Here is a 57,063-nt window from a genome sequence, read left to right as displayed (position 1 = left end):
ACGGTGGTCATGCCCGGGCCGGTGTACACGGCAGGCTCGATGGAACCCGGCAGGGCGTCAATCTCCTCGGCGGAAAGCTCGACGACGGCCATGGCACCCTGCTGGTCCTCCGGCAGCGAAGCCTCGCCCTCGCCCATGAGGCGCGCGCGGTGGCAGGCGATGAGCATGGCGTCGGCCGCCGTGATTCCGCCCGCAGCGTAGGCCGCGCCGATTTCACCCATGGACATGCCGATAACGCCGGCCGGGCGCACGCCGAAGGTGGCGAGCAGGTCCGTCAGCGCGATCTGGATGGCGGTGATGGCTACCTGCGCGGTTTCGGTGTTGTAGGTCTGGGCGTCGTCGTGCACCAGCTCCAGGATGGACCAGCCGGATTCGCGCTGGACGATGGCGTCAAGCTCCTCCAAGCGCTCCTTGAACAGCGGCGAGATCTCGATCATGTCCTTGGCCATCTTGCGGTGCTGGGAGCCGAAACCGGAGTACATGAAGACTGGTCCGTGCACCGTCGGGGAATCCGCCGCGGCGATCCCGACGGAGACGGTCCCCTCGGAGACCTGACGCAGGCGCTTGACAGCTTCCTCGCTTGACGACGCCGTTACTACCGCACGCGAACGCCCATGGTTGCGGCGCGCGAGGGTGCGGGCCAGGGAGAGCAGGTTCGGGTTCTCCGCTTCGATGTAGTCCGCCAGGTGAGCCGCTGCCGCGGCGCGGCGGGATGGCAGCAAACCGGAGACCGGCAGGGCTACTGGCTGGCCCTCGCCGATGGCGACCTGCGGGGCATCCTGGTGGGTCAGCCCGCGGTAATCCGTAAGAACGACGTGTGCATTGGTGCCGCCGAAACCAAAGCCGGAAACACCGGCGATTTTCTGGCCGGAGTATTCAGGCCACTCGCGTGGATCCTCGACCACTTCGAGGTGCTCTGCGTCAAAGTCGATATAGCGGTTGGGGCCCACGTAGTTGATGTTTGGTGGGATGACGCCGTGGCGCATGCCTTCGATGACCTTGATGAGGCCCACGACGCCAGCGGCGGACTCGGAGTGGCCGATGTTGGTCTTGGCGGAGCCCAGCAGGGTCGGGTTGGCGGCCTGGCGGCCCGGGCCCAACACGCGGCCGAGCGCGGTGGCTTCAATGGGGTCACCGAGAATGGTGCCGGTGCCGTGGGCCTCGACGTAGTCCACGTCCTGCGGGCGGATGCCGGCGTCGGCGTAGGCGCGCTCGAGGACGTCGACCTGCGCGTCTGGGTTGGGGGCGGTCAGGCCGTTGGAGTGGCCGTCAGAGTTGACCGCGGAGCCCTTGATGACGGCGTGGATGGTGTCGCCGTCGCGCTCGGCGTCCTCCAAGCGCTTGAGCACGAGCACGCCCGCCGCATCCGCGCGGACGATGCCATCGGCATCATCGGAAAAGGCGTGGATGGCGCTGGTGGGCGAGGTGACACCCAGCTCACTAAAGCCGATGGAGGCGTGCGGCGAGGCCAGGATGTTCACGCCGCCGGCGAGGGCCGTATCGGCCGCACCCACGCGCAGATCCTTCACCGCCTGGTTGACCGCGACGAGGGAAGCCGAGCACGCGGTATCCACGTTGAGGGAAGGGCCGCGCAGGTCGAAGGCGTAGGAAAGGCGGTTAGCCACGATCGCTGAGGACGTACCCGTCATGGCATAAGGGTGCATCTCCGCCGGGTCGGCGGTAATCAGCATGCCGTAGTCATTGTTGGTGGAGCCCATGTAGACACCGGTGGCGGTGCCGCGCAGCTGGTTGGCGGGCACCCCGGCATCCTCGAGAGCTTCCCACGCCACCTCTAGGAGAATGCGCTGCTGCGGGTCCATGTTGGCTGCCTCCAGCGGGGAGAGGCCAAAGAACTCGGCGTCGAAGGAGGCGATGTCCTCGATGTAGCCGCCGTCGGTGTTTTGCTGCTCCATCTTCTCGCTGGTAATTGGGTCGGAGGAGTACTCCGACCAGCGCCCGACGGGCAACGGGCCGGTGCCCGCGCGGCCCTCGACGAGCATGGTCCAGAACTCGTCGACGTTCTTGGCTCCCGGGAAACGGCCGGCATAGCCGATGACGGCGATATCCCCGCCCGCGAGGGAAGCAGAACGCGGCGAAGCCTCACGCGGCGCGCTTTCTGCCAAGGTGCCGGCCGCGCCGTTGACAAGGCGCTCGGCCAGCTGCGCAATGGTGGGGTACTCGTAGGCCACGGTGGGCTCGAGCTTAATCCCGAGGAGGTTTTCTAACTCGCCGGAGAGGACGACTGCGTCACGCGAGGACAGCCCGAAATTCTCCAACGGTTTGGTGTCCGTGATTTCCTCAGCTGATAGGCCGGTGGTCTGCGCAACCCAGGTGCGCAGCCAGCCACGAAGCTCTTCAACGGTCATAAATCTCTAGCTTTCTTACGCGGACTAAAACTAACTAAATGTGCGGTCGATTTTGCGCAGCACAAAAGCGCGCACATCGATGCGTATATAGGGGCTATCGGACGATTATCCCACTTTGTTAACTTGGGTTTCATAACCGACATACCCACAGGCAGCGGCAACCCCCGCCCCGCAGTAGCGCGGGAACGGGGGTTGAACGGCGTGGGTTTTAGGAAGCGAGGTAGCTCTTCTTCGCCACGCGGCGGGCAATCTTGCCCGAGGAGGTGCGCTTGATCTCATTAGCGTTGAACCACTGGATGACGGCCGGCGTCACGCCGTGGTGCGCGGAGACTGCGGAGCGGATGGCTTCGGACGCGGCGGCGTCATCGGCTGGGTTGGCGCCGTCGGCGCGCTCAATGAGCAGCACGAGTTCCTCGGTGCTACCACCCTCCACGGAGAAGGCCGCGATGGAATCCGCACGTACGTGGCCCGAGGCCTCCTGCACGGTGCCTTCGATGTCCTGCGGGTAGTGGTTGCGGCCAGCCACCACGATGAGGTCCTTGAGGCGGCCAGTGATGTAGAGCTGGTTATCCACGATTGCCGCCAGGTCACCGGTGGCCAACCAGTTGTTGTCCTCCGGGGCATTCGGCACGCGGGAGCCCTCGGCCAGGCGCTCCCCCAGCGTGTTATGGAAGGTCGAGGTGGTTTCCTCCGTACGGTCCAGGTAGCCAGCCGCGCGGTTATCACCGTGGAGCCAGATTTCGCCCACGCGGCCATTCGGCAGCTCGGCCTTGGTCTCCGGGTCCACAATGGTCAGGTGCTGGGCCACGACGCTCTGGCCACAGGAGGCATAGGCCACGGAGTCCGCGGACTTCTCCACGATGACCGCCTCGCCCTCGGCCAAGCGCTCGCGGTCGAAGTGGGAAATAATCGGGCGCTCGGGTGTCTGCGGGGTGGTGACGATCAGGGAGGCCTCTGCCATGCCGTAGGAGGGGCGGAGGGTATCGCGACGCAGGTTGTACTCTTCCTTACCGAAGGTCTCCCAGAAGGAATTCACCGCGGACTCCGTGACCGGCTCCGAGCCGATCACGATGCCATCAACGTTGCTGAAGTCCAGCGTCTCACCTTCCGCCGGGGCGCCGTAGCGCGCGGCGAGCTCGAGGGCGAAGTTGGGAACCACGGCATAGGTTCCCTGCAGCTGCTCATCGATGGGCTGGCGCTTGAGCTGGTCAATCCAGCGCTTGGGCTGCTGCACGAAGTCACGCGGCGTCATGATTTCCAGGTTGAGGCCCAAGATAGTCACGAAGGTTGCCAGGATGATGCCCATATCGTGGTGCATCGGTAGCCAGGACACCACGCGCGCCGGCATCTTGATCTGCACCGCGGTGAAGATCTGCAACACATTGGTCATGATGTTGCGATTGGTCAGCAGCACACCCGCTGGGGTGCGGGTGGAGCCGGAGGTGTACTGCAGGAAGGCCGGGTGGTCCACCGGCGCGGTCTGCAGCGCAGCAAGCGCGGCCTTCCCCTCCTCTGTCTCCAGCGGGTTCACCCAGCTCTGCGCCAAGGAATCCGGCAGAGAGTCGATGGAGATGATGCGCGGGCGCTCAGCCGCCGGGCGGTCCGCGAAATAAGCTCGGTTAGCCGCAGCTGAAATGTTGTTGGTCAGCACGATCGACGGGTTGGCATCGCCGAAGACTGCCCGCAGGTGATCGGTGTGGCCGGGCTCGTTCGGATCGTAGAGCGGAAGCGGCGTCATGCCCGCGTACATCGCGCCCAAGAAACCAAAGATGTACTCGGGAGAGTTGCCCGCCAGGATGGCCACGCGGTCCCCCATCTTGCCCACCTGCTGCAGGCGTGCTGCTACCGCCTTGATGCGGGTATTGACCTGGGAGCGGGTGATATCGCGCGGGGTGCCCTCCGGGTTATCGGTATAGACCCACTGGCGCATGACCGGGCGATCCGGGATTCCCGCCTGCTGCTCCGCGGCATAGACGTGTTCAGCGAGCCCCGCCAATGTGAGGTGAGGCGGTAGGGCAATGTTGCCCTTCTCGTCGAAGAACTGGCCGATCAAGGCTTTCAGGTCCATGTGGGAAAGCTCCTTCGTAGGGTTGAGAGGGGCACGCACCCCTACTTCACGTACTTTTGACATTGAAAATATCAGAAGAGATGTGCCGAGCGTTACATGGCACGCGGTGGAGGTGGGGTGCGGGGGCGTCGCCAAGCACTACTGCGCGTCGATGGTGTCCTTCGCCCACTGCGTGACCCACTGATTGGCCGTGGTGCCTTCGATGACGTCCGGATTGTAGGCATACAGTGCATGAACACCGTTGGCGTCGATGAGATCACGCGCGCGTTCGAGCCCGTTGCTGACATCCAGCGGGGCATCACAAATCGAGTCATTCGGCGCACAGATTTGGAAGGTGCGGTCCGCCAGCGCCCCGAAGCCATTGGCGCGCTCACCGCGCATCGTGGCACCCGGGACGATACCCTGAATCAACGTCGAGACCGGCTGCAGGGCAATCTCCGCGCCCACACCGCCGACGTGCGCGCCCGGGTTAATGCCCACGCCATCCTGGCGCCGCCCATCCGCAATGAGAGCTACGCCCGCCACGCTTTCTGCGGGCACGGGACCGTTACCGCCGCCAATCCGGTCCGCCACATCACCCGCGATGACCGCTCCCTGCGAAAACCCGCTCAGGATGAATTTCGTGTTCGGGCAGGTCTCGTGCATGTAGGTCAACTCGCCCTCTAGGCGCGAGGTGCCCTCATTGCGGGAATCGTCGTAGCTCATCTCGTGCTGCGCGTTGATGTTCTTAAACTGCGCGGTGTACGGCAGCGTCCACACCTTGACGTCCTCGGGGACGTAGGCCTCCTTCAGAGGATTCGTAATCGACAGCATGAAGGAGTTCGGGTTCGCGCCTGGGTTAATGGGATCATCGTCCGCAGCGGATTCCCACGTTCCCGGAGCGGAGATAAACTCCACGCGCGGGCACCAGTCCGGTTGCTCGGGGCTCGCGTCCCCCTCCTCCTGGGAGGGGGCGGGCTCCGCCAGGTTCCCTTGCTCTCCTTCCTCATTGGTATTGAGAAAGTGGACCGCTCCCCCGCCAATCACGGCTAGGAGAACAACGACGGCAAGGACGGTGAGTGTTTTACGCATGAAGAAATTTCTACCTTGACAAGGCGCGGGATTGGCTGGAAAATCCCTGCCACATTACTGAGCGCAGAGCTTGTTGCCCTGCTCGGTGATGAGCTGGACGACGTCCTCGTGGCTGAGTTCCGTGCGACCCTGCTCGATGAGCTGCCCGGCCACAGCCGGCACGGTGACGGCATCGCCCTGGCAGGAAGCTTGCGCAGCCCCCACCAGTTGGTCTTCTACGCCGTCGATGTTCACACCTTTCTCAGCCACTGCAGCCAGGAAGTCCTGGTCCGGGCCTTGCGCGGGCGCGGGCGTTGGGATTTCGGAGATCTCGCGCGCACCACGGTCTTCCGGCTCCTCGCCTGGCGTTCGCTCGGCCGAGGCGGATGCAGAGCTTTCGGATGCCTTGCTTGCCGACGATTCACCACTCGCCACCGAGGAGCGCTCCAGCGGAGCCACGGAGGTTTCGGTGGCATCACCCTCGTCGACGGTGGCGGAACCGCAAGCGCTCAGCAAGGTGCCGGCCGCAAGCAGCACCGCCGCACCAGCTGCTGCGGTGGGTCGGGCAGAGAAAAGACGCATGACAGTCCCTACTTCTTATCCGCCTGGACCTGGCCCATGACCTCACGAATGACGCCGTGCTGGAAGGACTGAGTCAGTCCGCCTGCCGGAATGGAGGCGTAGTCCTTGGTGGGCCAGCCAAACTCACCCTGCTCCCAGCCGTGCTTGCCCCACTCATCAAAAATCTTGCCCTTGAGGATGTAGTGCGCGCCGGAATCCATGGACCAGTAGATGTTGCCGTGTTCGAATTCCTGGAAGAAGCCGCCGTTGACGGCCGTCTCCTCGCCCACCGGGTAGCCCAGCTCGGACTCGGCAGCCTTCAGTTCCTTGTATTTCGCGCCGATAGCACCGTGCACGATGTGGGTGGAGCCATCCGGGTTGCGGGTTAGCACGCCGTTCTCGAAGTCCTGGACCTCGCCCTCGCCAACCTTGCGCGGCTCGGACACCGGGTACTTGAGGTCGCCGCCCTCGAAGCCGTTCTTGCCCCAGGCATCGAAGAGGTCCTTCGAGATGGGCCAAGCGCCGGTCTCCGGGGTCCAGTAGATGGAACCGTGCTCGAAGTGGACGTAGCGGCCGCGGCCGTCCGGGGTCTTTTCCTCGCCGGTCTTCGGGAAGCCCAGCCAAGAGGTCGGGCCACCGAGCTCGGAGTAGCGCGCACCAATGCGGCCAATGACGGCGTGGGCACCGGTCTCCGGGGACCAGTAAGCGGTACCGGCCTGGAAGTCCTGGGCCTTGCCGCGATCGGCAACGTCATACTCGTTGTTCACGCAGTCACCGATAATGCCGGACTTGGTAGCCTCTGCAATAGCGCCGATCGGGGTGCAGTCAGCGCCGCGGTCACTCTTGTCCAGGCCGAGGGAATCAGCGATGTAAGGCCAGGCCTCGGTCATCTCGAACTGCCAGTACTCCCAGCTGTGAACGCCGGTCGGGCGGAACTTCACGACCGGCTCGACACCGGCGCGCTTGGCGTAGTCAACGAAGGTCTGGGTAGACATGCGCGAGATTGCCTCTAGACCCACGCCGGCCATGTTGGCCTTGCCCTTGGCCACCGAACCGAGCTGGCCGTAGTCATCCTTGCCGTTGCCAGCGGAGACATAGACCTTCATGTCCTTGAGGTTCTCGATGCCCAGCTTCGGATCGTGGTCAATCCAATCCTGGGAGTAGAGGTCACCCCACATGTTGGTGGAGGTGAATCCGCCAGCATCAGCCTGGGCAGCGGTAATAGCCTCCGGCATACCCGTGGTGGTGGTATCGAGGTAGCCCGAGAAGGAGCCAACGTACTTGAAGGCCCACGGGTTCCGCTCAGCTAGGTTCATGGCGGCGGTACCACCCATGGAGATACCGGTAACGGCGCGCTTGCCGTTGGAACGGTAGCCCTTCTCCAGAATCGGGATAAGCTCCCGCATCAGGAAGGTCTCCCACATGTAGTGCGTGCCGTTGTCCTCCTTCTGCCAGTCAGAGTAGAAGGAGGACTCACCGCCCACCGGCATGATGAGGTTGACGTTGCGGTCGGCGTACTGGGAGAGGATGTTGGTCTCGATAGTCCAGCCGGACTCGTCATCGCGGGCACGCAGGCCGTCCAGCGCCCAGACCTCCGGGAAGGTCTTATCCGGGCTGGAGTACCAGTCACGCGCGAGCTGGATCTGTACGACCTGCTCCTTGTCCGGCATGGCGGCGGACTTGATGTAGACCATGAGGTGGCGGTTGGTCAGGTACTCAACGCGGGAAACAGATACGCCCTCCGGCAGGCCCTCAATCTCCGGGTATTCGGTATCTACCGGGGTACGCTGCGGCGGATTAGAGGGAGCGAAGGAATCGGAAAGGTTGGAGCTGCCTAGGAGATCAGTAATGCCCTCGGTGGAGGAGCTGGACGACTGCGCGTTGGCGATTGGCAGCAGCGCAAAGCCCACTGCCACGGCGGTGGGCAGTGCGGCGATGGTCAGGCCCTTGCGGGCTGCGGACGGGGAACGCAGGCCGGACGCCTTGGCGGACCGGCGGGGCTGAGTTGACGCAGTGTTCGGCATTGAAGAGTCCTTGTAGGGGTAAATCGAGATGAGGGCACGCGGTGCCGCGAGCGGGCTCCGCAGGTTCCCCTCCTGCGGAACTCGCCGCCGCACGCGTGGTGAGCGGTCTAATGTGTTCTCAAGTTTAAGTTTAACTTGAGACTTTCGGTAGGGGGACACGCCCAGCAAACCAATGAAAAAGCCGCCGTGCTCTTAAGCACGGCGGCGAGACAGTAAGTACTTACCAGGCGTTCATAACGTTAAGCACCTGCGGCTTGGAGCGCTCGAGTTGGTAGCCGAACTGCTCCCAGTTGTGCAGGCCCTGGGCCGGGTAATTCGTCTGCAAGCGAACACCCATGGCGCGAGCCTTCAACTCCCACAGGCGGGTGGTGCCGTTGGCAAAGCCCTCCAGCGCCACGCCGGCCGCGATGTGTTCCGGACGGTAGCGCTGCTGATCCAGCGGCCCCGGGATGCCGGAGGCGGCGGAGACGTAGACATCCGTTCCGTTCGCAGCCAGATCCGGGATCAGGTTGAAGGGGTCATTGCTGAAACGCTTCGGGTTGATGATGGACCCGTACATGGCGTTGATGTTGAAACCGCCGGCGTCGAGAAGCGCCAGGCGCATGAAGGTCTGGGCACCCGGCAAGGTCGTGGTGAGGTAGCCGGAGTAGGACAGCGCCTGACGGAACTGCTCTGGGTGCTTGCCCGCGAGGGTAATCGCAGCAGTAGCACCCATGGACAGGCCAGCGATGGAGTTATTGTTGCGGGCCACGCCGAAGTTGCCCTCAAGGTAGGCCGGAAGCTCCTGCGTCAGGAAGGTCTCCCACTGGTAGTTGACCGGCTTGACCAGATCGTAGGTAGCCGGACCGTTCCAGTCCGCGTAGAAGGAGCCCGCGCCGCCCACCGGCATCACCAGGGTGATGTTGTGGTCTACATAACTGCGCGCAGCGTTGACGTCATTGACCCATGCGTTGGTGAAATCGGTAGCGCGCAGGCCATCGAGCAGGTAAAGACCCGCATTGCCGCCGTTCTTAGCGGGCTGGATCTGCACTGGGATGTTGCGGCCCATGGCCTGGGACCACACGTCGCAGCGCTGTACCCAGTAACCGACGCGATCCCATTCGCAGGCGCCGGTGGCGTCGCCACGCAGCCAGTCACGGTGAGCGGCGGATGCTTCTTGCGTACCCGCGGTCACGACCAGGCCCAGAGCCACAGCGATGGCTGCCACCACTGAGAGGACCCGAGTCCGCAGGCCGGAGCTTAGTGAACTCATGTTTCTCCTTAACGTTTTTACTGCCACTAGTACATCGCCAACACGCCAGCGATAGTTACAGATCAATAACAGGAATCTTTCGTAGCGTAACGCACCCTGACAATTTTCGCCTACCCATGGGGGTGCTCCCCAGCTCACACCAAGCTAATGGACAGGATAATCGCTGGGATCATCGGAGAGCATGAGGGTGCGGCCCGAGGTCAGTGAGAAGGTCAGGTTTTTGAGGAAGCGCTCCCGCGTTAGGGGCTCGCTGTAGGAAGCGATGAGCTCCTGCACCTCTGGCGTCGCCAGCGCCGCTCGCGCCTGGCGGGTCTTGTCCTTGTCATACCACGGCGGGAGGTACTCGATGTCCGCGCCCGTCTGCGCAGCCTGCCACTCCACGTCGAGGTGCTTGTCGTGGCCCACGCGCCCGCCTTCCTCACGGGGCATGCGCGCCGCCAGCGGGGTGGCCAAGCCGATAGTGTCGAGAACTCGGACATTGAGCGGCGCGTTCATCGACGTCATGCCCAAGTTCACCAGATACACCGTCGGCGGCTCATCCATACCCGGCTCGCGCGGAACGGTGAGCCAATTGAGAAGGTCCTTCTCCTCATCTTCCACATAGATCGTGGCCAGGGCATCTCCGTCCACCAGTTTCTCGCCGGCCTCTTCGTAGCCGCGCATGAACTTCATCCCCAGGTAGTCTTTGGCCGAGCGCGGCGGGTAGCCCGCCTCACGGTTGGTGGCATAAGTCCAGAAATCACGTTCGTCCACGATAGACAGCGGTTGCTCATAAGCCTCCCAGTCCATCGGGTGCCCGCGCAGCACGATGACGACAGCCCACACCGCACAGAAGACTGCTGCAAGCGCGGACACCAGCTCCTTTAGCGGCAGCACGAAAACCGGGAGGAGCGCAGCGAAGAGCGGCAGCAGCAGCATGCGGCCATGCATGAAGTCACCGCCGACGCGCAGCACGTACAGCACGTGCACCGCCGCGGCCCCGACCATCAGGTAGGTCACGGTGGTGGAACTGCGCAGGGCTGCCGGGCGCAGCTGGGCGCGGAAGGTCCACAGCGCCGCACCCGCCAGCACGAGAACGGGCAGGTACAGGGCATAAGGCCCTATAAAATCCTGCAGGTAGTTCAGGCCGCTGCCCCACGCGCTTGACGACGCCGACTTTGCCACCGCCGTGTGCGGCGTCAATAGGCCGTAATAGCCCATGCGGAAGAACTGGTAACCCGCGGGGATGGGCAGGGCCGCGCCGAGGATGCCGAGCCAGGCTTTCCAGTTGCGGTGCGCTGCCAAAAGCAGGAGGCCGGCAAGGCCGCCGTAAAGCGCGAACTCCGGGCGCACGAGCCAGGACAAACCAGCCCACAGCGCGAGCCAATAAGCACTAGTATTCGTGCGGGATTGCGCCCAGTGCTGCAGCAGCGCCCAGAGGGCGGCGAGGTAGAAGATGGACAGTCCCCATTCCAGCCCGGAGGTGAAGAAATCACGGGCCGGAGGCAGTGCGAGGTAGACCAGCGCGCCGGCGGGAGCCACGAGTGGTGCAGAAAACTGGCCCGAGCGGAAGAAGGCCCGGGCTGTGGCCCACGCCCCCAACATCATGGCCGCGACCGCCAGAAACAATCCCAGGTTGACGGCGATGGACTCCAGCGGGGCGTTCGTGACCCAGCGGGCAAGCAGGATAAGGTACTGCCATAGCGTCGAGGTATTGGCCTCCACGCGCTCACCCACGTTGAAAACGGGGCCGTTGCCTTCCTCAAGGTTGCGCACCGTGCGCAGGACGATCAGGCCGTCGTCGGAAATCCAGCGGCGGGCGAAGCCACCCCAAAACGAGAAAACTCCGATCACGATGACCGAGGCCAACGCGCTGAGCGCGGCCACGGTACGTGTATCGGATTTTCGCATGAGGAGAGAGTTTAGCCCATCATGACTGGCATGATGTAAACAGCCATGGCGATGCAGGCCAGCCACAGCAGAGCCAGAATCTGGAGGACGCGGTCCTCCAAGGCAATCTCGTCCGGGGCACCGCCGTTGCCGCGGTCCACGTCGGCAGCATAGCGCAGAATCGCGATGGTAAACGGCACCATGGAGATTTGGTACCACACGCTGGCCGGGCCATCAGACTCGTTGGAGAGCTGGAATCCCCACAGGGAGTAGGACATGACAACTGCAGTGGCCGCCAGGGTCCACACGAAGCGCAGGTAGGTAGGAGTATAGCCCTCCAGGGATTTGCGGATCTTGGCGCCCGTGCGCTGCGCTAGAAGGATCTCCGAGTAGCGCTTACCCGAGGCCATGAACAGGGAGCCGAACGCGGCAACCAGCAGGAACCATTGCGACAGCACGATGCCCGCGGCCACACCGCCGGCCATGGTACGCAACATGAAGCCGGAGGACACCAAGGCGATATCGATCACCGGCATGTGCTTCCACCCGAAGCAGTAGCCCAGCTGCAGGCCAATGTAAATGGCCATGACGATGGCGAGCTCCAGGCCCGCCGTGGCCAGGAACGACAGGCCGATCGAACCGATGATGAGCACTGCCGCCATGACATAGGCCAGGCCCACCGGAAGCACGCCGGCCGCGATTGGGCGGAAGCGTTTCGTCGGGTGCGCGCGGTCAGCCTCTACATCGCGGGCATCGTTGATGAGGTAGATGGAGGACGCGCCCATGCAGAAGACGATGAAGGCGAGGAGGACGTCGAGAAGCACGCGCGTGTGAAACAGCGACTCCGCGCCCGCAGCCGCAGGAGCCGCCAAGACCAAAACGTTCTTGACCCACTGCTTGGGGCGCAGGGCCTTCACCATGCCATCGGCGAGGTTCTTCGGCGGCTTGCGCTTGCGGCCGGTATCGATGCCGGAGGTATGCGGCTCAGAGTGGAAGACTCTCTGTTCGCCGTCGTCGACGCGGTTGGGTCGTTCGCTCATGCGGTCTTCCTTTCATAGCGGTGACATGCTTCCGCGGTGGCGGCTCCCAGCAGGGCACCGATCGCCGTATCGGATGGGTAATGTACCCCGAGCACCATACGCGAGGCCATCATGACCGGCACACCAACGAGCGGTGCCGGGGTTCCTAGAACGTGCGCTGCACCCACGAGGAACGCGCTTGTCGACGTCGCGTGGGACGACGGAAAAGACAGCTTAGACGGGGTTTTCACGCCGACTTTGACGTAGTCATAGTCCGGGCGCTTGCGGCGCACAATGCGCTTGATCACAACGCTGGCCGCGTGCGCCGTGAAAGCACCCGCACCGACGGCTAGCCACTGGCGGCGACGCGCCGGATTCTGGTAATTCACGGCGACACCTAAGCCGGAGAGCGCCAGCCACCCTAGGGCGTGCTCGCCGAAGTGGCTTAAACCCCGCGCGGTGGGCAGAACACCGGGCGCATCAAAAGCCGCGTCCTGAATCTTTTCAAGGACGTGGGATTCGGCGACAGAAAGCTTATTGGGCATCGAAGACCTTTCGCCAGGACTCGCGGGAGGTCAGCTCCGGCAGGGCCGCGCGGTACTCGGCGCGCAGGTCATCGAAGTTATCCTCGATTTCCTTGAGCAGCTCGCGGGTGGACTTCACCAGCTCGAGGGCCAGCTCGCGGTCGCGCTTGCGGAAGGCCACGCCGGTGCCGCCCGCGGTGGAGACGGTGGCGGAATCGACGCGGGAGAGCGTGAACCAGCGGGCCTCCTCCGGGGTGAGGTTGAGCTGCGGCGCTTCATGGTGTGCCGGGTCTTCCTTGGTGACCAGGTGCTTGGCGGACTTGATGAGCCACGGGATCTTCTTGATCTTGCCCAGGCGGCCGCCGACATTGCGGGTCGGCACGCCCGGCGCGCCGGTGGGCGCGGGTAGTTGGTCCGCCGAATCGATAATGACGGCGTCCGGGAATTCCTTACGGATTGCGGCGATGCGCGGCAGCGAGGACTCCAGGATGTCGAAGAGCTGATCCGGGCCGGCCAGGAAGTCCTTCATGGCCTCCAGCTGGATGGCCATGGTGGAGTACTCCATGCACATGGTGTGCTTGAGGGTGGACTTGAAGATGGACTTGGTAATCCCGCGCGCATCACCCTCGTGGTAGAGGGCCGCCACGATGAGGCGGTTGCGCAGGTGGAAGTAGGCCTGCCAGTCGATGGCATCGTCCTTATCCGCCCATGCCATATGCCAGATGGCCGCGCCCGGCCAGGTCACCGTGGGGAAACCGTGGGCGGCGGCGCGCAGGGAGTACTCGGTGTCATCCCACTTGATGAACAGCGGCAGCGGCTGCCCAATGCTCTCCGCGACGACGCGCGGGAAGAGGCACATCCACCAGCCGTTGTATTCCACGTCGACGCGGCGGTGCAGCGCGCGGGAGTCATATTTCTTCGGGTCGAGGTGGGACTGGGCATCACCGATGGCGCGCAGCGGGTACTTGGCAAAGTCGTGGTCGTAGACGGCGTGCTCGGCCGCGCCCCACATGAAGTCGGCGCGGTTCACGCGCTCACCGGTGGTACGCAGCTGGGAGCGCTCCTGCAGGTTAAGCATCTGCCCGCCCACGATGAAGGGCTTGGCGGCATAACGCGCCGCCTGGACTGCGCGGAGGATGGAATCCGGCTCGATGGCAATGTCATCATCCATGTAGAGGATGTAGGGCGAGTCTGTATTCTCCAGCGCCTCGAACATGATGCGGGAATACCCACCCGAGCCGCCCAGGTTGCCCTGGCGGAACTCGCGGAAGCGCTCACCGAAGTGCGCAACGGCTTCGTCGTAGCCTGGTTCGTCCGCGGGGTGCTGGTTCCCTTGGTCCGGCATAAGGACGTAGTCGATGATGCCGTCCACCACCGGGTCCTCCGCCAACGCCTGCAGCGCCGCGACGGCGTCGGTGGGGCGGTTGAAGGTCGGGATACCCACGGCCACACGTTTCTCCTGCGCCGGATACTCGCTGCCGTCCGGCAGGAGCTGCGGGTTCGGGGCGTGCGGGGCGCACCAAGCGGCGTCGGTAAGCACGGTGTCCTCAACGGCGGAGGCATCGAACCACAGCAGGCCGCCGTCCTCGAAGTTCTTCAGGGGCAGCTCGAACTCGTGGTGCCCGGTGGTCACCACGTGGTTGGCGACGGCGATGCGCTGGCCATCCTGCTTAGAGCGGTACAGGGAGATGTTGGCCTCGCCCTCGACGTCCATGACCAGCACGATGGACTTCAGTTGGGACCAGCGGCGCCAGTAGGCCGCCGGGAAGGCGTTGAAGTAGGTCTCGAAGGAGGCCTCTTCGCCGGCCGGGATGGTCACGGAGGTGCGGCCGCTCCAGCTGAGGCGCTCGCGGTTTTGCTCGGACTCGATGAGGTAGAGCATGCGGACGTCGACCGGCTCGCCACGCTTGGGCAGCAGGATGCGCTGTACGGGTTCGTACGCAGCAGAATTGTTGGCAGTCACGATATCTTCGGTTCTCCACACAGATTTCGACAGTATTCAGAAACCAAGATTAGTGCTTAAGCGCTGCTGCGCTGAGTTCCCACGCGGCTGCTCTTATATGACTCCTTGTCCGCATCCGCGCGCCTTAATCTACTGCAACGTCCACTTCAGCCGAGCTTTGCGCAAGAAAGATGCGCCTTGGCGAAAGGTTTCACACCAGAGGCTGGTGGAACCCTTTACGTCCTGGTGCGCCAGATCCCCAGACTTGGAACCCGAAACCTCCAGTTCACTGCTCAACTAGGCCACAGTGCTTGACGACGCACGCAGCATGTTTCGGGTTCTAGGTCTGGGGAAATGGTTATGGCACTGGAATGCTCGACCCGACAAGTGGCAAATCACAGCTCTCAGGGTTTAGGCCGTCACCGGCGCATCCTCCGAGATGGGCTCGATACCCAGGCGGTTGAGCATGTAGAGCACACGGGCGCCGAGGTCATCGGCCAGCTCACGGGTCTCTTCCACGGTTTCTGCGGTGGCGATGTCCCAGATCTTGACGTCCTTGCCGGCTTCATCGCGCGGGACCTCGCGGCCGAGGTACACAATGAAGTCAGGGATAGTCACCAGACGCAGGTCCTCGACGTAGCGGTCCGGGTGCTCCGCCATGCCGCGCTCCTGGAGCACGTGAGCCATGTGCGAGTCCGGATCATTTTCGGGGTGGGCTACGGCGGCGTCGACCAGCAGGGCCTCGCCAGCATACTTCTTCGTCAGCGCCACAGCGGCCTGCGCCAGCGCGTGGTCGGTGCCCGCGGAGAAACGCACGTGGATGCGGTGGGTGCCGAAGTGCGCGCGCACCTCGCGCTCCACCATCACGGGAATGAATTCTTCTAAAGTCGCACCAGCTTCGTGACGCGCGATGGTGGCATCGAGGAAGGAGTCGATCTCCCGCGCGGTGTACTCGTGGCCATAATCTGCGTGCAAGTCGTGGCGCAAGGTATCGAAACGGCGGGCGTTCGGGGAAGTCATCTCTAAACTCACTTTCTGTTCGCCTATTGTTAACCTACTGTTAACCTTAAGTGATTGTTGGCCAGACCACAAGTTTTTATTTTCTTTGGTCTAGTTCCGCACGCTGGCAAAACCTCCCCATAAACGGCCAAAGGCCCGCCGGGTGTTCCGGCAGGCCTTCTTGGATTGTTCCTTCTTCTTATCGGGAATGCGCGTTGCGCGACTGCGCAGCTTGAGGTGTTCCTCGAGCCGCTCCGGGGACATCTTCCACATGCTGCGGTCTGCGCGCTTCTTCTTGCGCTGCGCCATGCCGTCACCTCCTTCCATCGAGGTGTTTCAGCATAGCGCGCCACGCTGCACTACCGGGAGCAGCCTAGTGGCCGCGTTCCTGCTCCAGCACCTTGCCCTCGTTCCAGAACGGGGCCAGCTTGTTATCGAACAGGCTCAGCGCGGACGCGATGGCCATGTGCATATCCAGGTACTGGTAGGTACCCAGGCGGCCGCCGAAGAGGACCTGGTTCTCGCGGGCCTCAGCGGCGGCGAGCTTGCGGTAGGCCTCCAGCTTGGAGCGGTCCTCCGGGGTGTTGATCGGGTAGTACGGCTCATCGCCCTTCTCCGCGAAGCGCGAGTACTCCTTCATAATGACTGTCTTGTCCTTGGGGTACTTATCGGCGCGCTCCGGGTGGAAGTGGCGGAACTCGTGGATGCGGGTGTAGTCCACGTCCGCGTCGTTGTAGTTCATCACCGGGGTTCCCTGGAAGTCACCGGTCTCCAGCACCTCCATGTCGAAATCGAGCGTGCGCCAGCCCAGCTCGCCCTCAGCGAAGTCGAAGTAGCGGTCCAGCGGGCCAGTGTAAACCACCGGCGCGTTTGGCGACGCCTCCCGCAGCTCCTCACGGACGTCGAACCAGTCGGTATTGAGGCGGACGTCAATAAGCTCGTGCTCCGCCATCTTCTCCAACCAGGCTGCGTAGCCATCGACGGGCAGGCCCTCGTAGGTGTCGTTGAAGTAGCGGTTGTTGAAGGTATAGCGCACCGGCAGGCGGGTGATGTTGCCGGCCGGCAGCTCCTTCGGGTCGGTCTGCCACTGCTTGGCGGTGTAGTCGCGGATGAAGGCCTCGTAGAGCGGGCGGCCAATGAGCGCGATGGCCTTCTCCTCCAGGTTCTTCGCCTCATCCACGGCGAACTCGCCGGCCTGCTCCTTGATGAGCTGGCGCGCCTCATCCGGGGAGTAGTAGCGGCCAAAGAACTGGTTAATCAGGCCCAGGCCCATCGGGAACTGGTAGGCCGTGCCGTCATGCATAGCAAAGACGCGGTGCTGGTAGTCGGTGAAATCGGTGAACTGGTTGCAGTAGTCCCACACGCGCTTGTTCGAGGTGTGGAAAAGGTGCGCGCCGTACTTGTGGACCTCGATGCCGGTCTCCGGCTCGGCCTCCGAGTAGGCGTTGCCGCCCAGGTGCTCGCGGCGCTCGACGATGAGCACCTTCTTGCCCAGCTGGGAGGCTGCGCGCTCGGCCACGGTGAGGCCAAAGAATCCAGATCCAACAACAATGAGGTCATATGCAGTCATGGGCATCAGCTTAAAGCAGTAACGCGCATAGAACGGCGGGTGACACCCAAGCGAGAAAACTCGCGTGTCACACCCCCTTTCACTCCAACACCTGACGTAACATCTGTCCCGTTAGTTAACTTTTTGCGCTCCTTTTAACCTTGTGGCGCACACCATCCTAGGGAGTAACAGTGCACCTCAAACGTCGTCTTGTTCCCGCGAAATCGACGTGGTCCACGCCGATTATCGCCACGGTCACCTCGATCGCTGTGGTCGCCGCCGCAGCCGTGGGCGGCCAAACCCTTATCCACACCCAGGAAGCGGGCAGCGGGCCCATCGAAGTAAGTTCGGCCTCCGAGTCCTTCGGTTCTGGCGAAACGGTCGTGGTGGATGACCCGGCCATCGCCGGCCAGGGCGAGGGCGAAGGCCCGCGCGCGGTCAAGCAATTCCACCGCGATGAGACCTTCTCCTCTTTTGCCGTGACTTGGAAGGGCGCGCGCGATGTCGCTGCCTTCGTCCGCGCCAAGCAGCCAGACGGGTCCTGGTCCGAGTGGTACGACATGGACTCAATGTCCTACAACAACGATGATCCGAACGCCACGAACGGCACCGAGCTCATCTTCGTGGGCGATACCAACGACGTGCAGGTCTCCATCAACAATGTGGATCTGGTAACCGGGTCGAATCTGGACGAAGAGTTCACCGAGACCCCCGTTGAGGACGCCGCGCTTGACGACGCCTCCTTCAACGTCGGCGACATCGCCCCCGTCGCTGAGGCCGAAGAGCTTCCCGCCAATAGCGACGTGGAAGGCCTCGAGGCGGTCTTCATGGACGGCAACGCCCAGGAGGGCGAGGTCATCGAGCCAACCGCTGAGACCGATGGCATGCCGCGCGTGGTTTCGCGCGCCGGCTGGGGCGCGGATGAGAGCATCCGCTGCTCGAGTCCCACCTATGATGATGGTGTGGAGGCCATTGCGCTGCACCACACCGCGGGCTCCAATAACTACACCCGCGCGCAGGCAGCCGCGCAGGTGCGCGCCGCGTACAAGTACCATGCGCAGAACCTGGGATGGTGCGATATCGGATACAACGCGCTGGTGGATAAGTACGGCACCATCTACGAGGGCCGCTACGGCGGTCTCGCTAAAGCTGTGCAGGGTGCGCACATCGGCGGTTTTAACAAGAACACGTGGGGTATCTCCATGATCGGCAACTACGAGACTGCGCAGCCGACGGAAGCCCTCTTGGAATCTGTCACCGACCTCGCCGGCTGGAAGGGCGCCATTTCCGGTGTCGATCCGACCTCCCGCGTCTCCCTTCGCTCGGAAGGCTTCGGTGGTTCGCGCTACCCAGCAGGCGCCTCTGCCCCGGTTTATGGCCTTTTCGGTCACAGCGACGTTCATTTCACTGCCTGCCCGGGTAAATACACCATTGCCCAGTGGCCGACTATCCGCCAGGCGGCGCACAAGAAGTACGTCGCCATCAAGTCGGGCGGGTCTGGTTCGACGTCCACGGACTGGGGCAGCGGAAATACCTCTACCCCAGACTCCTCTGGCTCCGCGCCGAAAAACAATGCGCCGTCCGCTCCCGCACCGGCCGCTCCGGCACAGGAGGCAACGTCCTCGCTGGGCGATACCGAAATCCCGATGAGCACCATCACCGCACTAGTCGGCCTGGCTGGCACGCTCTTCGCCATCATGTATGCCCGCTCGGACCAGCAGATTGACACGGATAAGACGGTCAATGGTCTGCCGGTGGAGCAGATCCCGGGCATCGTGACCAAGGTGTTGGCCCTGAGCAAGAACGAGGGCCTGAAGCAAACGTGGACGGCGGTCCTTAACGCCTTCGGACCGGCGCTGGGCCTGGCGGTCGGCGGTCCGGATGAGTCGGCAGGCATCATCTACCAGCTCTTCCAGAACGGCGTCGTGCTGAGCTCCGAAGACACCGGTACACACGCTCTGGTGGGACGCATCGCCAAGGAATGGGCATCCGGCAATAACTCGGCGACGCTCGGCTTGCCGACGTCCGACGAAGTCCCCACCGGCTTCGGCAAGGAAGTCCGCGTGCAGTTCCAGGGCGGTTCCATTGTCTACAATCCGGAGACTGAGCAGATTCAGGTCTTCACGGACTAATCCCAGCCGCACCGTGTGCGCGTGCAGCTCTGTGGGATCGCCGATGTCGCGGGAGCCACCTGGTGGCTTCCGCTTCAGCGTGTGTTTGGGATTGGGGTTTAGGTATCCGGCGGTACTGCGTCGAATAAGTCCCCGTTAGCCTGCTGCTTCAATGCTGCTTGCGCTGCCTTGTACGCTGGCTGGGACGTAATCGGATCCGCCCAGGGTGGCACATAATCCACCCCACCCCGCAACCGGAAGACATAGCCAGCACCAGTCGGCTTATCCGGATCATCATCATTGATGCCATTGTGATAGGCACACAACATCGTCAAATTCGGTGGATCCGTGGTCCCACCAGCTTTCCACGGCACCAAATGATGCACCTGGCAATAGTCAGCCGGCTTATTGCACCCTTCACGCGCACACGTCGGATGCTCCGCACTGGCCATAATCCGCTGCTCAAACCCCGCCAAACGCCGCACCCTGTGCAACCACACCGGCCCAATCGTCGGATGCACCAACGTGACATACCCAACCTCAGCAAACTTATAAGTGACAAACTCCCGGCCAGTCATCCGCCCGCCATTGGTGAGTTCAAGCTCAATATCATCACCCTCACCTCGCACAATCCGATCAAACTCATCCAAGGTCACCACCACATTGGTAGCCACCGCAGGCTTAGTGCCCCCGTGTGCCTTATCAAAGAACACCTGGCCTACCGCATCCAACAAATCAGCCCGATTAATCGACTCCAAAGTCCCGCGCATCTCACTAATGCGCAAGGCTGAATCAGTAATCGTCAACGAATGCGGCCCCACCTTCCGATACGTCAGACGCACCCCGACCTCCGGCACCCGCCGCGGCCGCAACTGCTTCAACCGTTCGTTTGCCACCTTCGGGATACGGTGTGCTGGGGTCCCCGCCAAGCGGACACGCAGATTCCACGCATCCAACTCTTTTTTCACCTTGGCGGTATAGGACTCGATCAAACTCAACGTCGCCACATCATGCCTGTGAGAAGCAGCAGCCGCACGCGCTTGGCGCTGCTTGCCCGTAAAACGCGTCGGCCCGAAATACACCCCATGCAACCCAGCCAACTCCGCAGCATCAGCCTTTGATGCACCACGCGCGCGTAAATCATCCACACTGCCCACCGCAAGCCCCACAAGCTCCAACCCCGAACTGCGGTAGGAGAAATAAGTCTCCAAATCCCCCATACGACAAAGACTAAAACACCACCACCCACCCCGCAACCGGAGGCAAAAACTCTCAGGTTCCGCCACAAATAGAGCAGGTAGCGCGGGGTTTCACGGCTACAGCGCGGCGGGGTACAGCAGCGCTAGAACCAACGCTCAAGGACCTTTGCCACACCTGCTTGGTGGTGCGCTAACGTCACAGTATCTGCGGCCGCCACGACATCCGGGTGTGCGTTCTCCATGGCAACACCGCACCCAGCCCACTCGAGCATCTCGATATCGTTGGGCATATCGCCAAAGGCGATGATGTCTTCGCGGGCGATACCGTGGTGCTCAGCCAACCACTTAATTCCGCGCTGCTTCGTCACGTTGGGGGCCGCCACCTCGAGGATGCCCTCGGACATTGAGTAAGTCACGTGGGCAAGCTCGGAATCGATGTGGGGAGCGATGAGGCTGTAGAGCTCCGGCGCGGAGAATGCGGTGTTGCGAATCAACAGCTTCACCGCCGGCCGGGACACCAACTCCCCCACGCTAACCAGCCCAAAGCCTTCGAAGAGCGCGTTTTCCGAATAGTGCGACTCAACCACGAAGAGTTCCTCAACCGGATCCAAAACCGAGCCGCCCGCACGTTCCGCACCAAAGCCAACGCCGCCATGGGGCTCGAGTACCTTGGTGGCTACCTCTACGGTTTCCGCGAGGGCCTCCGGCGAGAGTCCGTGGGCGGAGAGCACGCGGTCTTCCGCTGAGTCATAAATCACCGCGCCATTTGATGTCACGCACACTGGGCGCACGGTCAGCTGGTCCAGCACAGGCATGATCCAGCGGAAGGGCCGGCCAGTTGCCAGCGCGAACTCGCTGCCCGCTGCAACCGCGCGGGCCACTGCTTCGCGGTTTCGCCTGGGCACCCGGTGGTTCCGGTCCAATAAGGTGCCGTCGATATCACTAATGATGAGGCGCGGAGCGCGGTCCGAAAATACGTCACTGGCCATAGCCCCGAGTCTACGTCAGGGCGACACGCTCAATGGCGTGCCCGCAACGTGGTCAGCCACCACACCGTCCGACTGTCACGCAGGAGCTCCACCACCGCGTTGCGTCCAGCCGCACTCGGCGACTTCTAAAACGACGAAAGCGGCCGCAACGAGAATGCTCGTGACGGCCGCGTCTTCGTGCAACGACTCCTGGTTAGCTCTTAGGCGATAACGTCGTCATCGTCGACGTCTTCCCAGTTCAGGGAACGCTTGATGGCGCGCTTCCAGTCGCGGTAGAGAGCGTCTACCTCGTCCTTCTCGCGCTGTGGCTTCCAGACCTTGAAGTCTCCCTGCTGGGAGCCCAGCACGCTGAGGTCATCCCAGAAGCCCGAGTCCAAGCCGGCGGCAAAGGCCGCACCGGTGGCGGTAGTCTCCACGTTCTTCGGGCGGTGCACCTCCACGCCGAGCATGTCCGCCTGGAACTGCATGAGCAGCTCGTTCATGGTCATGCCGCCGTCGACGCGCAGCTCGGTGATCTCCACGCCGGAATCAGCAACCATGGCGTCAGCGACGTCACGGGTCTGGTACGCGGTGGATTCCAGGACCGCGCGGGCCAAGTGCTTGCGGTTGGCGTAGCGGGTCAAGCCCACGATGACACCACGAGCGTCCGGGCGCCAGTACGGAGCGAAGAGGCCGGAGAAGGCCGGCACGATGTAGACGCCGCCGTTGTCCTTGACCTCGCGGGCCAGGTTCTCAATGGACGCGGAGTTCGGGATAAGTTGCAGGTTATCGCGCAGCCACTGCACCAGGGAACCACCCATGGAGACGGAACCCTCGAGCGCATAGACTGGGCGCTCGCCCTCGCGCTGGAAGCACACGGTGGTGAGCAGGCCGTTATCGGAGAACTTCGGCGTGGTACCGGTGTTGAGCAGGAGGAACAGACCGGTGCCGTAAGTGTTCTTGGCAGAACCCGGGCGGAAGCAGCCCTGGCCAAACATGGCGGCCTGCTGGTCACCCAGGATGGCGCGAATCGGCACACCGGACAGCGAGCCACGCTCGCGGACAGTGCGGAAGTCGCCCAGGGACGGACGGATCTCCGGGAGCATGGAGGTCGGGATACCCATCTCCTTGCACAGTTCCTCATCCCACTCGAGCTTCTCGATGTCCATGAGGAGGGTACGGGAGGCATTGGTGACATCGGTCGCGTGCAGGGCCTCTTGGCCGTTGTCGCCGTCGGCGCCACCGGTGAGGTTCCACAGCAACCAGGTATCGATGGTGCCGAAGAGCAGCTCGCCAGCCTCAGCGCGCTCGCGGGCGCCCTCCACGTTATCGAGGATCCACTTCACCTTCGGGCCGGCAGGGTAGGAATTGATGATGAGGCCGGTGCGACGACGCCACTTGTCCGCACCGTCGTCGCCGGCGAGTTCCTTACAAATGTCGGTGGTTCGGGTGTCCTGCCACACGATGGCGTTGTAGACCGGCTTGCCGGTGTTCTTGTCCCACACAACGGTGGTCTCACGCTGGTTGGTGATACCCAAAGCGGCGATGTCTTCAACGTTGATGTCGCCGTTGGCCAAGGCCTCACCCACCGCGCGGCGGGTATTGCTCCAGATTTCCTCTGGGTCATGCTCGACCCAGCCCTTCTCTGGGAAAATCTGCTCGTGCTCGAGCTGGCCGACGGACACCTGCTCTCCGTCGTGGTTGAAAATGATGCAACGCGTGGAGGTCGTACCCTGGTCAATCGCTGCAACGTAGCTCTTGGTGGACATAACTTTCTCCTTGTCGGGGGTGTTTTAAAGGGCTATGGATAGCAGGCCAACGGCGACGGCCGAGAGAGTCGGCGCGACGACCGGAACCCAGGCATAGCTCCAGTTTCCAGTGCCCTTGTCTTTGATGGGGAGGACAAAGGCGTACATGATGCGGGGGCCGAGGTCACGAACCGGGTTGATGGCATATCCGGTGGGGGTGCCGAGGGACAGACCGATAGACACGATGACGAAGGCCACGCCGAAGTAGCTCAGCGGACCGAGCTCGCCGCCGGCAGGACCGAAGGCGATAAACATGAGCAGCACGGTGGTAGCGATAAACTCTGTCACTGCGTTCCAGCCGTTATTCGGGTGCGCCGGGTTCGTAAAGAAAATACCGCCGGTATTCTTGTTGGCTCCGGTGACGTTGCCGGCTTCGTCGACATTGTTGGCATCGAAAAGCTGCTTAAACGTTGCCCACGCTAGGAAAGCACCGAGCATGGCGCCCAAGATCTGACCCAGGAGGTAATAAGGCACAAGGCTCCACTCAAGAGAGCCGTTGACAGCGAGCATGATGGTCACCGCCGGGTTAAGGTGACCGCCAGTGGGGTCCGCGATGCTAGCACCCAAGTAGACGCCGAGGCCCCAGCCCATTGCGATAACGATCCAGTCTGAACCGCGCGCCGCGGAGGTGCGGAGGTTTACAGTGGCGCAGACGCCGTTACCCAACAGGAGCAGCACTGCCGTGCCAAGGAACTCCCACAGGAATGCATCAGTTCCGGTCATAACTTGTCCTTTCTCTTTTGCCTAGGACAAAGGCCCAGCGAGAGACAGCAAACGTCCTCGCTGGGCCCCGTGACGCTTAGGCTTCTTCCTTAGTGGCTCGTGCGCTGCCAGCGCGCTCGAGAATGTCATTTGCCTCACGGTCGGTGAGGGCAGCCTCGGCGGCAAGTTCCGCCTCGGTGTGCTGCTTGAAGTGGCTAACCTCGCGCTCAATGTCGCTCTGGTCCCAGCCCAGCAGCGGCGCGACGAACTCAGCAATAGGCTGTGCAGCGGCCACGCCTCGGTCGGCGAATTCGATGGCTACGCGCAGGCGGCGGGAGACGATGTCGTCGATGTGCAGTGCACCCTCGTGGGTCACGGCGTAGCGCACCTCTGCCCAGATGTAGCTCTCTGCGCCCGGAATCGGCTCAAGGAGGGAGGCATCTTCGGCGGCCGGAGCCAGCACCTCGCTGATGAGCGAACCGTAGCGGCCAAGCAGGTGCTCGATGCGCTTCTCGTCGAGGTTGTAGCGGCGAGCAAGCGCCGGAACCTGGTTGGCCAGAGCGTGGTAGCCGTCCGCGCCCAAGATCGGGGTGCGCTCGGTGACGGATTCTGCCACCTTGAAGCCCAGTTCCTTGGCGGCCAGGTCCACCGCGTCCTTACCGATGACGCGGTAAGTCGTGTACTTACCACCAGCAACGGAGACGAGGCCTGGGGCTACTCGGGCAACGGCGTGGTTGCGGGAGAGGTTGGTGGTGGAGTCGGACTTACCGGACAGCAGCGGGCGCAGACCGGAGTAGACACCAACGATGTCCTCGCGGGTGATCTTGTTGCGCACGCGCTGGTTGACCTGGTCCAGAATGTAGTCGATATCCGCCTTCGTCGGAGCCGGGTCCGGCAGGGACAAGCCCTTTTCCCAGTCAGTATCGGTGGTACCGATGATCCAGTACTCGCCCCACGGAATGACGAAGAGCACGGACTTTTCGGTGACGAAGCACAGCGCGGCATCCGCATCGAGGGCATCCTTCGGGACCACGATGTGAACGCCCTTAGAGGCGTGAACGGTGAACTTGCCCTCCGCGCCGGCCATGTCCTGAATCTTGTCGTTCCAGACACCCGTGGCGTTGATGAAGACCTTGCCCTTCACGGTGGTCTCGCGGCCGGTCTCGAGGTCACGGACCTTTGCGGCGGTGATGCGGCCGCGGTTGTCCTTCTCGAAACCGATAACCTCAGTGCCGGTGCGCACGCTTGCGCCATACTCAGCGGCGGTACGCAGGACGGTCATGGTGTGGCGGGCGTCGTCGACAAGCGTGTCATAGTAGCGCACGCCACCGACGACGGCATCCTCCTTGAGGCCCGGGGTGACCTTGAGCACGCCCTTGCGGGTGAGGTGCTTCTGCATCGGGACGCTCTTGGCACCACCCATGAGGTCATAGAGGGTAAAGCCGCCGAACATCATGACGCGCTCCCAACCGCGGTGGGTCAGGGGGAAGATGAACTTCAGCGGCTTGACCAGGTGCGGGGCGAGGGTCGACATGTTGAGCTCGCGCTCCTTGAGGGACTCCGCAACGAGGCGGAAGTCAAACATCGCCAGGTAGCGCAGGCCACCGTGGAACATCTTGGAGGAACGCGAGGACGTTCCTGCCGCAAAGTCTTGGGATTCCAGCACGGCCGTCTTTAAACCGCGGGTGGCCGCATCCACCGCAGCACCAGCGCCGACTGAGCCGCCGCCGATAATGACGACGTCATAATCCTCAGTGGAGTAGTCGTTCCATGTCTTTTCAAAATACTCAGGGTTGAAGCTGTTAATACTCGTCGTGGTCATTGTTGACCGAGTCTCCTCTCTCGCTGCACGGCGTCAGAAAGCCCTGCCCTCGTTGACGGTATGCGCAGCATATTGTGCTCATCCACCACGCACCCAGTGTGCCGATTCCTCGGCTAATTGCTCGGATAGCGGATGAAGAAGAAGTTTTCTCCCACTGCCAATGCTATAGATCACCCAATTTTCTCTCTGGAGACGCTACTCACACGTAAGTTCCGCTTCCGTAAGCTGGATCTTTTAAGGCATTCCATAGGTGGACAAAATAAAATAACACCCCCTTCCGGGGGTGCTAACGGGCGTTGCGAACGCTTCTTAAGTCCAGGGTGTCAAGACTTATTTCTTCTCCTGCTGCAAGCGCGCCATGGCCTCCAGCACCTCGGCCATTCCGTAGCGCTCAGTGGAATACGTCACCGCCTGCGCAGCCTTAATCACCTCAATGGGCGCAGTCTCAAGCGCCACCATGCGCACGGCGACGCCCTCCCCGCCCTCCGCAAACGTTTCATCACCAGGCTCATTCGCAAAGAATAGAAGGTCCGCAGGCTCGACTCCGATCCTTTTCGCCACAGCCGCCAGCCCCTCGGCGGGCGAGGACGCCGTGACTACTACGCCCCCAGGAGCATCGTTGAACTGTGCCCCGTCAGCACCTTCTGAACAGGCGATCCGCCAACAGGATTGGGGGAGGTCGCCAAAGGCTGCAGCGTCGAGCACCTCTCCCTGCGGCGAGAGCACCACCAACTCCTCCACTTGTGGGTGCAAGTGCGCCAGCGCTTCCTGAAGCCGCCTCGAGATTTCCCCGTTCTCCATGCTGAGCGCACTCTGATCAGCCACAACCACGCGCGGCACCTCAGAGTATTGAGCCTTCACGCGGTGCGGCAGGCGGGAGACAATAATGCGCGATTGCGTCGCCGCAGAAAGTAGACCCTGCTCCACCACGGAACCGGCAAAAATCTCCTTGCTGCTCGCAGTCATAGAGGCCTGGGCCTCGACCACATCGGACTTCAGTTGCGCCATAACCTCCGTGACCTTGTCGCGGCCTTCCCCGACGCCGCGCATGGCTTCCTCGACCACCGAGTTGAGGTTCTCCTTGATCCATTCCAGGGTCTCTGGAGCAGTACGCGGGCGCTCTTTGCCTTTGTTAGTAGCTGAGCTTTCAACTTGTGCGCCGTCGTTTTCTTGCGTGGCGTCGACGTTCTCGTCGCCAAGCTCTGCTCCCGATTCTCCGGAATCAGCCCGCTTCATCAGCGCCATCCGGTCCCGCATGAGCTCCACGGTGGCCTCGGAGACGCGGTCCTTGAGGTTAGTCAGGTCATCACGCAGCCGGCGCACGCGGTAGCGCTCAGACTCCACCTCGGAGTCCTGGGCCTCAGCCTCCTCCAGCGTTGGTGCCCCACCACCTTTGCGGGCGGGCACCCAGAACTCCCCGGCTGGCATCGGTCCGAACTCCGCCTCATACTCCGCCCACAGGTCCTCCAGGGCCTCCTGCATCCGACGGCGCACCTCCGCGATATCCGCGTCGAAATCGCCCGTCGTGTAATAAGGCTCCAAAGCCTTAATCAGCACCGGCGTCTTCGTGCGGCCCAAGTGCTTCTTCTGCCCCTTCGTCCAAATACGCTGGGAGCCAAAGATAACCTGCGGAATAATCGGCACGCCCGCACCATGCGCAATACGCGCCGCACCGTTACGCATGCTGCGAATTTCAAAGCTGCGGGAAATCGTTCCCTCCGCGAAGACCCCCACGAGTTCCCCACTCTTGGCTAGTTCGATGCCTTTGACAATCGACGCCCCGCCATCGATACGGTCCACCGGGACATGCCCCATGACCTGAAAAAGCTGCCCGGCCACCGGCGCTTGGAAGATGGAGGCCTTAGCCAAGTAGCGCACCAAACGGCGCTTGCGGTAAGCCAAGAAGGCCCCGAAAAGGAAATCCATGTAACCCGTGTGGTTGCACACGATGACGGCCCCACCCTTATCCGGGATATTCTCCTCCCCGGACAAGCGCATCTTGAGCCCCTGGGCCAGAGTCACCCCGCGGCCGATGTGTGTGATCTGCCGGTAGAGGAAGTTAGTCACAGCGCTCATGGTGCTCCAAACAGCTAAGACCCCGCCGTCGAGAGCAGCGAGGAGGGACAAGAGAGGGCGGCGCGCGAAGCCCCGCGCACCGCGTTCTTCTAGGAGTTTACGGGGTACAGCACGTCCTTGCCCACGAATGGGCGCAGGGCCTCCGGAACCACCACGGAGCCATCTGCCTGCTGGTGGTTCTCCAGGATGGCCACGAGCCAGCGGGTGGTAGCCAGGGTGCCATTGAGCGTGGCGGCGTACTGGGTCTTGCCGTTCTCATCGCGGTAGCGCGTGGACAGGCGGCGCGCCTGGAAGGTGGTGCAATTCGAGGTCGAGGTGAGCTCGCGGTACGTGCCCTGGGTGGGTACCCACGCCTCGTTATCGAACTTGCGCGCCGCAGAGGAGCCCAAGTCTCCGCCCGCGATATCGATGGTGCGGTAGGGCAGTTCCATCGCCGCCAGCATGTCCTTTTCCATGTTCAGGAGCTTCTGGTGCATCTCCTCGGCGTCTTCCGGCTTGCAGTAGACAAACATCTCCAGCTTGTCGAACTGGTGCACGCGCAGGATGCCGCGGGTGTCCTTGCCGTGCGAACCTGCCTCGCGGCGGAAGCAGGAAGACCAGCCTGCATACTGCAGCGGCCCCTTGGACAGGTCGATGATCTCTTCCTTGTGGTAGCCGGCCAGAGCCACCTCTGAAGTGCCGACCAGATACAGGTCATCTGCCGGCAGGTAGTAAACCTCATCCGAGTGCTGACCCAAGAAGCCAGTTCCCTGCATAACGCCCGGGCGCACGAGCACCGGCGGAATCATCAGCTTAAAGCCTGCCTCACGAGCCTTCTGCGCAGCCAACATCAACATACCCAGTTGCAGGAAGGCGCCATCACCGGTGAGGTAGTAGAAACGCGCGCCGCCGACTTTGGCGCCCCGCTTGACGTCGATAAGCCCCAGCGTCTCACCCAGCTCCAGGTGATCCTTCGGTTCGAAGTCGAACTGCGGCTTTTCACCGACCTCCTCGAGGACGATGAAGTCATCTTCGCCACCCGCCGGAGCACCTTCCACCACGTTGGAGAGCTGATACTGCAGCTCCGTTACCTTGGCCTCGGCCGCGGCCGCTTCCTCGCCGGCCGCCTTGACCTTCTCCTTCAGCTCGTTGGAGCCCTCCAGCAGCGCTGGGCGCTCCTCGGGGGAGGCCTGGCCAATCTTCTTGCCAAAGGCCTTCTGCTCCGAGCGGAGCTGGTCTGCCTTCACAATGGCCGCGCGGCGCTGTTCATCGGCGGCGAGCAGCTGGTCCACCAAAGCGGGGTCCTCCCCACGGTTTACCTGGGAGGCGCGGACGACATCGGGATTTTCGCGAAGAAACTTGAGATCAATCACGCCGGATAGTCTAGCGCACGGCCATACCTTTGCGCTGGTCATAACCAGCGCATTATCATGAATAACATGGCACCTCACATTATTACCGACGGCCCCGTGCCCAAGCACGCTCAGCTGCGGGATATTCTCTCCGAGCTCTGCCGAACCACCCTCAAACCCGGTGACATCCTCCCAGGCGAGCGCATTCTCGAAGAAACCTACGGTGTTTCCCGCATCACCGTACGCCGCGCCATCGGTGATTTAGTGGCCGAAGGCCGCCTGCGGCGGGTGCGAGGCAAGGGCACCTTCGTGGCTCCGAACCCACTCGTCTCCCGGCTCCATTTGGCATCCTTTTCCGATGAGATGGGCTACCAAAAAGTACAGGCTTCCTCGAGAATCCTGCTGGGTGAGCGCAGCACCGCCCCCAGTGAGGTCTGCGAGTTTTTCGGCACAGAAACCACCGTGGCCCACACCCACCTGCGGCGCCTGCGCTTGGGCGATGGCGAGCCTTATTCCATTGACGATGGTTGGTATAACTCCGCCTTCGCGCCGACGCTGCTAGAAAATGACATCTATAACTCCGTCTACGCGATTCTGGATAGCACCTTCAAGGTCCCCATCACCGAGGCCGAGCAGACAGTCACCGCGGTGGCGGCGGAGGACGACATCGCCGAGCTTCTCGACGTCCCCCCGAACACCCCGCTTCTCCACATCACCCGCCTCGCCCGCTCGGGGGACCGACCGGTTGAATGGTGCTCCTCGGTCTACCGCACTGACCGCTACCGCCTTACGACCCACGTCTCCCGCTCGCATACTTAGCGGCTCCATGGTGGCGAACAGCGCTGGGCGGGCTAGAAGCCAGGGCCGCTAAGGGAGTAGTATGAGGAGTTCTATGAGCACTTCATCTGCATGGCGCTCCGCCTCCGCCATCCGCGTCGTCCTCGTTGCAGCCGTGGCCGCGGCCGTCTTCATGGCCTCCTACGGCCTCTTTAGCGGCGAGCCAACCGGCACCGATTCGGCCGGGAATGACTCCGCTAGCTCCAGCGCCGACGGCAGTCAGGCCGCCGATCCTTCTACCGCCGACGGTGAAGCTGCTCCCTTCACCACCGCCTCCGCTGGGGCATGCGTGACCTGGGACATCGCCCCGGATGGCACCGCCACCGGTTTTGAGCAGATCAGCTGCGATAAACCACACCGCTTCGAAGTCTCGGCTCGCGAGGATCTCAGCGCCTACCCCACCAGCGAGTTCGGCCCCAACGCCACGCGCCCCGACATCACACGCCAAAACGCCCTGCGCGATGAGCTGTGCGAAGCACCCACGGTGAGCTACCTCAATGGCAAGTGGGATCCCAACGGGCGCTATGACATTGCTTCCATCCTGCCCCCGGCCGCATCCTGGGATCAGGGTGACCGTACCTTGCTGTGTGGCCTGCAGACTACCGACGCCAACGGCGTACCGCAGGAATCCACCGGCAAGGTCAGCGAGGTAGACCAGGCGGTCGTCGCCAAGCCCGGCGAATGCCGCAAGGTGGATGATAAACAGGTACTCAATACCGTTCCCTGCCAGGAACCGCACCAGATGGAGACCGTATCCGTCATCAACCTGGCCGAAAAATTCCCCAATGGCTACCCCAGCGATGAGGACATGGATAAGTTCCTCTCCGAGACCTGTACCCAAAATGCCATGGATTATTTGGGCGGCGAGGAGAACCTCTACCAGTCCACGCTGCAACCTTTCTGGGGCGCGATGAGCCGCGAGACCTGGGAGAGCGGATCCCGTTCGGTGAATTGCTCGCTGATCCACATCAAGGACGGTCACTTCTCCGAGATCACCGGCTCTGCCACTGGGGGACGCGAGGCCCTGAGCATTAACGGCGCCCCGCCGACCGAGCAGCCGAAGCGCAACCCATTGCGTGACCCGAATGCTCAGCCGGGCGGCGAGAACGCCGAGCCAGCCGGTGCGAACGCCGCGCCCACCACCCCCGAGGCTGCGGCTCCGGCCCTCTAAGCCCGGCGATTGAACAGGAAGTAGCCACATGTACGAAGTCAGCGAAGAACGCTTCGAGGAACTGGTCGGCGAGGCCCTCGATAAAATTCCGGATCGCTTCGTTGATCAGATGCGCAACCTGGTCATCCTCGTCGAGGAAGAGCACCCGGAGAACCCTGAACTGTTGGGGCTTTATGAGGGCGTCATGCTCACGCAGCGCACCGCCTCACACACCGGCTACCTGCCGGATACCATTTCCATTTACCGGCAGCCTCTGCAGGCCATCAGCAACTCGGAAGAAGAGCTCGCCCACGAAGTCATGGTGACCGTCTTCCACGAGGTCGGGCATTACTTCGGTTTCGAGGAGGAGCGCCTCCACGAGCTCGGCTGGGGGTAGGTGCCCAGCGGGTTAGACTTCGGTATCCGCCCAGCGCTTGAGCGTCCACTGGCCAAAAGGCTGGCCCTGCGGCTCCATGAGGGTAAAGCGGCAGTTCGGCATGTAGCCGGTATAGGCAAAGTCTGGGTCCACGCCGCAGGCATGTCTCGTCACTACGCGAATGGCGGCGCCGTGGCTGACGACGACGATGTCTTCATCATCCTCCAGCTCCGCAGCGAGATCCTCCAACACCGGTTGGTAGCGCTCGAGCACATCCACGTAGCTCTCACCGCCAGGCATCCGGGCGGACTCATCACCGTCGAGCCAGCCGCGCAGTGCCACCATGTATTCGCGGTGGGTATCCTCGCTACCGCTCATTTCATGATCACCGGCAAAGACCTCGTGCAAGCCTGTACGCACTTCCACGGGAACATTGCGCTCATCGGCGGTCTCGCCGAAAGCACGGGCGGCCAGCATCGCGGTCTGCTGGGCGCGCAAGGCAATGGAACACACAAAGCGCACACGGCGCCCTGCGCACAGTTCAGCTAACTCGCGGCCGACATCTTCCGCTTGGCCGCGGCCGCGCTCGGTGAGCTCGGCACCTGGGGGCCGGGTATCCATAACGCGGTCAATATTGGAAAAGGTCTGGCCGTGGCGCAGCAGGATGATTCTTCCGGTCATGCTTCACCACACTATTGGCCGGTGCGCGCCTGCGCTACCCATTCATCGGCTTCTTGCAGCCGCGCCAAGTTTCGTGGGGCCTCCCCGAGCGCCACCGCGGAAGGCCAGGAACCAACGAACACGACGTCCTCCGCCCGCAGCCACAGTGCCCGCAGAGCCTCCGCCACCGGCTGGTCCTCAATGTGTCCGATGAGATCGGCGTGGAAGCGATAGTTACCGAAGACGGTGCGCAGCGGGCGGGATTCGATGCGGGAGAGGTCCACCCCGCGGTGCGCGAATTCCTGTAGGGCCCCTACCAGGGAGCCCGGCTCGTTGGGCAGGGTGAAGATGACGGACGTCCTGTCGTTGCCGGTCCGCTCGGTCGGCTTTCCGGCCGGTCCCACGAGGACGAAACGAGTCGTGGCCCCCGCGACATCTGCCACATTCTCCGCAATAGAATCCAGTCCGAAGACCTCCGCTGCGCGGGCAGGGGCGGCAGCGACATCCACCTCCCCGCGCGCCACGGCCTGCGCCGCCGCACCATTCGACGCCGCCGGAACATACTCCACGTCCGGCAAGTTCTGCTTCAACCAACCGCGCACCTGCTGGTAGGCCACGGGATGCGTAGAGAAGGTGCGAAGATTCTCTGCGGTAGTGCCGGGGCGCACCAGAATGGAGAAGGACACCGGCAGGTCTACCTCGCGGTAGATCTGGACCCGGGAGCCGTCGGCAAGCGCGTCAAAGGTGGCAGTAACCGGCCCGTCCACGGAGTTTTCGATAGCCACGCAGGCATAATCCGCCGCACCGGAACGCACCGCCGACAGCGCCTCGGCCGGGGAGCTCACCGGCATCCCCTCGGGGGAAGCAAAGTCTGCGGCGAAATGCTGCATCGCCGCTTCCGTAAAGGTTCCAGCGGGCCCGAGGAATGCGATCGTGGTGCTCATGACAGCAACTTTATCTCACACAACTACTAAACTGAGCCGCCATGGAGAGCACCGAGTTCACTCTGGACAAGCTGCGCGAGGACCTATCTGGTCTGAGCCCTGCGGAGCACGGCTTCACGTACTTCGACCTCGAACGCCGGCCGCAGGCGCACGGGCGTTTGAGCGGCTGGATTCTCTCGGTTAAGGATCTCAACGATGTCGCCGGCATGCCCACCACGCTCGGGCATGCCGAGCGTGCCTACGTGGCGGAGGAGACCGATCCTTTCGTGCAGGAGCTTATCGACGCCGGCGCGCTCGTCGTCGGCAAATCCGCCGCACCCGAGCTGGGTCTGCGCGTCGACACCGAACCTGTCGGCCTGCCCCACCCCGATAATCCGCTCTACCCAGGCCATACCCCGGGTGGCTCCTCCGGCGGGGCGGCAATCCAGGTGGCCCGGGGCCTCATGCGCGCCGCGCATGCCTCCGACGGTGGCGGTTCCATTCGCGTGCCGGCCGCTGCCTGCGGTGTCGTCGGCTTTAAGCCCGCCGGCGAGGACCTCTCGGTGCAGGGGTTCATCACGCGCAGCATCGCCGATACCGCAACTCTGCATGGCCTTAACCCGCGTGCCCGGCGCGCCCGCATCGGCGTGCTGACGGATCCCCTCTTCGCTCAAGCTGAGGTGGCCCCGCACATGCTGCGCGCGGTCGCAGAGGCCACCGCTACCTTTGAAGGCGCGGGTTTCGAAACCGTGGCTATCTCCCCCTATCCCCAGGCCGCCCGCACCTTTGAGGCCTTCCAGCACATCTTTAGTCGCCGGCTGGCTGGCCTTGACTTCGCGGAGGGTTACGCGGAGTGGATCCGTGCGAAGGGCCGGCGCGTCACGGACTCCGAATTCGCCGCGGCCCGCGCCCACGCCGCCCAGCTACCGGAAATGCTGGCACAAGAGTGGGACGTCGACGCCATCTTGAGCCCCATGCTGGCCTTCGATCCACCCCGGCGCGGGCACTTCCTGGCACGGGAGCACCAGGCCAACTTCGATGAGCAAACGCGGTGGTCACCGTGGGGATCGTTGTTCAACGTGGCGCAGCTGCCCGCTATTTCTGTGCCCTGGCCGGTGCGCGATCACCCGCCCGTGGGCGTGCAGTTGGGTTCAATCACGCTTGACGAGTCCTCCCTTCTCGGCCTCGCCCAGGTGCTTCACCCATGACCGCGCGCTCACGCCTGCGCGCGGAAATCCTCATCGTCCTCACCATCACTTTTGGAATCTCTGGTGTTCGCGCCGTGCTACGCCTGACCGATTCTCTGCTCAACCCGGCCCCGCTCAACGAGCAGTCGGTCACCATCAACGCTTCGCAGTCGGCGACTTCGCTGCTGGACCTTGCCTTCCAGCTCTGCAGTGCTGCCGTGCTGTGTGCCTGGGGAGCGCTTGCCCTTTATTTGATTTCTTTTCCGCCCCGCCCACAGTGGCGGGACGGCCTGCACGGCGCGGCGTTGGCGGCGGTTATTGGGCTTCCCGGGTTGGTGCTGTATTACGTGGCGTTGCACTTCGGCTGGACCAAGGAGGTGGTGCCGGGGGCCTTCGATAGCTGGATTGAGATCCCGGTGCTGCTGATTAAATCCTTCGCCAACGCCTGGGCGGAGGAACTGGTGGTGGTGTACTGGTTCATGACCAGGCTCAAGCAGTCTGGGTGGGCCTTACCCGCAACGCTGGCCGCCTCCTCTATCTTGCGCGGTTCTTACCACCTCTACCAGGGAGTCTCCGCCGGCTTTGGCAATATCATGATGGGCCTGCTTTATGGCTGGTATTTCCACCGCACCGGGAAGGTATGGCCTCTGGTCATCGCGCACTTTCTGATCGACGCCGTCGCTTTCGTGGGCTACGCACTGCTCTTCGGCGCTTAAGCGGTGCCCGGACGCCGAAAAGACCACCACCGCGCCCTGTGGGATAGGTGGGGCGCAAGTGGTTTCGCGGTACAGTGTTCCCCATGACCTACCAAGGACGCGATCCCGAGCGCGAAGCTCGCCGTGCTGGCGAGCCCCACGGCACTGCCCGCCGCGCGGGCTCCGCTGATTCTGCGAGGCCTTCCCGCCCCTACGACCCGGCTGGCCCGCACGCCTCACATGCGTCCGGCCAGGACGCGGGCGAATTTGTCCTTGGTACCGATGGGCAGCCCTTGCGTGATCGCTACGGCCGTCCGGTGCGCCGCCGTCCATCCACACAGCGCAGCACGCCGTCTCAAAATTCCCCACGCACCCAGCGTCCCACCCCGCGTCGCTCACGGCCGGAGGAAACCCGCTTCGACGTCGATGCTTACATGGCCCAGCACTCCCCCGCGCGCACAGCGCCCCACCAAAGCGCGCCCACCCGGGAACCTGCCGCCGGCGCATACCGGCGAAGTCCCGACGCACCGCCACGCAGCTATTCCCCACAGGCTCCCTCCCGCGGGCGTGCCGCAGGACGCCCACATAGCCGCCGCAAGAAGGTCAACCCGGTCAAGCAAGCTTTCGGTTGCCTGGGCTGGCTCGCCGTCATCGCCCTCGTCTTCATGGTGGCCTTCACCTTGTGGACGGATTCACGCCTCACCCGCATCGATGCCCTGCCCACCGAACAGGTGGCGCCGACCTCTGGGACGAACTGGCTGTTGGTGGGCTCGGACTCCCGCCAGGGCCTCACCGAGGAACAACAAGCGGAGCTAGGTACCGGTGGCGATGTAGGCGTCGGCCGCACCGATACCATCATGCTTCTGCACATCCCCAGCTCCGGAAAGGCCCAGCTGGTCTCCATTCCACGCGATAGCTACGTCGACGTGCCCGGCTTCGGCATGGACAAGGTCAATGCTGCCTTCACCTACGGTGGGCCCCAGCTGCTGACCCACACCGTGGAACAAGCCACCGGCCTCCACATCGATCACTATGCGGAGATCGGCATGGGCGGCTTGGCAAACGTCGTGGATTCCGTGGGCGGCGTGGAGATTTGCGTCAAGGAGCCCATCAACGATCCGCTCGCGGGCATCGACCTTCAAGCGGGCTGCCAGAAGCTCCGCGGCCCAGATGCCCTTGGCTACGTGCGCACCCGCGCTACCGCGATGGGTGACTTGGACCGCGTCGAGCGCCAGCGCGAGTTCTTCGCCGCGCTGCTGGATAAGGCAACGTCCTTCTCCACCATTGGCAACCCCTTCAAGGCCGTCTCCCTGGTCAACCACACCACGGATTCCTTCATCGTCAACGAGAAGGACCACGTGTGGCATCTTGCCCGCGTGGCGCTGTCGATGGCCTCAGGCGTGGAGACGACGACGGTGCCCATCGGCGGTTTCCAGGACACGGTCGTGGGCAATGTCGTCCTCTGGGATGACGCTGAGGCCCAAGCGCTCTGGGACTCCATGCGCTAAGGCTTCGACCGGTCGTTTCGATCAATTAAGGCTCCAAAACCGCCTTGAGGTTTTGGAGCCTTAATTGATCGATATGTACCTAAGCTTTGGGGCTAAAGCACCCAGGAACTAGCGCAGCGTCACCTGACGGGACTTAATGTTCTGCAGCTGCTTGCGCTCATCGGCATCGAGGTTGGCGTCGTTGGAAATCTCCTCTTCCAGCGCCTTATTCACGCGAGACAGCTCGGACTCGTAAGAATCGTGCGCGACCTCTGGGTCGAGGTCGAAGACCGGGGCGATGAGACCATGCGTGCGGAAGACACCGGCGAACTTGGTGTTCTCGCCCAGGTTGAGCTCACCGCGAGCGGCAATGCGCGCAAGCGCATTGAGGAAAGCATTCTCGTCATCGCAGGGGCGGACCCAGCGGATGTGAGCCTTGCCGCCACCAGCGTTGGCCCAGAAGGCGGTGCCGACGAAGCCTTCGGCCTCCTGGCCCACCTGGTAGGACTCGATGACGGAATCATTGGCTCGCTGCAGTGCCTGTGCCATCTGCGGCGGAACCTGCGCGCCCTCCGGCATCCACCACGTGAAGTCCTGGTAGACGTTGATCTCCAGCTCGGCGTCCTCCTCCAGCAGCTCCTTGAGCTCCGGCTGGGAACCATCAGCAGCAGTGGACTCGAGGGTGGAGCCCGGCGCGTTGTTTTTCACCCAGTTCAGAGCAAAAGCCAAGTCGCGGCCCGGGTTGTGGGTGTGGGACTGTACCTGCAGGCCCACGAAGGCCTCACCACCGGATTCCTCATCACGGATGAGCGCCGCAGTAGCACCGGGCAGCACGGTGGCGACGTAGACGTCCTTGTCAAAGCCCTTGACGGACAGCTTCGCCGTTGCGGAAGGAACAAATTCCTGCAGGGCGACGAGGCTAGCCTCAGCGGCCAGCCCACCAAAGGGGCGAGGGTCCTTTTCCAGGGCAGCGCGCTCGGCGGCGCGGGCAGCGAGCTTAGCTTGGCGGCGGGACATGCCCTCCGGCAGCTGTTCGTTCTTCTTTTTCTTCTTGGCCATACTGAACAACTTACCTGTTCATTACAGCTCAATGGCATGCAGGGCCACTTCCGGCTGGTTCGTGGCGAGAATATCTACCCCGTTGGCCCACGCCCACTTCATGTCCGCGGGTTTATCGATGGTCCACATGTACGTGGGCAAGCCGTGCGCGCCGATCGCGTCGGGCTGCAGCTTGCCGCGCAACAGCGACATGCCCAGGCCAGTGGGCTGCGACAACAGGATGTCGGGACGGTTGAAATGGCGCTCCCAATCGCGGCGCAGGTAGATGCGGTCGACGTGCGGGGCAAGTGCTGCCATTCGACGAATGGCCCGGTGGGAAAAGGAAATCATGTGGATCCGGGGGTCGTCGAGAAGCCCTGCGTAGCGCAGCCGCAGCACCATCTGTTCTTCGAGGATGTCGCCTTGCCCCGAGGGATGCTTGGTCTCAATGTAGAGGTGGTGCTTCTTATCCCCGAGCATGTCGAGGAGTTCGTCGAGAAGCAGCATGCGCTGGCCGCCGCCAATCTTCAGGCGGCGCAGCTCCTCCCAGGTCATCCGAGACACTCGGCCTGAGCCATTCGTGGTGCGGTCCAGTGTGGGATCGTGATGAACCACCACCTTGCCGTCGCTGCTCAGGCGGATATCGCACTCGATACCGTGAATGGGTAGCTCGAGCGCTTTCTCAAAGGCAAGAGGGGATAGCTCCGGATATTTCCCGGAGTATCCCCTGTGGGCGACAATCTTCACTAGCCGAAGATTTCTTCCTTGATGGTGTTGAGCGTGTTGAAGGAGTTCTCAAAGCGCTCCTTCTCGTGATCATCGAGGGCCAGCTCGATAACGCGGTTGACGCCGGAGCGGTCAACGATGGCCGGGGTGCCGATGAAGACATCCTCGTGGCCGTACTCGCCCTGCAGGTAGGCAGAGACCGGGAGAGCGACGGCCTGGTTCTGGATGACCGCGCGGGTGATGCGGGCCAGGGCCATGCCGATGCCGTAGGAGGTGGAGCCCTTAGCGTCGATGATGTGGTAGGCAGCGTCGCGGGTGTCCTCGAAGATCTTCTCGATGCGCTCGTTGTAGCCCGGGTCCTTTTCAGAACGGTGGGACAGGGAGACACCTGCGATGTTGGCGGAGGAGACGACCGGCAGCTCGGAATCGCCGTGCTCACCGATGATGTAGGCGTGGACGGAGGTCGGTGCCACGTCATCCATTTCAGAGAGCATGTAGCGGTAGCGGGCCGAGTCCAGGACGGTGCCGGAGCCGATGACGCGCTGGTGCGGGAAGCCGGAGGCCTTCCACACTGCGTAGGTCAGCAGGTCCACCGGGTTGGAGGCGACCAGGAAGATGCCGTCGAAGTCATTCTTCATGACGTCCGCCACGATGGAGTTCATGATCTTGACGTTCTTGTCCACGAGCTGCAGGCGGGTCTCGCCGGGCTTCTGTGCGGCACCGGCGCAGATGACGACCATGGAGGCGTCCTTGCAGTCTTCGTAGGTACCCTTGGTCACGCGGGTGCGGGACGGGGCCCAGACGACGCCATGGTTGAGGTCCATGACGTTGCCCTCGAGCTTCTTTTCGTCGATGTCGATGATGGCCAGGTGATCAACAGTGCCCTGGTTGACCAGAGCGTAGGCGTAAGCAACTCCAACGTCGCCAGCGCCGATGAGTACTACTTTGTTTCCAACATGATTTCCCATGACTCCTATTGTGCCCCTAATGTCCGAGTTTTGCTCGTTATGCGCCCGAATTCACAGGTTAAGTAGTCCGATCTCACATTTTTATGCCCGATTAGGTCTGATTAGTGGCATCACTGCACGTTCGCCCCAAAGCTGGTTCAATGGCCAGCATGCGTCAACTCGCGCGCCGCATCGCCCTCAAAACCGCCCGCACAGGACTTCAGGCTGCCATCTTTTCCTTGGAGCTCATCAGTGATCTCACCCCTGGAATGCGCATGACCGGCAGGCGGCGCCTGCCGCAAAATATGTGGCCCGGGCTCTTCGGCGCCGAAGTAGCGACCTGGGCAGCCGTCTCCCCGTCGCTATTGCCACGCCCGTGGTGGGTTACCGCTGCCAACGTGGCCATCGGCCAAGGCGCGGGACATCTCGCCGCCACCACCGCGGCTTTCGCAGCCAAGCGCGCCCTACGCCACGCGGGCCGGCGCCCCCAGGATCGGGTCGGCCCCACCACTCGGCGCTATTCCTACTACTTGCTGGGGCTCGGAACCTTCATCGCGGGCATACGCTCCCTGCGCAACCAAACAGAGCAGGCCCGCCTCGTGGGCAAACTCAATGACCGCGGCCCGCAATCCGCCGCACTAGGAATGATGGTGGGTACCGCAGGCTACGGCGCCTTGCTTATCGTAGGGGAGGCGGCTCAGCTTACCGTCACTCAACTTTCTCTCCAGGTGCAGCGTTGGCTGCCCCGGTGGATTGCCTGGCCCCTAGCCGGCGGCGCGGTGGGCTTCGCCGCGGCCGTGGCCAGCGACCGCATGGTCTGGCGCCGGCTGCTCCACAAAGCCACTATCCAGGGCCTTGCCCTCAACAAGCTCGTCTATCCGGGATCTGTCATGCCGTGGGAGCCGGAACGCTCCGGCAGCCCATGGTCCCACGAGCAGTGGACGGCTGTCGGCTCACAGGGCCGCGTTTTTCTCGACCGTGGCCCCCGCGCCCAAGACATCAAAGAGGTCATGCACTTTGACCGAGCGCGCGAACCAATACGCATTTACATCGGCCTCATCCGCGGCCGTGGTCCGCACGCCGCCGCCCGCCACGCGGTGGCGGAGATGGACCGCACGGGGGCCTTCCACCGCGACACCATCGTGCTGCAGATGCCCTCCGGCTCAGGCTGGATCAATAATTATTCGGTCAGTGGCTATGAATTCCTCACGCGCGGCAATTGCGCCACCGTGGCCTTGCAATTCGACTATCTTCCCTCCATGTTTTCCTACCTGGTGGATAAAAACCTCTCCCGCACTTTTGCGCGCGAGCTCATCGCCGCTGTTCACGCCCGCCTCGAGCTCTTGCCCGAGGACAACCGCCCCAAGCTGTACTTAAGCGGCGAATCCCTGGGCTGCTATGCCATCGTGGAAAACTATGAGACGGTCGAAGATTTGCTCGCGGCGTGCGATGGCGCGGTATTCACTGGGCCGCCCCGGATGACCAGTTTCATGCGCCGCCTGCACCGCGAACGCGGCTCCTTGGAGCGCTTGCCGCTTATCGACGGCGGCCGGCACCTCCGCTTCGCCGCAGTCCCCGCCCACATGGAGCACGATGCCTTCGGCGAGCCTTATGGCCCCTGGGAGCGCCCGCGGGTAGCGGTGGGGCAACACGCCTCCGATGCCATCGTGTGGTGGGATAGCAAGCTCATTTATGCTCGTCCCAACTGGATCCACGAGCCGACCCCGCAGACCTTGTACGCAGATACTTTTAACAACCTGCGCTGGCATCCGTTCATCACCTTCTGGCAGGTAGCACTGGACCAGATCAACTCGCTCAACGTGCCGGGCGGCCACGGGCACAACTACTTCGAGGAAACCTTCTGGTACTGGGATTCCGTCCTCGGATCCCAAACCCGCACCCAGCTCACTCCGGAGCTAGCTGAGCGCATGCGGGACTTTGTGGAGCGCGACCAGCTCAACAAACCTTCCGACTTTCGGACGCACGTGCGCAAACAGCTCTAGCCGCGCGCCCGCGCGCTCACCGCGCTAGCCGCACTTCACGCCGGTGCTGTGGTGCGGGCAGTAGCCGTTGGGCATCTTGTGCAGGTACTGCTGGTGTTCGTCCTCGGCCAGGTAATACTCTCCCGAGTCTGTCTCACTGAGGAGGGTGACTTCGGTGGTGGTGGCGCCGAAGCCGGCGTCGGCAAGCTTGCCTGCGTAGGAATCCACGAGCTGCTGGATCTCTTGGCGCTCCTCGTCGGTCTCTGGGTAGAACGCAGAACGGTACTGCGTACCCACGTCGTTGCCCTGGCGGAATCCTTGAGTCGGATCGTGGGCTTCCAAGGCCTTGATCACAAGGTCGCGCAGGCTCACGCGCTGCGGGTCATAGGTAATCTGCACCGCCTCCGCGTGGTTGGTCAGCCCGCGGCAGACCTCGTAGTAGGTCGGGTTAGGCGTGGTGCCGCCCGCATAGCCCACGGACGTGGACTCCACGCCCTCAGTTTCCCAGAACATCTTCTCCGCGCCCCAGAAACAACCGATGGCGATGATGAGAGACTTCTGCCCTTCCTTCCACGGTCCAGTAATCGGAGTGCCTAGCACCGCATGGGGCTGCGGGTTATCCAAGACGGGCTCGGCGCGCCCGGGAAGGGCGTCCTCCGCTGCCACCAGCTTGGGTTCTGGTTTGAAAAGAAACATGCTGGGATCTCCTTCACTTAGTGCTGTCCTCCCCTTATACTCCGCTGCGCTGCCCACAATCCAGGTTTTTGTTCATGGCCTCTACCATAGAAAAAATATTGTGGCCAAATTCTCATTTGATCCCTACCATGGGGCCTCGTACCCCAAAGAAAGGATGACACAAATGGCTGTTTACGAACTTCCGGAACTCGACTACGCATACGATGCTCTAGAGCCGCACATCTCCGCCGAGATCATGGAGCTGCACCACTCCAAACACCACGCTGGCTACGTTGCTGGTGCTAACGCTGCGCTCGAGGCCTTGGAGGAGCAGCGCAACGGCGAGGCTAACGCTGACGCTATCCGCGCCCTGTCCAAGAACCTTGCCTTCAACCTGGGTGGCCACACCAACCACTCCATCTTCTGGAAGAACCTCTCCCCGAACGGTGGCGGCGAGCCCACCGGCGAGCTGGCTGAGGCTATTAACCGCGACTTCGGTTCCTTCGAGAAGTTCAAGGCTCACTTCTCCGCTGTTGCTACCGGCCTGCAGGGCTCCGGTTGGGCAGTTCTGGGCTATGACCATGTTGCTGGCCGCCTGATTATTGAGCAGCTGACCGATCAGCAGGGCAACATCTCCGTGAACTTCACCCCGCTGCTGATGCTGGATATGTGGGAGCACGCCTTCTACCTCCAGTACAAGAACGTGAAGGCTGATTACGTCAAGGCTGTCTGGAACGTCTTCAACTGGGATGACGTTGCTGAGCGTTACGCTGCTGCCACCAAGTAAGCACTCTGGCCTCATTTAAGGCCACATAGCTGACCGCGCTGGGTCCTCTTCATTGAGGCTCAGCGCGGTTTCGCGTTTTGGCTCCCTCTACAGGCTTTGCGGAGGACCACCCAACCCCGATATCCAGACCACAACTGCCCGATCCGCCAAAGTTATGCGCCGTCATTGCAGATCCGAGAGGGATCTTCGTCATGTTGGGCAGTTGGCCTATCCGTTAAGACACTCTGCCGCCTGGGAGCACCAGTGCCAGGCTGCCACACGAGGTCTCCAGCCCTGAAGCGCTCCGCGCGTTGGCGGCCGCGCTGCCGTTCGATAGCTAGTCAGCGGTGCGTGCCACAACGAAATCCTTGAAGTGCTCCACCGGCGGGGCATCATCGCCCTCGCGCCACACCAAACCCAGCTCACGGTAGGCCTCCGGTTCTAAGGGAATGAGGTTGCGGGCTTTCAGGTACGGGTCATCAAGCGGCAGCAACGCTGATCCCAGTCCGGCGGCCACGAGGCCGGCCACGGTGGTCAGCTCCATCGACTCGAAGACCAGGCGGGGGCTAAAACCGGCTTCGCCTGCCAGGGAATCCAGAAGCATGCGCGTTCCATAACCCGGCAGCATGCCGATGAAGGGTTCATCGCGGAAGTCTTCCATGCGCACCCCGTCTCTTCCTGCGGCCCAATGGCCTTCGGGAACCGCTAGGCCTAAGCGTTGCAGCTTGAGCTGGTGCCACCCTAGCGGGCCGGGGGCGGTAGGGCGGGGGCCGACCAGCGCCAAGTCGGACTCGCCGGCGGCTACTCTCTCCACGAGCTCGCGCGCCGCGCCCTGGTGCAGGCGAATATCCACGTGCGGGTGTTGAGCGCGATAAGCCTTGAGTAGCTCCGGGACCATCCACGTGCCCAGGGAATGCATGAAATCGAGGCGCACGGTACCGCGCTCCGGATCCATAAGTCGGGACACAGCATCGCGCGCAGCGGCTTCCGACAAAAGCATCCGCCGCGCGTGTTCCACGAAGGCCCGGCCGCGCGCATTGAGCCGCAGACGCCGGCCGCTGCGCTCAAACAGGCTGGCCCCCACTTCGGCTTCGATGCGCTGCACGCGGCGGGTCAGCGCGGATTGGGAGAGCCCGAGGGCGTCGGCAGCCGCGCCGACGAGGCCATGGTCGGCCACGGCGACGACGCCGCGCACATCCTCCAGATTCATGCACACCTCGCATGCTTTATGTAACTTTTAGACATTTTACACATAACCCGCGCTAGGCCATGCTTGGTGCATGACCAGAACGCGGCGCGCCACCATTGCCATGCTCTTCGTGGGCCTGGCAATTTTTTCTTGCCTCTACCCCACCCAAGCCATGCTGCCCACGTTGGTGGAGGACATGGGCATGTCCTCCACTGAGGCCGCCATGACTATTTCCGCCGCGACCGGCGCGCTGGCCGTCTGCGTCATCCCAGTCTCCATCATTTCCGAGCGCATTGGGCGCGGCAAGCTCCTGCTCGTCTCCACCATTGCCGCCACGCTCATCGGCATGCTTGTTCCGCTAGCACCCAATCCGGAGATCCTCATCGCCACCCGCGCGCTCCAGGGCGCCGTCATCGCCGGCGCACCTGCTACCGCCATGGCCTGGATCTCAGAGGAGCTCGAAAGCTCCTACGTTGCCCGTGCCATGGGGTTGTACATCGCCGGCACCACCATTGGCGGGCTCACCGGCCGCCTCATCCCGACCGGGTTGCTCGAGCTCACGTCCTGGCGCTGGGCACTGGCGGGCTCTAGCCTGGTCACGCTCATCCTCGCCATCATCGCCGCGATCTTGCTGCCCTACCAGCAGAACTTCACCCCCAAGGAGATTCACTTCCGCTCGGAGCTGCGCGCCATCTTCCGCCATGCCCGGGACACCCGCCTCATCCCCTTATTCATCGTGGCCTTCGTGGCCATGGGCACCTTCGTGTCCCTCTATAACTTCCTGGCTTTTCGGCTCATCGACCACTTCCACCTCTCGCCGGGCTTGGCTGGCTTGGTCTTCCTCTTCTACCTCACCGGCACGTGGTCGTCGGCGCGGGCAGGCCGGCTAGTGACCCAAGTGGGCCACGCGAACACGCTTCTGCTTTCCTGCGCGCTCTTTGCCGTGGGCATCGCACTGTGCATGGGCTCGCTGATCCCCACCCTGCTGGGCATCGTGTTATTTACCATCGGCTTTTTCGCCGCACACTCCACCGCGTCAGGCTGGGTCGGACACATTGCCACCCACGACCGCGCGGAGGCCTCCAGCCTCTATGTCTTCTTCTACTACCTGGGCAGTTCTATCCTGGGCGCGCTGGCCGGCGTGCTCTTTGACTCCCTGTCGTGGACCGGCTTCATTGCCGTCTACGCCGCCCTCGCCGCGGGTATCGCGGCACTGAGTTGGGCCGTGAGAAAAACCGGATAAAATCGTGTTTTATGGATAAGTGGTCGCCGCGCACATGGCACAGGAAAGCATCCCGACCTGTCAGCCTGTGGATGATGATCTTTCTCCTCGCCGGCGCAATCCATACCTTTATCCCGAACTACCGCTGGGTCCTCATCCACCTCTTCACGCTCGGCATCCTCAGCAACAGCATCGTGGTGTGGTCCCAGCATCTCACCGAGAAGTTCGTGCAGATCAAAGTACCTCTTTCTGCCCGCCCGCGGCAGCTCGCACGCATTTATCTGCTGAACACAGGCGCTATCTTCACCCTCGTAGGTCAGACGCTCGTCGAAGCCTGGGAATGGCACTGGCTGCTTACGCAGGTGGGCGCCGCACTCGTCGCGACTGCCGTGGCCTGGCACGGCGTGGCCCTCTTTGCCTTATGGCGCCAAGCGGAATCCAAACGATTCCGCCCTGTCGTTGCTGCGTACGTAGCCTCTGCCTTCTTCCTCGCCGTAGGCGCGACCCTGGGCGCTTTCCTCGCGACGCACCCCTCCCATCCGCGCCTACTCGTCGCCCACGTGGCTGCCAATATTGGCGGCTTCGTGGGCCTTGCGGCAGCCGGCTCCCTGACCATCTTGTTGCCCTCCATCTGGCGCACCAAGGGAATCAATCAGCGCATGAGCCTGAACTTCACCCTGCTGGGCCTAGGCGTGCTAGCTACTCTGGTGGGCAGCATCTGGAATGTCCCGCACGTAGGCCTCATCCTTTACTGCGTGGGCTGGGCGCTCGGCCTGCAGGGCTGGCTCGTCAACGTTCTCACCGTGGTGCGCGATCCGCACGGACGCATTACCTTCCCGGCTCTGTCCGTGCTCTTTTCCTCTTTCTGGCTGCTCGGCGGTCTGGTGTACTACACCACCCAGCATTTCTTTTCCAGCGAGCCAAAGATTCCCATGCTCGCGCTCGTCGTGGGCTTTGGCGCCCAACTGCTCATCGGCGTCATGGGCTATATGCTGCCGACCACTATGGGCGGCGGCCCCTCAGCGGTGCGGGCTGGCCTGCGTGAATACAACCGGTGGGGGCTCGGGCGCTCTGCGTTCGTCAACGGCGGGCTCGCCCTGTGGCTGGCCACCTCTAATTCCCTCATCATGGTTGCCGCCTCGCTGCTCTGCCTCGGCTCCATGGCCATCTTCCCCATCCTCACCGCCCGCGCGGTCAAGGCCCAGAAAGCCGTGCTGCTCAAGAAGGCCGAGGGCCCAGCCCCGACGACCACCACAGACTGGGACCAGGCGTGGGTGGCCCTTGCGGTGCTCATCATCCTCGGCGGACTTAGCCTCATCCTGTAGATCCCCAGACCTCGATCCCGCAACCTCCTGGTGAGAGGTGGGCGTCGGCAAGCGCTTGGCGACGCCCACCTGCAGGTTGCGGGTTTCAGGTCTGGGGGTTTGGGGGCGAAAGCCTGGCGCAGCAGCTAGGGCTCGAGGGGTGGCACGCCCGGCGAGCCGTGAGACATCCACTCGCGGACGGCATGGGTAGCGCGCACATCGCCCGCGTTGTAGCGCAGGATCTGCGCACGGGCGGCGGCATCCCCGGCAAGCGCGGCGCGGCGGGCGTTAACGGATTCTTCGCCATCAAACTCTTCCGGCCATTCGAAACCCGCAATGGGAGCCACGGTCTTCAGACCCAGCCCCGCAGTGCCAGCGAAACTGCGTTTGACGTGGACAAACATATCCACCCATTCCTCCGAGGAGATGAACTCTTCCACCTCCTGGAGGTTGGGTGCAGAAAAGCGCTGCGCGGACCTGCGCATCCAATGGTTCTCCCCATGGGCGGAGTAGCAGTAGGCTGCGAAGGTCTTTCCCGCCGCATGTGCTTCAGCACGAACCCCCATGAGCCACTCCCAGAACTCAGCGAAATTCTCCGCCTCCGCCCGGCCACCGAGCGGCTCCCACGTGGCAAAAGAATGGTATTCACCGTCCAGGAGTGCACCCCACAAGTAAGCGCCTTGATCCAGGTAGGCCTCCATATCGACGTCGACTTCTACATCCGCGCGAGGAACGCTGACCTGCCCGCGGCGCAGCAGGGGAATACCTTCGCGCCAGGCGGCTGCAAGGGCGGAGGGGGCGCCGAAGGAGGCGTCGATAAGCCCCTGCACTGTCGTAATGCCCCGCTCGCGGTAGGGGTTGGCGCGGTCGCCCGGCAGGAAGAGGGAAATGTCATCGCGGGCTTCCAGCTCTTCCCGGCACAAGGGCCAAAAGCGGCAGGAGGCGCACTCTTTAACGCGGCGCGGGCCCTCGGGCAGCGGTTGTGCCAGCGCCTCATCGATGGCAAAACGCGAGGTATCCGTGACAAAAGCCTGGCTGCGGTCCTGCCCAATCGCCGCGCCCCTGCCGGAATTCAGGCCTACTTCTTCCAGGCCCCGGGCGGCCAGGGCCAACCGGTAGCCGTCGATGGCATGGTGCCGAATCTTGTACTTTGCCGGTAGCGGCTCACTCAACCCCAAACGATGGGTAGGGACAACCAGGGTGCGCGAGCTCTCGTGCGGGCGGGCCACGCGGTGATCGGAGACGATGACGGGGCTGTATTTATCCCCATCTCGGACCAGGAGCTCCACGCGCACCATCCACTCGGAAGTAGAAAACACAGCGTTCGTAATGTGCGTATAGCCATGAACAAGTGCTTCCAGTGTGGCAAGCGCCCGCTCGAAATCATCCCCCTCCAGGTCAATCCGGCGGAAACGCCCCGGTCCCTTCTTGGGAAGGCGGCTGAGCGCAGCATCGATGGCGGCCGCGTGGCGCTCCGCGCGGGCTTGGCTCACTGCGGTGCGTGGGATCTCGGGATGCGCGCGGCGCTGCACTAAGCGATAACGGCAGCCCACAAGATCCGTGGCAACGAGCACATCCTTCACAGCAGGTGAGCTTAGTAGACCACCTTGCTAGAGTTGTAGCGAGACCCTAAAGATAGATTAATAAAAGGACGTTTCAATGGGCATTATGAAGAAAATCCGCAAGGCCCGCCGTGAGGCCCGCGCTGAGATCAAGGCCGCTAAGACCCGCGCAAAGGCAGAGGTCAAGGCTGCAGATAAGGCCAAGCACCGCCAGCAGAAGCTGCTGGCCAAGCAAGAAAAGGCACTTATTAAGTCTGAGGAAAAGGGCTTAAAGAAGCGCCGCCAACACGAGTACAAAATGGCCAAGAAAGAACTCGAACGCATCAAGCAGGGCCGTTTTAATAAGGACAATGTCAAGCGCTATGCCGGTGCCCTGCGCACCGCAGCACCGCTTCTTTTGCCCTTGATCTACCGCGGCATCACTGCCGCCCAGCGCGAGGTGGAAAAGAAGCGCGCGCAGAAAGCCGGTGTCAGCGCCGAACAGCTGGCGTCCTTCTCCGGCCACGGCGCGCCGCTCAAGGCCCGCACCGCGGGTATCCGCAACTCTCTCAAGGACGCGCAGCTTCCCGCTGGTTTCAAGCGCGACGTCAAGGAGCGCCTCAACGAGCTTGACTCCGCGATTGACAATGCCGAGTACATGACTGATCAGCAGCGTCAGCGCGCGCACCGCTCTATTTCCGGCGAGATTGACTCACTGAACGACGAAATCCAGGCCAAGCTGGGCGCTTAGCCTCTCAGCGCGCAGACGTCTACCCTTCAAGCCGCACTACCCTCCCCCAAGCGGGGAGGACACTCGTCGCGTATCCACATTGTTCAGCCGGAATGGAGATTCATGGCCCGCCGCGAAATCACTCAGTTTTTTGATGATATCGATAACAAGCCCCTCAGTGAGGAAGAACTGATCGTCATCCGCTTCAGCGTTGACGGTAAGGACTATCTTCTCGACGTATCCCAAGAAAACGCCGACAAATTCCACGCTGCGCTGGACCCCTTCATCAAGGCGGCCCGCCACCCCGTTAAAAAGGACACCCACCGCTATAAGCCAGCCGATGTCCGCGCGTGGGCCGCCAAGCACGGCTACCAGGTAGCTGAGCGCGGCAAGATCCCCAACGAGGTGATTTTGGCGTACCGCAACGCCAACAATCTTTAAAGAACGCCCTGCTCGCGGGCAGCAGCCACGGCGGAGGTGCGGGAGCGCACGCCTAGTTTGTCGTAGATGTGAACTAGGTGAGACTTCACCGTCGCCTCTGACAGCATCAGTTCCACACCGATCTCACGGTTGGAGGAACCCGCCGCCACCAGCTTCAATACTTCAAGCTCGCGCGGGGTAAGGGAGGTGCGCGGGGTACGCACGCGGGTCATCAGTTTATCGGCCACCACGGGCGAGAGTGCCGAATCTCCTTCGGCCGCCGAACGTACCGCCGCGAGCAACTCCACCGGTGGCGCATCCTTCAGCAGGTAGCCCACCGCTCCGGCCTCGATGGCTCCGAGGATATCCGCGTCGGTGTCATAGTTGGTCACCACGAGCACCTTGGGGGGATTCTCCATGGAGTAGCGGATAGCAGCGGTTGCTTCCGCGCCGCCCATGACGCGCGTGCCTTCGATGCCCGCGCCGAAACGCAGATCCATGAGGAGGACGTCGATGCCACCCGCCTGTGCCGCGGAAACAGCGGCCTCGGCCGTAGCTACCTCGCCCACGACCTCGATATCCTCTGCTCCCTCGAGCACCGAGCGTAGACCTAAGCGTACGATCTCGTGGTCGTCGGCAAGCAAGACCCTAATCACGGGCTTCCTCCTCATTGGTACAGTGTGGACAATTTCCTAATCTACATCGTTATCTAAGGGCACACTAACTGAGACCGCCGTGCCGCTGCCTGGCGTGGATTCAATCACGACTTCTCCGCCGAGCTCCTCTGCGCGCCTGCGCATCGCCGATAGACCAATATGGCCCAAACCCGCCGGCTTATTCTCCACCGCCGCGACATCAAAGCCCTCTCCATTGTCCACGACGTCCACGCGCACCTCATCCGGCGCATAGGTCACGGTGACCCGCGCCTTGCTGGCGTGAGCGTGCTTGACGACGTTCCCCATCGCTCCCTGCGCAATCCGCAACAGTGCTGCTTCCACCTTCATGGGCAACTGCTGCGTATCGCCCTCAACGTCCACAGACACGTCGACCCCACCGGTTGCCGCGAAATTATCCGCCATCCGCGTCATGGCAGCTCCCAGGGAAGTTTCCGAGAGTGCCGCCGGCTGAAGTGCCGCAATCATGGCGCGCGCTTCATGGAGGTTATCCGCTGCGGTGCGCCGCGCGAGCTCAATGCGCTCTTGTGCTTTGGGAATATCCTCTTGGTCGAGGTCTCGGTCAGCGGCATGCAGCAGCATCTGGATGGAGGACAGGCCCTGCGCCAGGGTGTCGTGGATCTCGTGGGCGATGCGCTGGCGCTCAGCCGTCATGCCTGCCGTGCGCTCAGACTCCACAAGTTGCGAACGGGTCTTCACCAATTCCTGGTTCATACGGCTCAGCGCGCGGAAGGCGTAGGTAATCGCGATTGTCACCAGGGCCGATACCGCGGGGCCCATGATGCCGCCGAAGGACAACCCACCCGGTATCTGCACCAGCACGGTCATCACCGTGGCCGCGATAACGCAGATGATGCCGGGGATCATCTCCAGTACGTAGAGGTACACAAAGTACAGGGAAAACACCAGGTAGATGGCCGCGGGCGCCACCGCCATATCCGCTAGCCACAACACCGTGAGAATGACTATCCAGCCATAACGCGCGATGCGCGGCAGGGTCTCTAAGTAGGCCGACCCCCCGAAGTACACCACGGCAAAAGAAACCAAGAGCAAAAGGTTCAACACACCTTGCCACAGAGGAAGGCGTACCGTGGTAAAAATTGCCACCACCAGCAGCGTCGCTGTCAGGACGTGGATACCGTTGCGCAGGGCATCCGATTCAACCGAGCGCTGGTCTAGTGTGGACGTCATGCGCCACAGCCTACTTCCCTCGCTTACTGCCTGCCTGATCGGCATCGGCTTCGCCGTCGCAGGATGCTCGGATGCATCCAACCCCACGCCCAGCACCCCGGCCGCAAGTTCGGTGCCACACACCGACGCAGGCGATGGCCTACCTATCGACGCCACGGCTGAAGTCAGCGACTGGGAAGACTGCCCCTATCTGGATACCCAATGGGTGGCCGATACCAACGGGCAGAGGATGACCCGGTGGGGCGTCGACAAGCGCTTTAGCACCCCCGCCTGCGTGTTCTGGTCCTACCCCGAGGATCCACAGGCCACCGTCCTGGTTCGGCAGATGCCCAGCGTGGAGGAGGCCCGGGCCGTCGTGGATTGGGCCGCACCGGTAGAGGACACGGAGCTGGCCGAGTTCGATGGCTGGTCGGGTGGGCGCGGCGTCTTTGAGGACCACACGGTCTTTGCCGTGCAGAAGGACAACCACGCCGTGGTGGTGTGGTCGAACCAGCTGCAGACCCTCAAGCCCCAGCTCATAGCCCAGGAAGCCATCAAGAGCTTAGGTCTATAAAGACCTAAGCGTGTAAAAGCCTAAACGGCGACGTCGTTATAGGGCATCTGCGCTGCCACCCAAGGGAAAATAACCTCCATGAGCAGGAAGAAAACACCCACAGCCAGCGCCAGCGCCAGCACCGCCTTCACCGCGGTGGGGCCGGGCAACAAGTTCCAGAGTGCGCGATACATTAGTTCTCCTCCAAGACGGCGGGGCGGTCATTGTCATCCGTGCCGGGCGCTTTGGCCTCCCGGTCAGTCTCCATCGCGTGAATGATCATGCGCTCCGCATTGGAAAACTGCGGGTGGCACGTGGTGAGGGTGAGTAGGGATTCGCTGGGCTCAACCCCCTCCGCACCGGGGACGGGGTGGAGCACACTGACATCGCCCGGCAGCGTGATATGGCGGCCCTGCACCGAATGGTACTCCGGTTTGGCTTGCTGCTCTGGGCTGAAACAGCCGCCCGGGACACCATCAATAGGCAAAACACGGTAGGTGATCCACTCCGTTTCGGTTTCGATGACGATGGCATCACAGGTATCCAGGTTTCCCAGATCATTAAAGGGAGCGCCCTTGCCCACGCGGTGCCCGGCGACGGCAAAATTTCCCGGCTCACCGGGCATCTGTGTCTCCGTGTAGCGCCCTGGTCCGCGCAACAGATCATCCTCGTTGGTGCCTTCCAGAACCGCGAAAGCGAAATCCGATCCAAAGGCCGGTATGTAGAGGCGCGCAAAGGCCTCACCAAGTTTCGGGGCGTGGCCCCCTCCTCGCGGGTTGTGCCATTCTTCCTGCAGCGTCTCATTGGCTTGGTTCTGCATCTGGCCAGACTTGATGTTGGTCCAATAGGACTCATAGAAAGCGAAAAGCAGCAGCAGCACGCCGGCCGTCAGCATGAGCTCACCGATGACGGTACCTACGGTCGGTCGAGTGCGTGCAGTGGGGTGAGGCATACCAGCATCTTAGACTCCCTGTAACGTGTAAGTGCCCCACCACCCTGCAGGAAGAGGAGTAGGCGATGATCAGCATCTTCATGTACCCGGTCTCCGGAATCATGAAACTCTGGCACCTGCTATTTGCTTCTTTCCTGGACGGTTCGATGGCGTGGATCCTCACCATCGTCTTCCTGGTACTCACAGTCCGGGGAATCATCGCTCCGCTGAATTGGCTTTCCGTGAAGCAGGGCCGCATCGGCGCACTCATGCGCCCGGAGATGACCGAGCTCAACGAACGACTCAAGCAGGCCGATTCTGTCGATGATGCCGTCACTATCCTGACCAAGCAGCGCGATCTTAAGGAACGCTTCCAGCACAACCCCATGGTGGGTTGTTTCCCGGTTTTCCTCATCTTCCCAGCCTTCATCGGCCTCTACCAGGTGGTCCTTAGAGTCTCGGGCTCGGCGAATGAACCGGTGGGAATGCTCACGCTTGACGACGTCTCCTCCTTCCGCGCCTCCACCGTCTTCGGCGTCCCCCTCACCGACTTCGCCCGCGAGCATCACGACTTGATCCTGCCGATGCTCGTGGCGGCACTCGCGTTCACCTCGCTGAACACCCTTATCACGCTCTACCGCGGCTACCTCACCACTCTTTTCGATCAGAAGATTCCGCGCCGCTTGTTGTGGTTCATGGCGCTCACGGTCTTTCTCATCCCCTGGATGCTGTGGGCGGTAGCGTGGAACGGTCCCATCCCCGTGACCATCATTTTCTACTGGGGCTGCTCCTACCTCTTCACCTTGCTACAGACTTTGGCGTACGAATTCATCCTGCACAAGCGCTATCCCTTACCGGAAGCTGTCCACGAACAGCGGCGGGAGAGCATTCGACGCTGGCGGGCTAAGGAAAAGAAGAAAGAGAAGAAAGCCGCCAAACAGCGCCTCAAGGACAACCCTGCGTACAAGGAGGAGTTGGCTGCTGCCCGCAAACGCCACTCTGCGATTGTGGCGGAGGCACGCAAAATTCTTAAATCGAATAATCGGCCGGAGGCGCCGACAGAAGCTGAATAGCCAACTGCTTCGCGGTGACGAGCGGGGCGACGTCACGGGTCAGGCGGGCGCCGGCGAGACCACCATCAAGGAAGATAAGAATCTGGCTCGCCTGCTCCTCTGAGGGGTAGCCATTCTTGGCGTTAAGAAGTGCCGTGATGGTGGAATGAATCCACGTTCGGTGCTCCACGCAGGCGGCCACGATGCCCCGCTCGGCGTCTGTCTCCGGGCGTGGGTATTCGCCAGCCGCGTTAAGGAAGTGCGAGCCGCGAAACTCCATGGCTGGCTGCTCTTCGATGGCCTTGTCGAAGAAAGCCAGGATCTTGTTCTCCGGGTCAGTGGCATCTTCGGTGCGCTTTTGCCAATCTGCGCGGTATTCCTCATCGAGGGCCTCGACATAGGCGATAACGAGGGCATCCTTGGAGCCGAAAAGAGAATAGAGCGAAGCCTTTGCCACATCTGCCTCGCGCAAGATGCGGTCAATTCCGATGACGCGGATACCTTCGGTGGTAAAGAGCCGCGTGGCGGATTCGAGTAGTCGGCTACGCGGGCTCGGGCGATTACGGCGCGACTTCTTTTCGGCCATTTCTCCTCCTCACATGACAAAACCGGTTCATCTATACAATATAGACAAACCGGTATGTATGCGAATTATTATTTCTTGCGGCCCGTAATGGCCCCCACGATCCACAGCAGGATGCAAGCACCGACGGTCGCAGTAATAATCATCAGGAACCAGCTATCGCCGACATCCTTATTAAACAGCGCCAGCAAACCGCCACCAATGAGGCCGCCGATAACACCAACGATGAGGTTGGTGAACAGCCCCTGGTCACGCTTCATAATCTTCTCTGCGAGCCAACCCGCAATGATGCCAACAACAATCGATCCAAAGAAACCGAGACCAAGTCCCATGTCACTCACTCCTTCTCTCAACAGTAAATAGCTTTTATTTACGCACTTCCCACCGTACGCGTTAAAACATCAAAACGACCCGGGCCCACCATTTATCCAATAAATGGGCCCGAATCGTTATAGCGGAGTTATGCGAAGGTTACTCGGAGTCCGGACGTACCACCATCATCGGGCAGGGAGCGGACTGCAGCAACGCGCGGGAGGTAGAACCAAGCAGCATACCCTTGAAGCCACCTCGACCGTGGGAACCCACGACGAGCAGCTGAGCGCCCTCGGAAGCTTCCGTCAGCGCACGGACAGGACGGTCACGAGCGATAACCTTCTTCACCTGTACATCCGGGTACTTCTCTTGGAACTCTGCAAGGCGCTCGGTCAGCAGTTCTGCCTGCTCCTTCTCCACCTCAGCCCACTCCGCCTGGGCTGCCGAGAGGCCAGCCAGGGAAGCTTGAACCTGCATATCCATCCACGTGTGAACAGCAATCAGCTCTGCGCCACGGGCATCCGCTTCCTTGAAGGCGTAATCAGTTGCCTTCTGGGAGACCTCGGAGCCATCGACACCGATGACGACAGGACCGTACTTGGTGGACTCAGTGACGTGGTTATCCTCACGGACTACGACCACCGGGCAGGAGGCATGGGAGACCACGGAGGCAGAAACCGAACCCATGACCATTCCGGAAAGACCGCCCATGCCGCGGGAGCCCATCACAATCATGGTGACGTCCTTAGACATCTCCAACAGCATATCGATCGGGGAACCTTCAGCCACGGTGTGGCCAATCTTCAGATCCGGGGCAACCTTGTGGGCCTCGGCGCGGGCCTCCTCAATCTTTTGCAAGGTTTCCGCCTGGAGGTCATCGAAAAGCTCCTTCGGCGGGACCATGCCTTCGGCGTAGAGGAACTGCGGCATCGTATAACTCGATGCGATACGCAGTGGGATACCCCGCTTCACCGCAGTGTTGGCAGCCCAGCGGACGGCGTTCTTCGACGCTTCCGAACCATCGACGGCTACGACGACAATGTCTTCCTTTGCCATGACCTTTCCTTTCGAAGTGCTTACACTTCCAGTCTAATACCTATTATTAGACCTGTGGGGTGGTCGCAGCATCTGCGTTGGCAGGGAAGAGAATGTTGTAGGCGGCCACGACAATGTCACGAATGACGGCACCGATACCATTAGAGAAGAAATCGATGACGGGTGCGAGAATAGAGTTGAAATCCATGGGACAAAGAATATCGCAAAAAAGGCGTGGCGCAACACCACTTCCTATCCGCGATGGGCTAAACCCCACCCACGCGCGCGTATCCGACGGGCCAATCACCGCGTGGGACTTCATACACAATCTCATCACCACGCAGCGCCATCGCCACCCCGACGACAACGAGGCCGCTCTTCAGGCACGCTTCGACGCCAACGAAGTTGTGCGCCAAGACGGCACCCCTCTTAGCCCCGATAGCATCCTCGTCACCAACGCGATGGTGTACTTCTACCGCATGCCAGCTCCAGAGACACCCGTCCCTTACGACATCCCCATCCTGCACGAAGACGAGCACCTCCTGGTGGTCGACAAGCCGCCTTTCATGGCCACCATGCCTCGCGCCCGCCACATTACGGAGACTGCCACCGTTCGCCTTCGCCGGATGACAGGCAACAACGAGCTCTCCCCTGCGCATCGCCTCGACCGTCTCACTTCCGGCATCCTCGTCTTTACCAAGGACCGCTCCATACGGGGCGCCTACCAAACGCTGTTTGCCGAGCGCCGCGTCACCAAGACCTACGCAGCCATCGCGCCGCTTGCCGACGTCTCCCCCGGCACCGTCTGGCGCTCCCGCATGGAGAAGACCCCGGGGGAACTACAAGGACGCATCGTCGAAGGTGAAGTCAACGCCATCACCGAAGTCGCCGGCGTGGAGCCAGTAGATAAGGCCCCGTACGAAGCTATCCACGGAGCACTACCTGAGCTAGCGAAGTACACACTCAAACCACAGACCGGGAAGACTCATCAATTACGGCTCCATATGCTCCAAGCCGGAGCACCCATTATTGGCGACCCCATATACCCGGTCATTTACCCTGCCGAGGCCGAAGACATGCGGATACCAATGCATTTGACGGCAACGCACATTTCATTTGTTGACCCCTTAACTGGTGCCGACCGTGAATTCTCATCACAATTACCATTACAGACCTATCATCTATTAAATCCATAAATAGTTAAACGAAAATACCATCGCCTCTGAACAGTGGCTATGGCCTGAACCCTGGAAAGCAGTTTGGTGCTTGATGTTCTCAACTTCGGGGTTGTGGGGTTGTGTCTTAGATGGCAGGGTAAGCGTTGTTGTTGAGGACGGCTCGGCCGCTTTCGGCGGGGTTTTGGTGGAAGAGCCCGGGCCTGTGCTTGGCTACTTGGGCTTGGTTGTTGCGTGTTTTATAAGTGCAGACGTGGAAGTACATACCTGCAGCGTGACTGATCAGCAGACGCGGGCCTGTACTTGACAGCACGCAGTGGGTCTGTACTTTCGGGTCTGTACTTTTAGGGTTTCCGGGCCGGTAGCTACAGTTGGTGCGGTTGGGTTTTATGAGGGTGTGAAAACGCTTTCAGGGCCCTAGACATCGTGTGATGTCTAGGGCCCTAAAGGGGGTTGTATTGAGTTGTTTGTTTTGTTTGGTGT

At 62.2% G+C, this 57,063-nt stretch carries 52 protein-coding genes (1 of these 52 only partly in view); 16 read left to right on the top strand and 36 right to left on the bottom strand.

The features are described 5' to 3' along the window. The 13 genes from HMPREF3147_RS00455 to glf all read right to left on the bottom strand — a co-directional run. Positions 1–2,366 carry the start of a type I polyketide synthase gene (locus HMPREF3147_RS00455; RefSeq protein ID WP_070443298.1) on the bottom strand. Its footprint begins 2,398 nt before the window's first position, so only the first 2,366 of its 4,764 coding nucleotides appear in the window; the start codon lies at positions 2,364–2,366; the stop codon falls past the left edge of the window. 208 nt (positions 2,367–2,574) lie between these two features. Continuing rightward, a complete protein-coding gene (locus HMPREF3147_RS00450; RefSeq protein ID WP_070443297.1) occupies positions 2,575–4,434 on the bottom strand; it encodes a FadD32-like long-chain-fatty-acid--AMP ligase in 1,860 nt (619 codons plus the stop codon). Positions 4,435–4,572: 138 nt separating this feature from the next. Next, positions 4,573–5,505, bottom strand: coding sequence for a cutinase family protein (locus tag HMPREF3147_RS00445; RefSeq protein ID WP_070443295.1), 933 nt, complete (start codon positions 5,503–5,505; stop codon positions 4,573–4,575). 54 nt (positions 5,506–5,559) lie between these two features. Continuing rightward, positions 5,560–6,066: a hypothetical protein gene (locus HMPREF3147_RS00440; RefSeq protein ID WP_070443293.1), complete on the bottom strand. Its 507-nt coding sequence runs from the start codon at positions 6,064–6,066 to the stop codon at positions 5,560–5,562. 8 nt (positions 6,067–6,074) lie between these two features. Next, positions 6,075–7,988, bottom strand: a complete 1,914-nt coding sequence (locus HMPREF3147_RS00435) for an alpha/beta hydrolase-fold protein (RefSeq protein ID WP_371325727.1) — start codon at positions 7,986–7,988, stop codon at positions 6,075–6,077. A gap of 301 nt (positions 7,989–8,289) precedes the next feature. Next, positions 8,290–9,321, bottom strand: coding sequence for an alpha/beta hydrolase (locus HMPREF3147_RS00430; protein ID WP_070443289.1), 1,032 nt, complete (start codon positions 9,319–9,321; stop codon positions 8,290–8,292). 144 nt (positions 9,322–9,465) lie between these two features. Further along, positions 9,466–11,211, bottom strand: coding sequence for an arabinofuranosyltransferase AftB family protein (locus tag HMPREF3147_RS00425; RefSeq protein WP_070443287.1), 1,746 nt, complete (start codon positions 11,209–11,211; stop codon positions 9,466–9,468). A gap of 11 nt (positions 11,212–11,222) precedes the next feature. Continuing rightward, complete coding sequence (locus tag HMPREF3147_RS00420) at positions 11,223–12,230, bottom strand: decaprenyl-phosphate phosphoribosyltransferase (protein ID WP_070443285.1); 1,008 nt, start codon at positions 12,228–12,230, stop codon at positions 11,223–11,225. Then, on the bottom strand, positions 12,227–12,754 hold the full coding sequence (locus tag HMPREF3147_RS00415) for a phosphatase PAP2 family protein (RefSeq protein WP_070443283.1): 528 nt from the start codon (positions 12,752–12,754) through the stop codon (positions 12,227–12,229). The genes HMPREF3147_RS00420 and HMPREF3147_RS00415 overlap by 4 nt, the downstream gene beginning before the upstream one ends. Beyond that, entirely contained in the window at positions 12,744–14,696 is a 1,953-nt protein-coding gene (locus tag HMPREF3147_RS00410; RefSeq protein ID WP_070443280.1) for a glycosyltransferase, read from the bottom strand. Before HMPREF3147_RS00410 ends, HMPREF3147_RS00415 begins: the two co-directional genes overlap by 11 nt. A 390-nt stretch (positions 14,697–15,086) precedes the next feature. Next, positions 15,087–15,695, bottom strand: coding sequence for a three-helix bundle dimerization domain-containing protein (locus HMPREF3147_RS00405; RefSeq protein ID WP_070443278.1), 609 nt, complete (start codon positions 15,693–15,695; stop codon positions 15,087–15,089). 90 nt (positions 15,696–15,785) lie between these two features. Next, positions 15,786–15,983, bottom strand: a complete 198-nt coding sequence (locus HMPREF3147_RS00400; protein WP_070443276.1) for a hypothetical protein — start codon at positions 15,981–15,983, stop codon at positions 15,786–15,788. Positions 15,984–16,047: 64 nt separating this feature from the next. Next, entirely contained in the window at positions 16,048–17,244 is a 1,197-nt protein-coding gene (glf, locus tag HMPREF3147_RS00395) for a UDP-galactopyranose mutase (RefSeq protein ID WP_070443274.1), read from the bottom strand. A gap of 170 nt (positions 17,245–17,414) precedes the next feature. Here glf and HMPREF3147_RS00390 point away from each other — a divergent pair, with 170 nt between their 5' ends. Next, positions 17,415–19,355: an N-acetylmuramoyl-L-alanine amidase gene (locus HMPREF3147_RS00390; protein WP_070443272.1), complete on the top strand. Its 1,941-nt coding sequence runs from the start codon at positions 17,415–17,417 to the stop codon at positions 19,353–19,355. A gap of 98 nt (positions 19,356–19,453) precedes the next feature. Here HMPREF3147_RS00390 and HMPREF3147_RS00385 read toward each other — a convergent pair whose 3' ends face one another. The 7 genes from HMPREF3147_RS00385 to serS all read right to left on the bottom strand — a co-directional run bounded on the left by HMPREF3147_RS00385 (position 19,454) and on the right by serS (position 29,261). Then, positions 19,454–20,554, bottom strand: coding sequence for an HNH endonuclease signature motif containing protein (locus HMPREF3147_RS00385; protein WP_070443270.1), 1,101 nt, complete (start codon positions 20,552–20,554; stop codon positions 19,454–19,456). A gap of 122 nt (positions 20,555–20,676) precedes the next feature. Continuing rightward, a complete protein-coding gene (locus HMPREF3147_RS00380; protein ID WP_070443268.1) occupies positions 20,677–21,522 on the bottom strand; it encodes a Cof-type HAD-IIB family hydrolase in 846 nt (281 codons plus the stop codon). A 200-nt stretch (positions 21,523–21,722) separates the two neighbouring features. Next, positions 21,723–23,270, bottom strand: coding sequence for a glycerol kinase GlpK (glpK, locus tag HMPREF3147_RS00375; RefSeq protein WP_070443266.1), 1,548 nt, complete (start codon positions 23,268–23,270; stop codon positions 21,723–21,725). Positions 23,271–23,294: 24 nt separating this feature from the next. Continuing rightward, positions 23,295–24,032 carry an MIP/aquaporin family protein gene (locus HMPREF3147_RS00370; protein WP_070443264.1) on the bottom strand — a complete coding sequence of 246 codons (738 nt, stop codon included), beginning with the start codon at positions 24,030–24,032 and terminating at the stop codon, positions 23,295–23,297. A 76-nt stretch (positions 24,033–24,108) separates the two neighbouring features. Further along, positions 24,109–25,833 (bottom strand): glycerol-3-phosphate dehydrogenase/oxidase, encoded by a 1,725-nt coding sequence (locus tag HMPREF3147_RS00365; protein WP_070443262.1) that lies wholly within the window; start codon positions 25,831–25,833, stop codon positions 24,109–24,111. Between the two features lie 330 nt (positions 25,834–26,163). After that, a complete protein-coding gene (locus HMPREF3147_RS00360; protein ID WP_070443260.1) occupies positions 26,164–27,909 on the bottom strand; it encodes a lysophospholipid acyltransferase family protein in 1,746 nt (581 codons plus the stop codon). An 89-nt stretch (positions 27,910–27,998) separates the two neighbouring features. Further along, the gene (gene serS, locus HMPREF3147_RS00355; RefSeq protein ID WP_070443258.1) at positions 27,999–29,261 is read right to left on the bottom strand and encodes a serine--tRNA ligase; all 1,263 of its coding nucleotides are present in this window, start codon (positions 29,259–29,261) and stop codon (positions 27,999–28,001) included. Positions 29,262–29,327: 66 nt separating this feature from the next. On the opposite strand from serS, the gene HMPREF3147_RS00350 reads away from it, so the two are divergent. The 3 genes from HMPREF3147_RS00350 (at position 29,328) to HMPREF3147_RS00340 (ending at position 31,624) form a co-directional block, all read left to right on the top strand. Then, positions 29,328–30,059: a GntR family transcriptional regulator gene (locus HMPREF3147_RS00350; protein WP_201828980.1), complete on the top strand. Its 732-nt coding sequence runs from the start codon at positions 29,328–29,330 to the stop codon at positions 30,057–30,059. Positions 30,060–30,132: 73 nt separating this feature from the next. Beyond that, positions 30,133–31,248, top strand: a complete 1,116-nt coding sequence (locus tag HMPREF3147_RS00345) for a septum formation family protein (RefSeq protein WP_070443254.1) — start codon at positions 30,133–30,135, stop codon at positions 31,246–31,248. Between the two features lie 28 nt (positions 31,249–31,276). Beyond that, the gene (locus tag HMPREF3147_RS00340; RefSeq protein WP_070443252.1) at positions 31,277–31,624 is read left to right on the top strand and encodes a metallopeptidase family protein; all 348 of its coding nucleotides are present in this window, start codon (positions 31,277–31,279) and stop codon (positions 31,622–31,624) included. A gap of 12 nt (positions 31,625–31,636) precedes the next feature. Here HMPREF3147_RS00340 and HMPREF3147_RS00335 read toward each other — a convergent pair whose 3' ends face one another. Together HMPREF3147_RS00335 and pheA are read right to left on the bottom strand one after the other, a co-directional pair. Next, complete coding sequence (locus HMPREF3147_RS00335; RefSeq protein WP_070443250.1) at positions 31,637–32,284, bottom strand: histidine phosphatase family protein; 648 nt, start codon at positions 32,282–32,284, stop codon at positions 31,637–31,639. A gap of 11 nt (positions 32,285–32,295) precedes the next feature. Further along, positions 32,296–33,207: a prephenate dehydratase gene (pheA, locus tag HMPREF3147_RS00330; protein WP_070443248.1), complete on the bottom strand. Its 912-nt coding sequence runs from the start codon at positions 33,205–33,207 to the stop codon at positions 32,296–32,298. A 41-nt stretch (positions 33,208–33,248) separates the two neighbouring features. Here pheA and HMPREF3147_RS00325 point away from each other — a divergent pair, with 41 nt between their 5' ends. The 3 genes from HMPREF3147_RS00325 to HMPREF3147_RS00315 all read left to right on the top strand — a co-directional run bounded on the left by HMPREF3147_RS00325 (position 33,249) and on the right by HMPREF3147_RS00315 (position 36,576). Then, positions 33,249–34,394 (top strand): amidase, encoded by a 1,146-nt coding sequence (locus HMPREF3147_RS00325; protein ID WP_070443247.1) that lies wholly within the window; start codon positions 33,249–33,251, stop codon positions 34,392–34,394. Further along, complete coding sequence (locus tag HMPREF3147_RS00320; RefSeq protein ID WP_070443245.1) at positions 34,391–35,089, top strand: CPBP family intramembrane glutamic endopeptidase; 699 nt, start codon at positions 34,391–34,393, stop codon at positions 35,087–35,089. The genes HMPREF3147_RS00325 and HMPREF3147_RS00320 overlap by 4 nt, the downstream gene beginning before the upstream one ends. Positions 35,090–35,172: 83 nt before the next feature. Then, entirely contained in the window at positions 35,173–36,576 is a 1,404-nt protein-coding gene (locus HMPREF3147_RS00315) for an LCP family protein (protein ID WP_246815666.1), read from the top strand. A gap of 108 nt (positions 36,577–36,684) precedes the next feature. Here the strand turns inward: HMPREF3147_RS00315 and HMPREF3147_RS00310 are convergent, their stop codons facing one another. The 3 genes from HMPREF3147_RS00310 to HMPREF3147_RS00300 are packed head-to-tail and all read right to left on the bottom strand — an operon-like array spanning position 36,685 to position 39,287. Next, complete coding sequence (locus tag HMPREF3147_RS00310; protein WP_070443243.1) at positions 36,685–37,614, bottom strand: DUF5926 family protein; 930 nt, start codon at positions 37,612–37,614, stop codon at positions 36,685–36,687. A 21-nt stretch (positions 37,615–37,635) separates the two neighbouring features. Then, positions 37,636–38,340, bottom strand: coding sequence for a glycerophosphodiester phosphodiesterase family protein (locus tag HMPREF3147_RS00305; protein ID WP_049156880.1), 705 nt, complete (start codon positions 38,338–38,340; stop codon positions 37,636–37,638). Then, a complete protein-coding gene (locus HMPREF3147_RS00300) occupies positions 38,340–39,287 on the bottom strand; it encodes an L-lactate dehydrogenase (RefSeq protein ID WP_070443241.1) in 948 nt (315 codons plus the stop codon). Before HMPREF3147_RS00300 ends, HMPREF3147_RS00305 begins: the two co-directional genes overlap by 1 nt. 140 nt (positions 39,288–39,427) lie before the next feature. Between HMPREF3147_RS00300 and HMPREF3147_RS00295 the strand changes: the two genes are divergently transcribed. Next, positions 39,428–41,269 carry an alpha/beta-hydrolase family protein gene (locus HMPREF3147_RS00295; protein ID WP_070443239.1) on the top strand — a complete coding sequence of 614 codons (1,842 nt, stop codon included), beginning with the start codon at positions 39,428–39,430 and terminating at the stop codon, positions 41,267–41,269. 24 nt (positions 41,270–41,293) lie between these two features. Here HMPREF3147_RS00295 and msrA read toward each other — a convergent pair whose 3' ends face one another. Beyond that, on the bottom strand, positions 41,294–41,944 hold the full coding sequence (msrA, locus tag HMPREF3147_RS00290) for a peptide-methionine (S)-S-oxide reductase MsrA (RefSeq protein WP_070443237.1): 651 nt from the start codon (positions 41,942–41,944) through the stop codon (positions 41,294–41,296). Positions 41,945–42,107: 163 nt separating this feature from the next. On the opposite strand from msrA, the gene HMPREF3147_RS00285 reads away from it, so the two are divergent. Beyond that, a complete protein-coding gene (locus tag HMPREF3147_RS00285) occupies positions 42,108–42,710 on the top strand; it encodes a superoxide dismutase (protein WP_046647628.1) in 603 nt (200 codons plus the stop codon). Positions 42,711–43,026: 316 nt separating this feature from the next. Here HMPREF3147_RS00285 and HMPREF3147_RS00280 read toward each other — a convergent pair whose 3' ends face one another. Next, positions 43,027–43,899, bottom strand: a complete 873-nt coding sequence (locus HMPREF3147_RS00280; protein ID WP_070443235.1) for a LysR family transcriptional regulator — start codon at positions 43,897–43,899, stop codon at positions 43,027–43,029. 70 nt (positions 43,900–43,969) lie between these two features. Between HMPREF3147_RS00280 and HMPREF3147_RS00275 the strand changes: the two genes are divergently transcribed. Then, complete coding sequence (locus tag HMPREF3147_RS00275; RefSeq protein WP_070443233.1) at positions 43,970–45,121, top strand: MFS transporter; 1,152 nt, start codon at positions 43,970–43,972, stop codon at positions 45,119–45,121. A gap of 71 nt (positions 45,122–45,192) precedes the next feature. Then, positions 45,193–46,425, top strand: a complete 1,233-nt coding sequence (locus HMPREF3147_RS00270; RefSeq protein WP_210384555.1) for a copper oxidase — start codon at positions 45,193–45,195, stop codon at positions 46,423–46,425. 125 nt (positions 46,426–46,550) lie between these two features. On the opposite strand, the gene HMPREF3147_RS00265 is transcribed toward HMPREF3147_RS00270, so the two are convergent. Next, a complete protein-coding gene (locus HMPREF3147_RS00265; RefSeq protein ID WP_210384554.1) occupies positions 46,551–47,987 on the bottom strand; it encodes a TM0106 family RecB-like putative nuclease in 1,437 nt (478 codons plus the stop codon). Positions 47,988–48,063: 76 nt separating this feature from the next. On the opposite strand from HMPREF3147_RS00265, the gene HMPREF3147_RS00260 reads away from it, so the two are divergent. Continuing rightward, positions 48,064–48,696 (top strand): DUF6474 family protein, encoded by a 633-nt coding sequence (locus tag HMPREF3147_RS00260; protein WP_070443229.1) that lies wholly within the window; start codon positions 48,064–48,066, stop codon positions 48,694–48,696. 102 nt (positions 48,697–48,798) lie between these two features. Next, complete coding sequence (locus HMPREF3147_RS00255; RefSeq protein WP_070443227.1) at positions 48,799–49,116, top strand: histone-like nucleoid-structuring protein Lsr2; 318 nt, start codon at positions 48,799–48,801, stop codon at positions 49,114–49,116. On the opposite strand, the gene HMPREF3147_RS00250 is transcribed toward HMPREF3147_RS00255, so the two are convergent. Together HMPREF3147_RS00250 and HMPREF3147_RS00245 are read right to left on the bottom strand one after the other, a co-directional pair. Further along, entirely contained in the window at positions 49,113–49,751 is a 639-nt protein-coding gene (locus HMPREF3147_RS00250) for a LuxR C-terminal-related transcriptional regulator (RefSeq protein WP_010188464.1), read from the bottom strand. The two genes, HMPREF3147_RS00255 and HMPREF3147_RS00250, sit on opposite strands and share 4 nt — an antisense overlap. Positions 49,752–49,787: 36 nt before the next feature. Then, entirely contained in the window at positions 49,788–50,960 is a 1,173-nt protein-coding gene (locus HMPREF3147_RS00245) for a sensor histidine kinase (protein ID WP_070443225.1), read from the bottom strand. On the opposite strand from HMPREF3147_RS00245, the gene HMPREF3147_RS00240 reads away from it, so the two are divergent. Then, positions 50,959–51,513 (top strand): DUF2020 domain-containing protein, encoded by a 555-nt coding sequence (locus HMPREF3147_RS00240; RefSeq protein ID WP_070443336.1) that lies wholly within the window; start codon positions 50,959–50,961, stop codon positions 51,511–51,513. The genes HMPREF3147_RS00245 and HMPREF3147_RS00240 overlap by 2 nt on opposite strands. 20 nt (positions 51,514–51,533) lie before the next feature. Here the strand turns inward: HMPREF3147_RS00240 and HMPREF3147_RS12770 are convergent, their stop codons facing one another. Further along, positions 51,534–51,686 carry a hypothetical protein gene (locus tag HMPREF3147_RS12770; RefSeq protein WP_010188461.1) on the bottom strand — a complete coding sequence of 51 codons (153 nt, stop codon included), beginning with the start codon at positions 51,684–51,686 and terminating at the stop codon, positions 51,534–51,536. Beyond that, complete coding sequence (locus HMPREF3147_RS00235; protein ID WP_070443223.1) at positions 51,686–52,444, bottom strand: class E sortase; 759 nt, start codon at positions 52,442–52,444, stop codon at positions 51,686–51,688. Before HMPREF3147_RS00235 ends, HMPREF3147_RS12770 begins: the two co-directional genes overlap by 1 nt. 65 nt (positions 52,445–52,509) lie before the next feature. Between HMPREF3147_RS00235 and yidC the strand changes: the two genes are divergently transcribed. Continuing rightward, positions 52,510–53,496 carry a membrane protein insertase YidC gene (yidC, locus tag HMPREF3147_RS00230; protein ID WP_070443221.1) on the top strand — a complete coding sequence of 329 codons (987 nt, stop codon included), beginning with the start codon at positions 52,510–52,512 and terminating at the stop codon, positions 53,494–53,496. Here the strand turns inward: yidC and HMPREF3147_RS00225 are convergent. From HMPREF3147_RS00225 to HMPREF3147_RS12765, 4 genes are all read right to left on the bottom strand, one after another. Next, entirely contained in the window at positions 53,453–54,061 is a 609-nt protein-coding gene (locus HMPREF3147_RS00225) for a TetR/AcrR family transcriptional regulator (protein WP_070443219.1), read from the bottom strand. The genes yidC and HMPREF3147_RS00225 overlap by 44 nt on opposite strands. Before the next feature lie 68 nt (positions 54,062–54,129). Beyond that, positions 54,130–54,390 (bottom strand): GlsB/YeaQ/YmgE family stress response membrane protein, encoded by a 261-nt coding sequence (locus HMPREF3147_RS00220; RefSeq protein WP_070443217.1) that lies wholly within the window; start codon positions 54,388–54,390, stop codon positions 54,130–54,132. A 139-nt stretch (positions 54,391–54,529) separates the two neighbouring features. After that, positions 54,530–55,426, bottom strand: a complete 897-nt coding sequence (locus HMPREF3147_RS00215) for a universal stress protein (protein ID WP_070443215.1) — start codon at positions 55,424–55,426, stop codon at positions 54,530–54,532. A 46-nt stretch (positions 55,427–55,472) separates the two neighbouring features. Beyond that, positions 55,473–55,613 carry a hypothetical protein gene (locus tag HMPREF3147_RS12765; protein ID WP_168160887.1) on the bottom strand — a complete coding sequence of 47 codons (141 nt, stop codon included), beginning with the start codon at positions 55,611–55,613 and terminating at the stop codon, positions 55,473–55,475. Here HMPREF3147_RS12765 and HMPREF3147_RS00210 point away from each other — a divergent pair. After that, positions 55,549–56,601, top strand: a complete 1,053-nt coding sequence (locus HMPREF3147_RS00210; RefSeq protein WP_083276393.1) for a pseudouridine synthase — start codon at positions 55,549–55,551, stop codon at positions 56,599–56,601. The two genes, HMPREF3147_RS12765 and HMPREF3147_RS00210, sit on opposite strands and share 65 nt — an antisense overlap. The last annotated feature ends 462 nt before the right edge of the window (positions 56,602–57,063 follow it).

Source organism: Corynebacterium sp. HMSC05D03 (assembly GCF_001807205.1).
GTDB lineage: Bacteria > Actinomycetota > Actinomycetes > Mycobacteriales > Mycobacteriaceae > Corynebacterium > Corynebacterium aurimucosum.
The sequence above is the reverse complement of the archived record's forward strand: the minus strand, read 5'-3'. Positions and strand labels throughout refer to the sequence as shown.

Coding starts and splice junctions, on each gene's coding strand:
- HMPREF3147_RS00450 (WP_070443297.1), bottom strand. CDS start 4,434: ATGGACCTGAAAGCCTTGATCGGCCAGTTCTTCGACGAGAAGGGCAAC.
- HMPREF3147_RS00445 (WP_070443295.1), bottom strand. CDS start 5,505: ATGCGTAAAACACTCACCGTCCTTGCCGTCGTTGTTCTCCTAGCCGTG.
- HMPREF3147_RS00440 (WP_070443293.1), bottom strand. CDS start 6,066: ATGCGTCTTTTCTCTGCCCGACCCACCGCAGCAGCTGGTGCGGCGGTG.
- HMPREF3147_RS00430 (WP_070443289.1), bottom strand. CDS start 9,321: ATGAGTTCACTAAGCTCCGGCCTGCGGACTCGGGTCCTCTCAGTGGTG.
- HMPREF3147_RS00425 (WP_070443287.1), bottom strand. CDS start 11,211: ATGCGAAAATCCGATACACGTACCGTGGCCGCGCTCAGCGCGTTGGCC.
- HMPREF3147_RS00420 (WP_070443285.1), bottom strand. CDS start 12,230: ATGAGCGAACGACCCAACCGCGTCGACGACGGCGAACAGAGAGTCTTC.
- HMPREF3147_RS00415 (WP_070443283.1), bottom strand. CDS start 12,754: ATGCCCAATAAGCTTTCTGTCGCCGAATCCCACGTCCTTGAAAAGATT.
- HMPREF3147_RS00405 (WP_070443278.1), bottom strand. CDS start 15,695: ATGACTTCCCCGAACGCCCGCCGTTTCGATACCTTGCGCCACGACTTG.
- HMPREF3147_RS00400 (WP_070443276.1), bottom strand. CDS start 15,983: ATGGCGCAGCGCAAGAAGAAGCGCGCAGACCGCAGCATGTGGAAGATG.
- glf (WP_070443274.1), bottom strand. CDS start 17,244: ATGACTGCATATGACCTCATTGTTGTTGGATCTGGATTCTTTGGCCTC.
- HMPREF3147_RS00385 (WP_070443270.1), bottom strand. CDS start 20,554: ATGGGGGATTTGGAGACTTATTTCTCCTACCGCAGTTCGGGGTTGGAG.
- HMPREF3147_RS00380 (WP_070443268.1), bottom strand. CDS start 21,522: ATGGCCAGTGACGTATTTTCGGACCGCGCTCCGCGCCTCATCATTAGT.
- glpK (WP_070443266.1), bottom strand. CDS start 23,270: ATGTCCACCAAGAGCTACGTTGCAGCGATTGACCAGGGTACGACCTCC.
- HMPREF3147_RS00370 (WP_070443264.1), bottom strand. CDS start 24,032: ATGACCGGAACTGATGCATTCCTGTGGGAGTTCCTTGGCACGGCAGTG.
- HMPREF3147_RS00365 (WP_070443262.1), bottom strand. CDS start 25,833: ATGACCACGACGAGTATTAACAGCTTCAACCCTGAGTATTTTGAAAAG.
- HMPREF3147_RS00360 (WP_070443260.1), bottom strand. CDS start 27,909: ATGAGCGCTGTGACTAACTTCCTCTACCGGCAGATCACACACATCGGC.
- HMPREF3147_RS00350 (WP_201828980.1), top strand. CDS start 29,328: ATGGCACCTCACATTATTACCGACGGCCCCGTGCCCAAGCACGCTCAG.
- HMPREF3147_RS00345 (WP_070443254.1), top strand. CDS start 30,133: ATGAGCACTTCATCTGCATGGCGCTCCGCCTCCGCCATCCGCGTCGTC.
- HMPREF3147_RS00340 (WP_070443252.1), top strand. CDS start 31,277: ATGTACGAAGTCAGCGAAGAACGCTTCGAGGAACTGGTCGGCGAGGCC.
- HMPREF3147_RS00335 (WP_070443250.1), bottom strand. CDS start 32,284: ATGACCGGAAGAATCATCCTGCTGCGCCACGGCCAGACCTTTTCCAAT.
- pheA (WP_070443248.1), bottom strand. CDS start 33,207: ATGAGCACCACGATCGCATTCCTCGGGCCCGCTGGAACCTTTACGGAA.
- HMPREF3147_RS00325 (WP_070443247.1), top strand. CDS start 33,249: ATGGAGAGCACCGAGTTCACTCTGGACAAGCTGCGCGAGGACCTATCT.
- HMPREF3147_RS00320 (WP_070443245.1), top strand. CDS start 34,391: ATGACCGCGCGCTCACGCCTGCGCGCGGAAATCCTCATCGTCCTCACC.
- HMPREF3147_RS00315 (WP_246815666.1), top strand. CDS start 35,173: ATGACCTACCAAGGACGCGATCCCGAGCGCGAAGCTCGCCGTGCTGGC.
- HMPREF3147_RS00310 (WP_070443243.1), bottom strand. CDS start 37,614: ATGGCCAAGAAGAAAAAGAAGAACGAACAGCTGCCGGAGGGCATGTCC.
- HMPREF3147_RS00300 (WP_070443241.1), bottom strand. CDS start 39,287: ATGGGAAATCATGTTGGAAACAAAGTAGTACTCATCGGCGCTGGCGAC.
- HMPREF3147_RS00295 (WP_070443239.1), top strand. CDS start 39,428: ATGGCCAGCATGCGTCAACTCGCGCGCCGCATCGCCCTCAAAACCGCC.
- msrA (WP_070443237.1), bottom strand. CDS start 41,944: ATGTTTCTTTTCAAACCAGAACCCAAGCTGGTGGCAGCGGAGGACGCC.
- HMPREF3147_RS00285 (WP_046647628.1), top strand. CDS start 42,108: ATGGCTGTTTACGAACTTCCGGAACTCGACTACGCATACGATGCTCTA.
- HMPREF3147_RS00280 (WP_070443235.1), bottom strand. CDS start 43,899: ATGAATCTGGAGGATGTGCGCGGCGTCGTCGCCGTGGCCGACCATGGC.
- HMPREF3147_RS00275 (WP_070443233.1), top strand. CDS start 43,970: ATGACCAGAACGCGGCGCGCCACCATTGCCATGCTCTTCGTGGGCCTG.
- HMPREF3147_RS00270 (WP_210384555.1), top strand. CDS start 45,193: ATGATGATCTTTCTCCTCGCCGGCGCAATCCATACCTTTATCCCGAAC.
- HMPREF3147_RS00260 (WP_070443229.1), top strand. CDS start 48,064: ATGGGCATTATGAAGAAAATCCGCAAGGCCCGCCGTGAGGCCCGCGCT.
- HMPREF3147_RS00255 (WP_070443227.1), top strand. CDS start 48,799: ATGGCCCGCCGCGAAATCACTCAGTTTTTTGATGATATCGATAACAAG.
- HMPREF3147_RS00240 (WP_070443336.1), top strand. CDS start 50,959: ATGCGCCACAGCCTACTTCCCTCGCTTACTGCCTGCCTGATCGGCATC.
- HMPREF3147_RS00245 (WP_070443225.1), bottom strand. CDS start 50,960: ATGACGTCCACACTAGACCAGCGCTCGGTTGAATCGGATGCCCTGCGC.
- HMPREF3147_RS12770 (WP_010188461.1), bottom strand. CDS start 51,686: ATGTATCGCGCACTCTGGAACTTGTTGCCCGGCCCCACCGCGGTGAAG.
- HMPREF3147_RS00235 (WP_070443223.1), bottom strand. CDS start 52,444: ATGCCTCACCCCACTGCACGCACTCGACCGACCGTAGGTACCGTCATC.
- yidC (WP_070443221.1), top strand. CDS start 52,510: ATGATCAGCATCTTCATGTACCCGGTCTCCGGAATCATGAAACTCTGG.
- HMPREF3147_RS00225 (WP_070443219.1), bottom strand. CDS start 54,061: ATGGCCGAAAAGAAGTCGCGCCGTAATCGCCCGAGCCCGCGTAGCCGA.
- HMPREF3147_RS00220 (WP_070443217.1), bottom strand. CDS start 54,390: ATGGGACTTGGTCTCGGTTTCTTTGGATCGATTGTTGTTGGCATCATT.
- HMPREF3147_RS00215 (WP_070443215.1), bottom strand. CDS start 55,426: ATGGCAAAGGAAGACATTGTCGTCGTAGCCGTCGATGGTTCGGAAGCG.
- HMPREF3147_RS00210 (WP_083276393.1), top strand. CDS start 55,549: ATGACGGCACCGATACCATTAGAGAAGAAATCGATGACGGGTGCGAGA.
- HMPREF3147_RS12765 (WP_168160887.1), bottom strand. CDS start 55,613: ATGGATTTCAACTCTATTCTCGCACCCGTCATCGATTTCTTCTCTAAT.